The organism is bacterium (assembly GCA_035454885.1).
Classification (GTDB): domain Bacteria; phylum UBA10199; class UBA10199; order JACPAL01.
Genome location: DATIGE010000035.1, coordinates 1 through 43148 on the forward strand (window position 1 = coordinate 1; position 43148 = coordinate 43148).

The following is a 43148-nucleotide window of genomic DNA, read 5'->3' on the forward strand; positions in this document are numbered from 1 at the left end:
GACCGAGGTCTTCAGGCACTCGTCGATCTTGCACTCCGACGTGCAGTAGGGCGCGTTCGGATCGTTCGGCGCCTTCGGATCGCATTGCTCCCCCGCCGCCGTGTCCACGCTGCCGTTGCCGCATTGGGAAGGGAGCTTGTACACCGCCCGGTACCCGGTGACGGCCTGGAGGGTCGGTCGGGCCTCGGGCGCCGTATAGACCGCCTGGTACTCGGTGGCGGCTTGGAGGGTCGGTCGGGCCTCGGGCGCCGTGTAGACCGCCTGGTACTCGGTGGCGGCCTTATATTCGATCCGGCAGGTCGACGGGCAGCTGTCGCCGTCCCGTGTGGCGCAGGTCCCCGAGCCGATGCCCGTGCAGTCCGTGGCGGAGGTGCAAGCCTTCTGGCCGTCCTCGCACTGTTTGCCGTCGTCGCAGGACTCGCCTGCCTCGACCTTTCCATTTCCGCAATAGGGCATGGCCATGAAAACGGCGGACCGTTCGATCACCAGGGCGGGACATATCTCGTGGTTTACAACGCAACTCTGGAATGCCGGATTGGGCGTCCCCTCGGGATCGCAAACCTTCACGCACTTGCAACATTCTTGGATGGCGGCCGGCAGTGACGGCGAGGTGCAAAGGTCGCACGCTTGAAGCACGGTAAACGAATAGGCGGACGATGAACAGACCGCGCCGAGAACGGCGCCCAGAAGGCAGGCCGTCAGCCGGATTTTTTTGAGGGTCATATCAGACGTAGGAAGCAAGCCGAGTGCCAAACTTGGCCTGAAGCGTCGTCGAAATTTTTCAAGGAATCCGAGCGCTTTAGAATGAAGGTTTTCTAGGAGGCCGCAAAGGCCTTATCAAAGTGATAAAAATTATCATTTTGAGATTGTCAGGCCGAGGCGGCCGAGACGCGCGACTCGACTTTGACAAGGCGCACAATTTCCAATATGTTGTTTCCATTCACGAATCGGGGGATTCATGCGCAAAACCATTTTTCTCGCCTTGGCCACGCTGTCCGTTGCCGTTTCTTTCCGGGGAGCGGAGGCCAAGACCGACATCGAATTCGTCTTGGACGCCTCCGGCAGCATGCGCGCCGCCATGGGCGGTTCCACCCAGATCGACATCGCCAAGCAGACCGTCAAGTCGACGATCGGAACGATCCCGGCCGACACGCACGTCGCCCTCCGCGTTTACGCCCATCGCGTGGAACAATCGGACAAGGCCGGGAGCTGCGTGGACACCGAGCTCATGATCCCGTTCGGGCCCCTCAACGCCGCGGCCTTTTCGGCCAGGGTCGATTCGATCCAGCCCAAGGGCTACACACCCATTGCCTATTCTCTCCAGCAGGTCGCGAACGATTTCGGCATCGACCGGGAGGCGGAGAAGGTCGTCATTTTGGTGAGCGACGGGGAGGAAACCTGCGGCGGCGATCCGGTCCAGGCGGTGAAGGATTTGATCGCCAAGGGCTTCAAGCTCAAGTTGCATGCCGTGGGTTTCAACGTCGATCCCAAGACCCAGGCCCAACTCCAGGCCATCGCGGCCGCGGGCGGCGGACAATACTACGACGCCCGGGACGGGGCGTCCCTGGGCAGCTCGCTTCAGAAAATCACGCAGGAAGCCTTGCTGGTCCAAAAGACCACGGCGACTTACGGCACCGAGATCAAAGGGGGGGACTCCTACGAAACCGCCGTTCCGCTCACTCCGGGAACGGAGTACAAGCTCAACCATCATCAGAGACAGAACCAGTTCGACTATTTTTACGTCGACTTGAAGGCCGGCCAGCAGCTCTCGGCGACGCTCGGCACCTTGGGCAAGGGCGTCAGCATCCAGGGAGAGCTGGCTCAGGACAACACGAACCCCTATGCGGGCTTTCAAATCCATGACGGCACGCGGAACAAGCTGATCGCCAAGGAGATTATCGGAGCTCCGAACCACACCGAAACCATTCAGGTCGACGCCAATCAGACGGGCCGCTACTACCTGCTCATCGGCAGTACCTACGACAACATGAACAAGGAGTGCCCGTTCAAGGTCGAGGTGAAGGACTTCTTCGACGCCGGCACCCAGCAGGACGCGGGCGATACGTTTGAAACGGCACTTGCGATCGAAAAGGGCAAGCCGTTGACCGGGGCGGTCATGTCGAGCGACGCAGGCGACGTGTACAAGATCAATACCGTGAAAGGCGAACCCATCACCTTCATGGTGATGCCGGAAAACCAAAAGGCGACGCTCAAGGCGATGGTCTTCGATGATCTTCGCGTCCAGTTGGCCGAAAACCGATCTCCTAACGACGGCGCGGGTTTCCGGGTGAGCGCTATCGCGAGCGGGCCGACCACCTTCCTTCGCGTTCAAAGGCCTTACAACGACGACGCGCCCACGAAATACACCCTCAACTTTGAGGGGGCCTCCGCAGGCGGAGTCCCGTCCGCCGCGCCGGGGGTCGCTCCGACCCCGCCGGAATCGCCGACCCAGCCTCCGCCGGTCGCGGCACCTCCGCCGCCGGCGGAAAAAACCGCCGAGAAGATCGTTGAAAAGGCGGTGGAAAAGTCGGTGGGCTTCAAATGGTTGAGCGTCCGGGGGCTGAAGGGATTGGGCATCTCCTTTGGCGTCGGTCTTCTCTCCGGCCTCATCGGCGGTTTCATGCTCTTTCGAAAGAAAAAACAGGCACCCTGATCCATGAAAAAAAACAAACTCTCCCTCGTCCTCGGATGGGCTGTCCTCTCGTTAGTCCCGGGCCGCGCCTCGGCCCAGGAGACCCAGCCGGTCTATTACAACACGCGCGGCGGCGAATCCTACCAGACGGCGGTGCTGCCGCCGGTGGGGAAGGACCTGAAGCTCAACCACCACCAGAAGCGGGGCCAGTACGACTACTTCGAGCTGGACCTCAAGGCCGGGCAGACGCTCAAGGCGAGCTTGAGTGTGGGCGAAAAGGGCGTCGAGATCCGTCCCGACAACTCGGAGATGGAAACGGGGTACCCGTACGCGGGCCTGGTCGTCTACGACGCCGCCGGCAATCAATTGGGGCTCCTGGATTTCAACGGGGCCGAGAAGAATCTCCAAAAAACCATCGAGGTGGATGCCTCGACGCCGCAGCGGATCTACCTGCTCTTGGGCAGCGGAACGGGTGCGATCCACAAGGACTACATGGGTTTCCGAGTGGACATCGAAGACAAGTTCGACGCCGACGGCAAGGCGGAAGCCGGGGCGACGATCGAAACGGCCCTTGCGCTCGAAGACGCGGCGCCGGGCAAGACATACGAAAAGAACCACCTGACGCGCAACGACGAGGCTGATTTTTTCAAGATTGCGACAAGGCCCGGGCAGGGCGTTTCGGTGGTGGTGACGCCGGACAATCCCCGAAGCTCGATCGCGGCGGCCCTCTACGACGAACTTCGCGTGGAGATGGACCGGGAGAGGTCCGCCGCTCCCGGCAACGCGCTGAAGCTCGACGCCAAGGCGAACACGTCGCTGACCTACCTTAAGATCAACCGCGAGCTGAGCGGGGAGCCGACCGGTTACTCGATCCGCTTCGTCGCACCGCCCCCGGAGACGAGGCCCGCGGCCGAGACCCGTCCGTTGACGCCGGAAACCCTCATTCCCTCGACTCCGACCGAGGCCTCTTCCGCGGACGAAAAGAAGGAACTCGGGGACGGGGAGCGCGAGAAGAGAAAGAAGGAAAAGGACAAGAAATCCAAGAAGACGGCCTGGTGGAAAGACCCCAAAATGTTGACGTGGGGCGGGGCAGGGGCCGGCGGAGTCCTCATTCTGCTCTTGGGCGGCCTGATCCTGCTCCGAAAATCAAAAAAGAAATCGCCGGAATCGTCACATTCCTAAGATCTTGCGCCCATCCTCGCTGATCTTGTCCTTGCTCCAGGGAGGGTCCCACACGACGGCGACATCCACCTCGCGCACACCGGGAATGCGGGCGACCGACTCGCGGACGGTGGCGGGAAGGCTCTTGGCGGCGGGGCAGTGCTGGCTGGTGAGGGTCATCCGGACCGAGACCTTGTCGCCGGCCACGTCGATCCCGTAGATGAGACCGAGGTCGTAGATGTTGACCGGGATTTCCGGGTCAAAAATCTGCTCGAGCATGTTGACCACCGCGTCTTTTGTGATCGTCCCCGCCTTTTGAGTCGCGGCCTGGGTGTTGAATGTGACGGCCTTGTCCTGGCCTTCCAACGTGAGGATGGGCGAGGCCGAGGGCTGGAGTCCTTGCAGCTCGAGGTTCAGGTACTGCTTCATGTGCTTTTCGACTACGGCGCGGTCTTGCGGCAGGAAGGGACGGAGCCGGTAGTCGTTGATGACGTTGACCGAAAATTTCTTCCACGACTCCCAGCATCCTTGGCAAACGTGCCCGGCGATCATTCTGCCCACTTCGCCGGGGTAGGGGGCGGGACCGGGAATCCCCGGGGCTTTCTGTCCGCAGCGGAGGCACAGAACTTGAAGCATACAATTACCCCACGTCCAGCCGGCGCGTCTTGACGCCGGCTTCTTTGAGAAGTTTGAGGGCCACGTCCACGAGCGGATAGTGCGCGTCGTAGACGACTTCCCGGATCCCCGCGTTGATGATCATTTTAGTGCACATCAGGCACGGTGAAAAGGTGGTGTAGAGGGCCGCGTCCTTGATGCTGACGCCGTGATAGGCCGATTGCGTGATGGCATTCTCCTCGGCGTGGGAGCAGAAGCATTCATCCAGCCCGTGTCCCGAACGTCCGAACCCGTTGCAGCGCGGACAGCCGCCCTCGTTGCAGTTGGCCACTCCGCGCGGCGTGCCGTTGTAACCGGAGGAGACGATGCGCTTGTCCTTGACGATCAGCGCGGCTACGCGGCGTTTCACGCAGTTGCTTCTCAACGACACCACCCGCGCGATACCCATGAAGTAGGTATCCCACGACGGGCGAGGATGCGCCTTGGCGAGCCTCAGCACCGCCGTCCGCACGTGCTCCCGGAGCGCTTCGAGGGTCGCGGCGTTGGGGATCGCGGCGTCCGCGAGTTTTTCCGTCGCCAGCAACTGCTGGCCGGCCGGATTCTCGCCCTTGAATTCCTTCTCCTCGAGCCGGATGAACTCGGGCAGCGTTTTCGGATCGCTCTCGCGCTTACGCCGTTTCACGCGGTCGAAACGGACCGGGCGCGGGGCGGTCACGTTCAGGAGGAAAAAGTCGTCGCGCCGGCGGAGGACCTTCACCTCCTCGGGGTTCCGGACGGAATCGACGATGTAGTTCTGGTCGGCCGAGAGCTTTTTGAGAGTGCGCTCGGCCAGCACCCCCAGACCTTCCGCCTCGCGGAGACGCGTCCCCGTCGCGATCAGGCGCTCACGCGTGACCGTAAGCTTCTTCCGGCGGATCTCCTCCCGGATGATGTCGGAGAGCGAGTGGTACTGGAAGCCCGCTTCCTGGAGAAACTTGGCGACTTCGCCCTTGCCCGCGCCGTTGCGTCCTGTTAGCCCAATGATCACGATGAACCCCTTAGCGAAATAAGAAGACTGAATCGCACCTTAGGTGCGCCGAAGTCATACAGAAGAAGCGTGCAACTTTGAAAGACAATTTATTGTGAGGAGAGTTCATGGGAATCAAATCCGATTCGTGGATTCGTAAAATGGCGCTGGAAGCGAAGATGATTGAGCCTTTTGAGGGCGAGCAGGTCAGCAAGGGGCAGATTTCCTTCGGTCTGTCCTCCTACGGCTACGACATGCGCGTCGCCGACGAGTTCAAGATCTTCAACAACAAGGCCGCCGGGATGATCGACCCGAAAAAACTCGACCCCGACGCCTTCTACGATTTCAAGGGGGAGGTCTGCGTCATTCCGCCAAATTCTTTCGTTCTCGCGCGGAGCTTGGAGTATTTCCGCATCCCGCGAAACGTAATGACCATTTGTTTTGGAAAATCGACTTATGCGCGGTGCGGAATTATCACCAACGTGACACCTTTCGAGCCCGAATGGGAAGGCTACGTCACGATGGGCATCTCCAACACGACCCCGCTCCCCGCCAAGGTCTACGCGGGAGAAGGGATCGCCCAGGTCCTTTTCTTCGAGGCCGACGAGGTCTGCGCGCGGTCCTATTTGGATAAGAAAGGGAAGTACCAGGCGCAGAAGGAAATCACGCTTTCCAAGATCTGATCACAAATTCGCGAACGCTTTCAGCATCTTGAGTCCCAGCCCCTGGCTTTTCTCCGGGTGGAACTGGCAGGCGAAGATGTTGTCCCGGGCGATCGACGAGACGAACTCTTTGCCGTAGTCCGTCGTCGTCGCAATCACCTGCGGGTCTTTCGGCACCACGTGGTAGGAGTGGACGAAGTAGAAGTAGGCGTTCTCGTCGATCTCCGCCAGAACGGGGTGGCGGCGTTTTTTGTGGATCCGGTTCCAGCCCATGTGCGGGATCTTGAATTGCTTGCCGAGCTTGAAGCGGATGACCTTGCCGGGGATAATCCCAAGCCCCTTGTGCTTGCCGAACTCCTCGCCCTCGTCGAAGAGGACTTGCAACCCCATGCAGATGCCCAAAAAGGGCTTCTTGTCGTCGATCACGCGGCGGATCGTCGGAACGAGGCCTAATTTTTCAAGGTTCTCCATGCAGGCTCCGAAGGCGCCGACGCCGGGGAGGACGACCTTCTCCGCCTGCTGGACCTCGCCCGCATCGCTCGTGACGACGGCCTTGGCGCCGATCTTTTCGAAGGCCTTTTGGACGCTTCGAAGATTCCCCATTCCGTAATCGACAATCGCGATCACAACTTTCCTTTCGTGGACGGAACGCCTTTTACCCGCGGGTCGATCTGCGTCGCCATATCCACCGCCTTGGCGAAGGCCTTGAAGATCGACTCCGCCACATGGTGCTTGATCCTGCCATAATGCACGTTGACGTGCAGGTTCACCCGCGCGGCGCTCGTGAAGGACTCGAAAAAGTGCTCCACCAGCTCCATGTCGAACGACTTGATCTTGCCCGTTTTGACCGGGCTCTTGAAGACGATCGCCGGACGGTCGCAGAAGTCGACGGCGACGGTCGTGAGCGTCTCGTCCATTGGCAACGTGAAGAATCCGTAGCGGCGGATGCCGTTCTTGTCGCCCAGAGCCTTGCGGAAGCACTCGCCCAGGGTGATGCCGACGTCCTCCACCAGGTGATGATCGTCCACGTCCACGTCCCCCTTCGCCTTGAGGGTTACGTCGAAGACGCCGTGTTTGGCGAAGAGCTCGATCATGTGGTTCAAGAACGCGATCGGCGTCTTGACGGCGCAACGGCCTGAACCGTCCAGGTTGATGGAGAGATCGATGTCCGTTTCCTTGGTCTTTCTGTGAATTTTGGCGGTCCGTTTCATGGCACTTTCCGAACTCTGACCGAAGCCGCGTGGGCGGTCAGCCCCTCGAGTTCCGCTAGTCTTATCACAGTCGGGGCCAGTTTCTCAAAGGCGTTCTGTGCGATCTCGATGAGGCTTGAGCGCTTGAGAAAGTCGGAGACGCCCAGGGGCGAGGAAAATCGCGCCGTCCCGGAGGTGGGCAGGACGTGGTTGGGGCCGGCCAGATAGTCGCCGAAGGCGACCGGCGCGTAGGGCCCCAGGAAGATCGCGCCGGCGTGTCGGATCTTGGGAAGCGCCTTGCGGGCGTTCCGGACCTGCACGGAGAGATGCTCCGGGGCAAAACGGTTGGAGAGCGCGAGCGACTCGTTCAGGTTTCGCGTCTTGACGACGAGCCCGCAACCCTCGATGGACTTCTTGAGGATGGCCCGCCGTTCCAGGCCTCCCAACTGTCGCTCCAAGGCCTCCTGCACGGCCTGGATGAGTTTTTCCGAATGTGTGAGGAGGACGGCGACCGCCATCGGGTCGTGCTCGGCCTGGCTCAAGAGGTCCGCGGCGACGCTTGCGGGCGAGGCGCCCTCGTCGGCCACCACGGCGATCTCGGTCGGGCCCGCGATCATGTCGATCCCGACCTTGCCGAAGAGGAGGCGTTTCGCCGCGGCGACGTAGGCGTTGCCGGGGCCCACGATCTTGTCGACGGCCGGGACGGAGGCGGTCCCGTAGGCCAAGGCCGCCACGGCCTGAGCGCCTCCGATCTTGAAGACCCGGGTCACGCCCGCGAGCCTCGCCGCGGCCAGCGTGTGGGCATTGGGCCTTCCCTCGCGCCACGGCGAGACCATGATAATCTCCTCGACGCCCGCCACCCGCGCGGGGATTGCGTTCATGAGGACGGTGGAGGGATAGGCGGCGAGGCCTCCGGGCACGTAGATACCGACCCGGTCGAGAGGGCGGACCTGTTCTCCCAAGAGGATGCCGCCTTTCTTGGAGGTCCAGGAGGCCGCGAGCTTCTTCTTCTGCAGGTGGTGAAATGCCTCGATGCGCGCGGCCGCCGTCTTGAGGGCGCGGAGGGCCGAGGGTTCCACGGACGTAACCGCCGCGGCGATCTCGGCGCGCGAGACCTCCAGCGCCGCGGGCCGGTGCCCGTCGAATTTTTCGGTCGTGTCCAAGAGGGCCGCGTCGCCGCGAGCCCGAACCTCGGCGATCACGTCGCGCACGGTCGCCTCGACGGACGCGTCGGTCCCGGCCGAGCGCTTGAGGAAGTCCGACCAGTTCTCTTCGAAGAAGGGGGCAGTCGTCGCAAGGGTCTTCATGTCAATCTTTCGCCTTAATATTTCACCTTGGCGCGCTTCACCCGCGCCCCCAGGGCCCGGAATTTTTTCTCGATGTTCTCGTAGCCGCGGTCGATGTGGTAGACGCGGTGGATCTCCGTCAGCCCGTCCGCGACGAGTCCCGCCAGCAGCAGGGCCGCGGAGGCGCGGAGATCGGAGGCCATGACCGGGGCGCCCGAGAGTTTTTTCACGCCCTTGACGATGGCGCGGTTTCCCTCGATCTGGATGTCCGCGCCCATGCGCTTGAGTTCGAGTGCGTGCATGAAGCGGTTTTCGAAGATGGTCTCCGTGACCACGCTCGTCCCCTGGGCCACCGTCATCATGGCCATGTACTGGGCCTGAAAGTCGGTGGCGAAACCGGGGTAGGGGGCGGTCGTCACGTCGGACGATTTCAATGTCTTCGGACCCGTCACCCGAATGCCGCCGTCCAGGGACGCCGCCACTTTCGCGCCGCATTCCTCGAGCTTGGATGACAAGGCCTCGACCATGATCGGATCCGCGCCGCGGATGGTCACGCAACCCCCGGTCATCGCCGCCCCGACCATGAACGTCCCCGTCTCGATCCGGTCGCTGATGACGGCATGCTCCGCTCCGGACAGGGCATCGACGCCGTCGATCAGGATCGTCTCCGTCCCCGCCCCGTAGACCTTCGCGCCCATCTTGTTCAGCACCTGGGCGAGATCGTGGATCTCCGGCTCGCGCGCGGCGTTCTCGATGATCGTCTGTCCCTTGGCGAGGACCGCCGCCATCATCACGTTCTCCGTGCCGGTGACCGTCACCGTGTCGAAATGGATCTTGGCGCCTTGAAGGCGCTTCTTGCCCGGCACGTGGGCGTTCACGTACCCGCCTTCGAGCTCGATCTTCGCCCCCATTTGCTCAAAGGCCTTCAGGTGCAGGTTGATCGGACGTGCGCCGATGGCGCACCCCCCGGGGAGCGAGACCTTGGCCTGATGATATTTCCCAAGCAGAGGTCCCATCGCGAGGACCGAGGCGCGCATGGTCTTGACGAGCTCATAGGGCGCCTCGCAGTGCTTGACGCCCGCCGGCTGAACCTTGAGGGATTTGGGATAACCGTTCGAGACCTTGGCGCCCATGAACTGCAGGATGCGGAGGGTCGTGTGGATGTCCTCCAGCTCCGGGACGTTCCGGAGGAGGCTGGGATGGTCTCCCAGAATCGTGGAAAAGAGGATGGGAAGGGCGGAGTTTTTGGCCCCGCTGATTGTGACCTCGCCCTTGAGGGGACGGCCGCCTTCGATGACGATCTTATGCACGCGCGATTTCTAAGAAATCGGTCCCCGAAACGCAAGGGAACATGCGCCTAGTCCCGCTTCCTGCGGGACAGCGCCACCTAGAACGGCGGGGTTTCGGGAAAATCCTTCGGCAGGAAGAGGGTGGTCTCGTCGGGAAGCGCGGCGAAGGGGACGTCTCCGACGTCCACCCCCGCATCCACGCATTCGCTCCGGTTGACCCCGTCCCCGGTCAGGAGATTCACACATTGGTTATCTAGTTCGGACAACTCGGACCCCGGTGCATTGGTGTGAGACCGCCCGCTCCATAAGTCCCCGTCTTCCTTCCACCGCGCAACGGCTTGAGGAGCGAAGCGGCCTTCTTCGCCTACCAAATTAAAGTTAACCGTTTTCAGGGAGTTCGCCTCCTCGCCCACCTGGTCGAGTGCCATATGGAACCGGAGATCCTTTCCGCTGAGATCGTCCGGATTTTCCCGGACCAGAAACTCCGTCGATTTGCCGACGGACTCATCGTGCAAGTCGTAGTTGATCCCCAAGAAGCTGTCCTTCGGGAAGAGGAAAACCGCGTTGGTGATATTCAATCCCATCAAGCGCCCGGCGCCCGGGTTCGTCTCCGTCGGGAACTGGGTGAAGACGGCCGCGATCTGCCTCTTGCCGTCCGCATAGATCCGCATGCAGAGGGGCAGCCCGGCGGTATGACCGGGACAGCCCTCGGGGCCGCTCACGCCGTCGAAATCGAAATCGGAAAAGTCGATCTTGATCTCGACGAACTCCGCCTGGCCCTCGCCTTGAACGACGCTCACGCCTTGGAAGGTGTGGATGTTCGTGCCCACGGGGATGATGAGTTGATTGTAGGGGTCCAGGAGGCCGCTTAAGGCATCGATCTGGAGCTGGACGAAATCGCTGGTTCCGTCCACGTCATCCGCGAACTCGCCGTCCGGCGGGATTGCGTTCTTAAGGGGCATTTTGAGGGCGACACTCTCCGAAGTCGAAGGCTCGGCCGCCTGAACCTTGCCCAGATCGATGCCTAGGTCCTTGGGGATCCGGAGGGAGGCGGGCACTTCCGCGGGCGGCCCCGGAGGGGCGGCGGGATTGCCGCCGGCGACGCCAGTGCTCGGGCCGGAGGCGGAAAAACAACTCCCAAAGACGAGCGGGATCACGACCGCACTCGCCAGTTTCAAAACTGATTTTCGCAGATCTCCCGTCATCGGTCTCCTCGGTTAAGGCGGCGGCGGTGTCGGCAGTGGCGGTGGCGGCGGTCCGACCTCACAGGAACAGGTATCATTGCAAAACTCACCGACGGCGCAGTCTCCATCAATCGCGCATTGGTCTGGCGGTACACTGCAGACGGCCGGCGGTGGAGGTGGCGGTGGCGGGTGGGCCACGCAATCGCCGCCGCAGTTGATTTCCGTCTCGCCGGGGTCGCAAACCCCGTTTCCGCAGCTTAAGTCGCACCAGCCATCGGGAAGGCAGGAGGTTCCGCCGCAGTCGGCGTCCCCCGAGCAGGGAATCAAGGCGCAGAAGCCGGCCGTATCGCAGTAGGAGCCCGGCCCGCAGTCTTCGGAACCGCCGCAGCCGATGCTGTAGCAGCAATTCAGGGTCTCATCCCGGTTGTAGAGTGCGAACGAGAATTGAGGAGCCAGGGGGTTGTCGAAGGGATAGGCCGGCGATTGTCCGAGGGCCACGAAATGGGAGCGGCAATCCGAGACGTCCGAGAACGACGGGTCGCAGGCCTGGATGCCCTGCTCGGGGTCGCAATCCTGCGGGCAGGTGACGAGGTTTTCCTCGATCTCGCAGAATCCGTTTCCGCATTCGGAACCCGTTTCACAGGCGTCGCCGACCGTATCGCGATCGAAATCGCTGTTGTTTGGATCGAAATCCGCCGGACACGTGTCGCAGCGATCGCCGGTCCCGTCCCCGTCGCAGTCCGCCTGGTCCTCGTTGGGCACTCCGATGCAGTTGTCGGCGACCATCGGCACGCCGTCGTTGTCGGAATCGTTGGAGCTTCCGCAACATCCATGGAAACAGATGTTCGGAGAGCAGGCAGGACAATCGACAACTTGGGGACAGTCTTCATCCGTCGAACATGTTCCACTACAGAAGAAAGACGGAGGATCGAACGGTGGCGGCGGCTGATCCGGAGGGCATCCCGCGAAAGGAGCGACGACTCGAGTAAAAAGCTCGCAGTGGTTGAGCTGACTATTGCAATGGATGTCGAGCCCCAGAGGCGGATAGAGATCTCGGTCGCTCATGACCGCTGCGACGTGAGGACAGGCCTCCACGAATTGATCGCAGTCCGCTTGGGCCAAACAGGTGGGCTTTTCTTTGCAAAGGGGATCCGTGTCGTCCACGACATCGGGACAGCCGTCACCCGCCTCGTCCAGGACACCGGCCGGCACCGTGGGGCAGGCGTCCTTGGCATCGATGATCCCGTCCCGATCGGTGTCCGGGTCACACTGGGCGACGCCGTCGTGGATCTCGCAGTGGAAACGCGATCCTTCGTCGTCCTCCAGGTCCAACTCCCCTTCGGCGAGACGCGCATGAATGGGACCGGTCCCATCGGTCAACCAGTCCGCCATGAGGAAGCCGGAGAGGACGTTCATCTCCCAGGATCGTCCGGACACGTCCGTAATCTCCAAGAGTCCCGCGAGTTGATCGAGCCAAGCGAGTACGGCATGGCAGGGGGAGGACTCGGACCCGAGGACGCAACCGTCTGGCAGTTCGAGCTCCGCCTCCGCCGACAGTTCGCCGGAGATTTCGAGACCTCCGCTCGCGCAGGACAAAAATTGGCCGGTGAGTTTTGAAAGGAAGAAATCGTCGCCACCGAACCGGTTCAGGCTGCAGGTTTCAAAATCGAGGGCGACGGTCCCTTCATCGCACAGAGCGGTGTTCGGAAGGCCCGCCGGACAGGCGACGTCCAGCGCGGCCGAGGTCGAATCTGCGGTCCGGGCCAACTCGTCCGCGATGGCCTGGGCCAGAAGGGAGGAGGAGGATTCGAGGAGATGGATCGACGTGTCGTTGGGCACGGACCCGCCGGCCGTCTCCGCCGTCGTGGATGAGCCGCCGCCGCAGCCCGACATCATAAAAGCAACGGCGCAACCCGATGCGATCAGCCCCTGCCTTAACGTGCTGCGCATGCCGATATGCTAGCAGGTCAATTCGCAATGTTTAAATAAGTTTTTGACTTTTGTTTTAATAATTTATCAAAATGATAAGACGCTCGACGCCGCTGTAATCCCTCCGGATCTCACAGGGGAAGTCCTTTTTCAGCCGTTCCGCCTGACCCTCGCCGACTTCCATCAGCAACCGGCCCTTAATCTTGAGAAAGTCCGGCGCCTCCTGAAGGATCTTCTTGATGGTCTCCAATCCTCCCTGGCCTCCGTCCAACGCGCTCCGGGGTTCGTGCCGGCTGACTTCGGGCTGGAGGAAGTCGAGTTCCGAAGAGTCGATGTAGGGCGGATTGGAAACGATCAGGTCGAACTTCCGTTCCCGAGTCTCGAAAAACAGCCAAGGCGCGATGTCGGAGGTGACGAATTCGATTCGATCGGCGACGCCGTGGGCCTGGGCGTTTTCCTTGGCGACGGATAAGGCTTCTTTCGAGATATCCGTCGCCACGATTTTCGCGCCCGGAAGATTCTTGGCGAGGGCGATGGCGATGCAGCCGGAGCCGGTGCCGATGTCGAGGACGTCACCGGCCGGGGGGGCGTTTTTCAACGCCTCCTCCACCAGTAATTCCGTCTCGGGCCGCGGGATCAGCACCTCCGGCGTCACCTTGATTTTCAGTCCCCAAAATTCCGTCTCGCCGGTGATGTATTGCAACGGTTCGCGCGTCGCTCGCCGTTCGATCAATGCCTTGAATTCGGCGAGGTGCTTTTCGGAAACGGTCTTCTCAAATCCCGTGTAGAGGTCGACACGCTGGCATTTCAGAACGTAAGCCAGCAGGAGTTCCGCGTCGAGACGCGGATTGGGGATTCCCTTCTTTTCAAAATGACCGGCCGTCCACTGGATCAATTTGAGGGATGTCCAAGGTTCAGCCATTCGTCGACGCCTTGAGCGCCTCCGTTTGATAGTGCGTGCGAAGCGCCGAGATCACGTCCTCGATCTTGCCGTCCATGACGGCATCGAGCTGATGGAGCGTGAGCCCGATACGGTGGTCCGTCATCCGGTTCTGGGGAAAATTATAGGTCCGGATCTTCTCGCTCCGGTCGCCGGAGCCCACCATCGCCTTGCGGGTGGCGCGTTCGGCGGCGTCCCGTTTCTCCAATTCGACTTCATAAAGGCGGGACTTCAGGATCTTCATCGCCTTGGCCTTGTTCTTGATCTGGCTGCGCTCGTCTCGGCAGACGACGACCAATCCCGAGGGCTTGTGCGTGAGGCGCACGGCGGAGTCGGTGGTGTTGACGCCCTGGCCTCCGGGTCCGGAGGCGCGGAAGACGTCGGTCTGGATATCGCTCTCGTTCACCTGGACGTCGACGTCCTCGGCCTCGGGAATCACCGCGACGGTGACCGCCGAGGTGTGGATGCGTCCCTGCTGCTCGGTCTGGGGGACGCGCTGCACGCGGTGGGTGCCGGCCTCGTATTTGAGATTGCTGTAGACGTTCTGGCCGGAAATCTGGGCGATGATTTCCTTAAAGCCTCCCAAGTCCGAAGGGCTTGAGTCCATGATTTCGACGCGCCAACCCTTGGTCTCGGCGTAACGCTGATACATGCGGAAGAGGTCGGAGGCGAAAAGCGCCGCCTCGTCGCCGCCCGTGCCGGCCCGGATTTCCAGAAAAATATTCTTTTCGTCGTTGGGGTCCTTGGGCAAAAGCAGGATCTTCAATTCCTGTTCGAGGCGGTCTTTTTCGGGTTCCAGACGGACAAGCTCCTCCTTGGCCATCTTGCGGATCTCGTCGTCCGATTCGTTGATCAGATGCTTGTTGCCGTCGATTTCTTCGAGGATCTTCTTGTAACGGCCATACGTTTCCACCAAGGAAATCAGACCGGCCCGCTCGCGGGTGAGCCTTTGATAGAGGGCGTTGTTGGAGATGACGGAGGGGTCCGTGATCCGATGGCTCAGATCCTCGAACTTGCGCTCCAGGTCATCTAATTTCGAGAACACTAGCTTCCCCTACGACCTGAAGCACTAAATGTCCAACGTCTGATGGCACCCGATAGGGTGGCCGTAGCGAGCGCTGTCCAGCGGGAAGCTGGATGAAAAGAGGGCGAACACAAGGTTCGCCCCTACGATTTTTTGGCGTAGCGCTTTTGGAACCGCTCGACGCGGCCGGCGGTGTCGACCAGTTTCTGCTTGCCGGTGTAGAACGGGTGGCAGTGCGAGCAGATCGAGATGGAAAGGTCGGTCGTCGTCGAGATCGTGTCAAAGACGTGCCCGCAGGCGCAGACGATCTTGACGGCGTGGTTCTTGGGGTGAATTTTTGCCTTCATAGAGGGGCGGATTGCTAGCAAGGCCTGTTAAGAAAGGCAAGGGGGACTTAGGCGATGCGCGTGGGCGAGTGGTCCGGAGGCGTGGGGTCGCCGGTATCGACGATGTGGTTCAGATAGGCGACCAAATGGGCGTCCCGGCTGGGGGGATGGGCATTCACTTCTCGTCCGTTGGCGCTCCGGCCGGCATTCTGCGCCGCCAGGCGGCGCTTCAGCCCCTCGGAAAGAGTCGTTCCACGAATGAAATGGTCGCCACTCTGCGACTTCGGGGCCGGTAGATCATGGCTACCGAAAGCCTCCCGGAAGGCCTGGCCGATCCGGCCTAGCCAGGACGGCGACTGACTCGTTGCGGCATTCGTTTTTGCGATATGGTTCGACATAACTCCAATGATTTCTTAAGCAAGATCAGTGCCAAACAACGTCTTTAAAACCAACAAAAATACTATTTTAAAGGCCTGATATGACTGATTATTTTTCGACTTCCGTTTATCAGCCGCGTTCAAAAGGGTTATCGGGGAGGGGACATCTGGGAGTTGTCACCCCAGTCTGGGGGGTCTCATTTCCTTAAGGCCCAGCCGGGCAAAAAGGGCCTGATCGTCGTCCCAGGCCGGATTGGGGGTGGTCAGGAGCTTCTCCCCGGCGAAGATCGAGTTCGCCCCGGCCAGGTAGGCCAGGGCCTGGGCCTCGTCCGAGAGCGAGGTCCGGCCGGCGCTCAGGCGGACCAGGGAATGGGGCATGAGGATGCGGGCGGTGGCAATCGTCCGTATAAATTCGAGGGTCTCGATCTCCGTCTCCTCCGCCAGGGGGGTCCCCTCCACGCGGACAAGCTTGTTGATGGGGACGCTCTCGGGATGGGGGTCTTGCGTCGCGAGGATCTGGAGGAGGCGGATGCGGTCTTTCCTCGATTCTCCCAAGCCGATGATGCCCCCGCAGCAGACTTGAATGCCAGCCGCTCGGACGTTTTCCAGGGTTCGCAGACGGTCGTCATAGGTCCTGGTGGTGATCACCTTACCGTAAAATTCGGGGGAGGTATCCAGGTTGTGGTTGTAGGCGGTGAGGCCGGCTTGCGAGAGTCGTTGAGCCTGATCCTGCGTGAGCATTCCCAGCGTGCAGCAGACCTCCATCCCCAGTCCGGCGACCCCTCGGACCATCTCCAGGACGGAATCAAACTCGGGCCCCTCCCGGACCTCCCGCCACGCCGCGCCCATGCAGAATCGCGTCGAACCCCCCTCCTTGGCCGCCCGGGCATTCTTCAAGACCTCCGTCAGGGACAGCAAGGCCTCCTTTTGGAGACCGGTCTTGTGATGGGCCGACTGGGGGCAATAGCCGCAGTCTTCCGGGCAGGCCCCGGTCTTGATGGAGAGGAGGGTGGATTTCTGGACCTCGCCGGGCCTAAAGTGCGCGCGATGAACGGTCTGCGCCCGGTAGATCAATTCCAGGAAAGGTTGATCGTAGATGGCATCCACTTCCTCGACGATCCAATCGTGGCGCAACATATTGGGACAATCCTCGAGAAAGACGCCTAGGATGTTGTGACCTTTTTTTCCATGGGATTCTTTGACGACGAAATCGCCGCTCTGAAAGAGAAGGGCTTGTTCCGGGCCCTTCCCCGGACCCATCCGATGACGGATGGACCCGTGCTCAACTTTTGCTCCAACGACTACCTGGGTCTCGCCGCAGACCCAAGACTCAAGGCCGCCGCGAAGGCGGCGGTCGACCGCTACGGCGCGGGCAGCGGGGCGGCGAGGCTCATTTCCGGCAACAATGCCCTTTGCGACGAACTGGAGACGGCGCTGGCGGATCTGAAAGGCGCGGAGTCGGCTCTGCTTTTCAATTCCGGTTATCACGCCAATATCGGGACGATTCCGGCCCTCGCCGGCGAGGGCACCGTGATTTTTTCCGATGAATGGAACCATGCCTCGCTCATCGACGGTTGCCGGCTCTCAAAGGCGGAGACGGTCGTTTACCGGCACCATGACCTGAATGAACTCGAGGCCCGCTTACAAAAAACGTCCAAGAAGAAAATCATCGTCACCGAGGCCGTCTTCTCGATGGAAGGCGACGTCTGCCCCCTCGACGACCTCCTGAACCTCGCACAAAAATACGGCGCCCTCGTCTATTTGGACGAAGCGCACGCCGTGGGCGTCTTCGGCGGGGACGGCGAGGGACTCGCCCCCAAGAATCCGCCGGAAAACCTGATCTGCATGGGGACGCTCGGCAAGGCCTTCGGATCCTACGGGGCCTTCGTGTCGGGGTCGAGGTCCCTGCGCGACTATCTCGTCAACAAGGCGCGCTCCTTCATCTTCACCACGGCCTTGCCTCCCGCGGCCGCGGGCGCGTCGTTGGAGGCGGTGTCGATCGTCCGGAAGGAACGCGGGCGGCGTCAAAGGCTGTGGGACAACGTCCGGCGCTTGGGTGGAAAATCGCCGATCCGATCCGTCCCCATCGGTCCCGCTGACCAGACGATGGAGGTTTCGCGGCGCCTCCTGGCGGAGGGCTTTTACGTCCAAGGCATCCGCCCGCCGACGGTTCCCGAGGGCACGTCCCGTCTGCGCCTCACGGCGTCCGCCTCGCACACGCCGGATCAGATCGAATCTATTTTACGAGCGATCCGCAGTCTTTGCACTTTTTAGCCTTGATGGGGATCGCCGACAGGCATTCCGGACATTCCTTCGTGGTCGGGTCGGCCGGCGCGGGGGCCTTTTTGAACCGGTTCAACTGCTTCACCACCAGGAAGATCACGAAGGCGAGGATCACGAAATCCAGCACCGTGTTGATGAAGAGGCCGTAATTGAGCGTCGGCGCCCCGGCCGCCTTGGCCGCGGCGATGGTCGGGAAGTCGCCGCCCGAGAGGTTGACGAAGAGGTTGGTGAAGTCGAGCTTGCCCAGCAGGAGACCGATCGGCGGCATGATCACGTCGCTGACAAGAGAGCTGACGATCTTGCCGAAGGCTCCGCCGACGATGACGCCGATGGCCATGTCCATGACGCTGCCTTTCATGGCAAATTCTTTGAACTCTTTTAACATGGGGGATCCCTCCGGGCCTCCCCCAAACCCCCTGCGTTCGCGCCCGGCTAAGCCGGATCGCTCACGCGACACGAGTGTTCGGAAAAAAAGAAGGCCGGATGGTCTTATAAACCATCCGGCCTTTCCGAACAACGGGTTCGAATCCGATTACTGCAAATGCAACTCGATGCGGCGGTTCTGGTACATCCCGTCCTGCGTCGTGTTGTCTGCCACGGGCGAGGACTCGCCCCTGCCGACCGCGCTCATGCGTTCGCGCTCGATGCCGTGGGCCGCGAACCAGTTGAGGACGGAGTTCGCGCGTGCCTCCGAGAGCTTCTGGTTGTAAGCGTCCGAGCCGCGGGAGTCGGTGTGGCCCTCGACCGTGATATGGGCCTTCGGCCGCCTCTGGAGGGCCGAGACGTTCTTTTCCAGGATGGGCACCGACTCGGGCTTGATGTCGGCCTTGGCGGTATCGAAGTTGATGCCGCGCAGGACGATGACTTCTTCCCTCGCGGCCTTCGGTGCCGGGGCTCCGACGGAGTACCAGCGTTGGCACTTTTCACCCGAGAGGCGGGAGGCCTTACAGGCGTCCGGTGAGGACTTTTCGTTCAGTTCGTACCAACGCGCGCACTTCTTGGCCTGACGGACTTCGGCCGGACAAGCGCCAGGGCTCGAGGCTTCCGGTGCCATGAGCGGCATCGGTTCCGCGGCCTGCGCCATGCGAGAGGCGGCCAGCGACGCCAAGATGGCGACGACGGCGACTGCGAGACGGCTGTTCTTCATAAGGATGACCCCCTTTAGTGGTTGAATCAATAAATCCGATTGATGATCGATCGCAACCGAAATAAGGGGTAAATTGAGATTTTTCAACAAAAATATCGAGGTCTTACTCATGGATGGGACGGTCAAGTTGAGACAGTGGGACGCGTCCTGCGTCTGGCATCCCTTCACCCAGATGAAGGAATACGCCGGCGAGGAGATCCTCGTCATCGAGAGCGGCGAGGGGAATTACCTCGTCGACGCCGGCGGGGAACGCTACCTGGACGGGACGGCGTCGCTGTGGGTCAACGTCCACGGCCACCGCAGGAAGGAGATTGACGAGGCGGTCAAGACCCAGTTGGGCAAGATCGCCCATTCGACGCTCCTAGGCGTGACGAACGAACCGGCGGTGAGGTTGGCGAGGCGCCTGGTGGACCTGACCTCGTTGCCGCACGTGTTCTATTCCGACAACGGTTCCACGGCGGTCGAAGTCGCCCTCAAGATCGCCTTCGAATACTGGCAGCTCAAGGGACGCAAGTCGAAGCAGAAGTTCGTGTCCTTCCGGGACTCGTACCACGGCGACACCCTGGGCGCGGTCAGCGTCGGGCACATCGAGCACTTCCATGAGGTCTACCGGCCTTTGTTGTTCCCGACGTTTCAGGCGCCGAGCCCCCGCGATCCCCAATGCCTTGAATGGGTCGAGGATCTCTTCCAGAGGGCGTCGGAGACTGTCGCCGGCTTGATCATCGAGCCGCTCGTCCAGGGCGCTGGAGGAATGATCGTCCAGCCGGACGGCTTTTTGAAAAAACTCCGGGCGCTGTGCAAAAAGCACGAAATCCTCTTCATCGCCGACGAGGTCGCCACCGGCTTCGGGCGGACCGGAACCATGTTCGCCTGCGAGCAGGAGGGCGTCGTTCCGGATTTCTTGTGTCTCGCCAAGGGCCTGACCGGGGGCTATCTGCCGCTCGCGGCGACCCTGGCGACCTCGGAAATCTACAAGGCCTTCCTGGGCGACTACGGCGAATACCGGCATTTCTTCCACGGCCATTCCTACACGGGCAATCCATTGGGCTGCGCGGCGGCGCTGGCGAATCTGGAGATCTTCGAGAAGGAGGGGGTGATCGGGGCCCTTCAACCCAAGATCGAAACGATGGCCGGAGCCTTGCGCCGTTTCAAAGACATCCCGCAGGTGAAGGAGATCCGTCAGAAGGGGTTGATGGTCGGGATCGAAGTAGGGGCGTATGGCCATACGCCCCTACCTATGAGGACCGGTCACAAAATCTGTCTCGCCGCCCGCAAGAAACACGTCCTGATCCGCCCCCTGGGCAACGTCATCGTCCTCCTGCCGCCCCTTTCCATCACGGAGGACGAAATCCTCTTCCTGACCGCCGTGGTTCACGACGCGATCCGAGATCACTTCTCGTCGGATTTCAAGACCCAGGGCTCGAGGACGGCCTGATCGATCCATTCCTTGATCGCGGGTAGGGCGAGGACGGTGTCGGCGTAGGCCTGTGAGGCCTCGTTCATCGGAATCGCATAACGCGTGAAACGGAAGACGACAGGGGCGTACAGGGCGTCGGCGATGGAGAATTTCCCGAAAAGAAAGGGACCGTCCTTGCCGGACTTCGAGCGGCATTCCGTCCAGATTTCCTGGATGCGGCGGATGTCCTCATGGGCCCCGTCGCCTAAGACGATTTGGGATGGCTTTCGGCGGACGTTCATCGGGCATTCGTTGCGCAGGTCCATAAACCCCGAGTGCATTTCCGCCGAGATCGAACGCGCCATGGCGCGCGCGCCTTCCTCGCGGGGCCAGAGACCCCGATCGGGAAACCTTTCGTTCAGGTATTCGGCGATGGCGAGCGAATCCCAAACGGTCCGGTCGCCGTCCTTCAAGATCGGAACTTTGCCCGCGGGCGAGTGTTCCAGGATCTTGGCGTCGGAATCCTTCTGGTAGAGGGGGATCACGATCTCCGAGAAGGGGATCCCCGCTTGTTTCAAGAGGAGCCATGGTCTGAGCGACCAGCTCGAGTAGTTCTTGTTGCCGATGACGAGTGTGAGTGTGTTCATGCGCCGATCTTTCCCCGTTGACCGCCGGGGTCAAGCCCTGTTTCATGGAGCGCATGGGACAGACGCCGAAAGGCCTCTTCATCGCCGGCACCGACACCGGCGTCGGCAAAACCTTCGTCGCCTGCGGCCTCGCCGCCGCCCTCCGCGCGCGCGGCGTGAACGTCGGCGTCTTCAAACCCTTCGAGTCCGGCGTTGGCTCCGGACACGCGGATTACCGTCTCTTAAGGGAAGCCTCCGCTTCCAAGGACCCCGACGACTCGATCAATCCCTACCGCTTCGAAGAAGCCCTTGCCCCCGCGGTCGCCGCCGAGCGCGCGGGCATCGTGATCGACTGGTGTCGGATGACGGATTCTTTCGAATCGGTCGCGATCCAGCGCGACTTCGTCCTCGTCGAGGGGGCGGGGGGGCTGTTGGTACCGCTTGCGCCGGGCAAGACCAATATCGATCTTATCAAGGAATGTGAGTTTCCGGTCCTGCTGGTCGCGCGGCTGGGGCTCGGGACCATCAACCACACGCTTTTGTCGTTGGAGGCCTTGGAAAGGCGGAAGATCCCCTGCGTCGGAGTCGTCCTCAATCAGACGACTGAGGAGAGAGGCGTGGCCGAAGAGACGAATCCGGAGGTCTTGAAAAAGCTCATTTCGGTTCCGGTCCTGGGCGTCGTGCCGTTCCTGCCGGAATCAAAAGAGTTTTTCGGGACAGGTTTTTCCCCAGATCGACTTCCCGTGGTGTTTCAAAAAGTGATTAACCTGTTGTTTAAATAAACCCTGCTGCGTCGAAGCCGGGCTCTCTCGAAGGGCGCATTTCCAGTACTCCAATGTTTTTTGAAGATCCGGCTTCTTTTTCCGGAAAACCGCAACGAGGTCCTCCAGGTCGGATTCCAGATAACGGTTCAGTTTGCCGATCGCCCACTTTTCGGGGGCCAGGAGATAGACGGTTACGGACCCGAACTTTTTGTGCCGAATGGCCCCTGCGTAGATGTCAGGGACGTTGATCATCCCCCAGCGCTGGATGTCGTCGGAATACTGGATAGGGATGCCGAGATCGCGGCTCACTTGGTCGAGCTTGTGTGTCAGCTCTTCCGAACCGTCGCTGACCGCGAAGTCGATATCCCGCGTGGGCCGATTGCCTCCCAAGAACCAAGACGCGATGCCTCCTGTCAGATAAATATCCAGAGGTTGCCGGTGAAGTCGCGCCACCTCTGCGAAGAATCGATCGATGTCTTTGCGGTTCATGGGTTCTCCCTGATGACATCGAAAGAGGGGAGGAGTTTCTTCACCCGCTCCGAGACGTCCCGAATCAGGTCATCGGAGTAAAGGGTCTCCAGCCTCAGTTTCCGCTTTCGGACAAACGAAGTCTTGTTTCGAGAAATCCAAAGCCCCGCGGCTTCCAGTGAAGGTCGGAACAGGGGCCGCAGGTCATGGGCGAGTCGCCGCAATCCGACGGATGCCGGAGCCGTGCCCGTGATGACGGCGCGGGCGACCGTGTCCCGTTCGAAACGGTTCAGTCGAAGCGCCTTTCGGGGGGGCGGTTCGTCCAAAAGTTGTCCAGGAGTCGTCCCCAGGGCCTTTGCCAGCTTCAGCAGGGTTCCGACCGTGCAATCACGGCGGCCTAATTCCAGATCAATCAGGTTGGAGCGGGCGATTCCGGTGCGTTCCGACAACTCTTTTTGGCTGAGCCCTCGTGCAGCGCGCCAGAGTTGTATTTGACGGGAAAGGGTCTCCATTCTTATTATATGTAGTATTACTACTACATACATCTGTCAAGTCGCCGCTCGAAACCGTTGGCGGCACGCGAGGGGCGTAAATTTCATTTTCCTTCCCGCCGTTTCATGTAGGATGGCAAGCTCGCATGCCGGCCCGATTTCTTCGCAGAACCGCTCTGGTCGCACTCTTCCTCGCCATCATTGGAATGGCGGGCCGCGCCGCGACGGCGGAGACCGTTTACCTGACCGAGCAAAAGGTCATCGACCTGGCCTTGGAGAAGAACTTGTCCGTCCTGGTGGCGGGGGAGGACCGTGAGATCGGGCGGACGGGGATTCAAGGCGCCAAGTCGGTCTACGATACGCAGCTCTCTTTGACGGCGGACCACCTGATCGACAAGCGCGACCAGGCCATTCCCGTCTTCGGGACCGACAACCGGACCACCAATTGGAATCTCGGTCTTTCGCGCGCGTTTCCGACCGGCACTCGGGCGGACCTCAATTGGACCAACCAGCGAAATTCCACGAACTCTCCGTTCGCCACCCTCAATCCCTACTACGAGCCGGCGGTCGAGATGGCCCTCCGACAGCCCGTCCTGAAAAATACCTTCGGTAAGCAGGACCGCGGCGGGGTGGCCCTGGCCAAGAAGCGGTTTGAGGAGATCGACTTTCTCGCCCGCCGGCGCGTGATGGAGGCGGTCTACGGCGTGCTCTCCGACTATTGGGCCTGGGTGACCCACCGGGGAAACGCCGACGTCACGGAAACCTCCGTGGCCGAGGCGCGCCGGTTAGAGGCCCTCGCGGCGGAGAAGAAGATCTTCGGGCTCTACGAGACGACGGACGTCCTCGCCGCCCGCGCCAACCGGATGCAAATGGAGAACCAGCTCACCGAAGCGATCCGCCAGAGGGACGACGCCCTCGGGCGCCTCAAAAGAGGGCTCGATTTCCCGGACGAGGAGGACGCGCGGTCGTCCGATGCGGTTCCCGTTTCGGCGGGGGGCGGGGGACGCGAGGACGCGCTGGCCTCCGCGATGGCCAACCGCTCGGACTACGCCGCCGCCCGGGCCCGGGTCGAGGCGCAGAAGATCGAGGTCTCCCTCGCGCGGAACCGCAAGTGGCCGCAAATGGATCTGGTCGCTTCCCTCCGGCTGAATGGCGTCGACACCTCCTACGGCAGCTCGCTCGGTGAGATCGGCGGCGGCGATCACCCCGCCTACTTCTTCGGCGGCGAGTTCGCCTGGCCGATCGAGAACCGCCTCGCCAAAAGCGAGTCCCGGCGCGCCGAGCACGAGAAGAAGAAGGCCCTCTTCGAACTCAAGGACGTCGAGAACCGGGTCGCGCAGGAGGTCGAGGAGCGCTGGCGCGAGGTCCAGAGCACTCGGAAGCAGGTCGCGAACGCCCGCGAGATCGAGCGGGTCGAGCGGGAGAAGTGGACCTTGGAACTGGAGAAGTACCGGGTCGGCCGGTCGTCGAGCGACCTCGTCATCCGCTATCAAGAAGACTACCTCGAGGCCCGCCGGAGGGCATTGGCCTCCCTCTTCCAGCACCGGATGGCGGTCCTGGGATTGAAATTGGCGGAAGAAACCTTGGTTGAAAGACACCGCAACGGCGGTGCGGCTCGGTCTTCGGATTCGGGGGGCTCGCCGTGAATCTGTCCGAATTCTCGGTCAAGAACTCGCTGCTCGTCAACTCCCTCTCCATCTTTCTGGTGGTGGCCGGCCTGCTCGCCCTCTTCCGGATCGAGCGGGAGGCCTTTCCCAATTTCTCCTTCGACATCGTCGTCGTCAGCACCGCCTACCGGGGTGCGCCGCCGGAGGTGATCGAGAAGCGCATCACGATCCCCCTCGAGAAGGAGCTGAAGGAGGTCAGCGACATCAAGAAGATGTATTCGATCTCCGTCGAGGGGCTTTCCGAGGTCGTCTTGGAGCTCGACCCCGACGCCCCGGACAAGGACCGGATCTATAACGACATCCAGAAGGCCGTCGACGACGCGGACGACCTGCCGGAGGACCTCGAGGACGATCCCAAGGTGATCGAGCTTCAAACGAAGGACACGCCGCTCGTCATCGTCTCGCTTTCGGGCGACATGCCGGAGATGGAGCTGCGGGAGCTCGCGTTGCGCCTCGAGACGGAAATCCTGGACTTGAGCGAGGTTTCGAAGGTGCAGCGCGAGGGCCTGCGCGACCGGGAGATCTGGGTCGAGCTCGATCCGGCGAAGATGGCGACCCATTGGATCTCCCTGACCCAGGTCACGGAGGCGTTGAGCGCGCGGAACGTCAACGTCGCGGGCGGGTTGCAGAAGGGCCGTGAGCGCGAGCTCATCCTCCGGACCTCCGGCGAGCTCGAGAACGCGGACGACGTGCGCCGCGTGATCCTCAGGGCCAACGAAGAGGGCCATTGGGTGCGCGTGGGCGACATCGCCGCCGTGAGCGACGGTTTTGAAGAGGAGCGCTTCATCGAGCGCACCGACGGGAGCCGTGCCATCAACCTGATGGTCGTCAAGAAGGACAGGGCCGACGCCATCCGCCTGATGAAGGACCTCCAGACGGTCTTGGACGATTTCAAGTCGCGGAATAGGCCCGAGCTGAAGATCGCCCTGGTCGACGACATCTCCTATTACATCAAACGACGCCTGAACGTCCTCATTTCCAACGGCTGGATCGGTCTCCTTTTCGTGATCATACCGATGGTCATTTTCCTGTCCTGGCGGGTCGCATTGGGGGCGTTGATGGGGATCGCGGTCGCTCTCCTCTCGGCCATCGCGGCCATGAATTTTCTCGGGATCAGCATCAACCTTATCTCCATGTTCGGGCTCATCATGGTCTTGGGCATGCTCGTGGACGAGGACCTGGTCGTCGCCGACAACATCTCCCGCTATCTGGAGGAGGGGAAGGCGCACGTCGAGGCGGCGATCGCGGGGTCCTCCGAGGTGGGGCGGGCCATCATCTCGACGGTCCTGACGACCATCATCGCCTTCATTCCGCTCCTGTTCATGAGCGGGATCTTCGGCAAGTTCGTAAGCGACATCCCCAAGGTGGTCATCATCACGCTCACCGCATCGCTCCTGGAGGCGCTCGTGATCCTGCCGTCCCACCTCTCGGACCTGAGCCGGCCCAAAAAGGAGGGGCAAAAATCGTCCTTCGAGAAAAAGGTTCAGCATCATTACTTCGACCGTTTCAGGGACCTCTATGTGCGCTCGCTCCGTTACAGCCTCAAGCATCCGATTTGGACGACCGTCTTATCTTTCGGAGTCATCGCCCTCGCCGTCCTTTACGCCGTCCTCGGTCTGAAGTTCGTGCTGTTTCCCGCCAAGGGCATCGAGGCGTTCTTCATCCGGGCGCAGGCGCCCATCGGCACCTCCCTCGAACGGATGGAGGAAAAAATGCAGGTCCTGGAAAGACTCGCGATGGTGCTTCTCAAGAACGAGCTGGATCACGTGGTGACGGACGTCGGCGTCGTCCAGAACGACCCCAGCGACCCTTTCACCGAGCGGGGCTCCCACGTGGGGCAGGTGGTGGTCTACCTGACCCCCGAGACGAAGCGCGACCGGGAGGCCGGCGAGATCATGGAGGCGCTTCGCGCGAAGCTCCCTCCGAGCGTCTCGGAATGGGGATTCGAGCGCGTGAGCTTCGACCCGATCAAGCCGGGCCCTCCGGTGGGCAAGCCCGTCGCCGTGCGGATCCGCGGAGACGAACTGAAGGAATTGGACGCACTCGCCGAGGACTTCAAGGCGGAGCTGGCCAAGTTTCCGGGCGTCGAGGATATCCGCGACGATTACGAGCGCGGCAAGGGGGAACTCAACATCGTCGTCGACGAGGAGAGGGCGTCGCAGGCCGGGCTCAATTACCAAGACATCGCGATGACGGTCCGCCAGGCGTTCCAGGGCCTGAAGGCGACGACCATCCGCAAGACGGACGACGAGATCGACGTGGTGGTCCGCCTCCCGGAGGAGAAGCGCCACGACCCCGGGGAAATCGAATCGCTGCTGATTGAGAACAAGATGGGCAACCTGGTGCGCCTCGCGGACGTGGCGCGATTGGAGGAGGGCCCCGGCGTAAGCGAGATCAAGCACTTTGACCGAAAGAGAGTGGTCACGGTGACCGCCAACGTGGACGAGGAGGTCATCACGTCCCGGGAAGTGAACACCCTTCTCAAGAAAAAATTCGGGACCGCCTCCAAGGACCATCCCGGCATCGCCTTTGCCTACGGCGGGGAGGACGAGGACACGCAGGAATCCATGCGGAGCCTCTTCCGGGCGCTCGCCGGGGCGATGTTCCTGATCTTCATCGTCCTGCTCGTCACCTTCGAGTCCATGCTGCAGACCTTCATCATCATGCTGGCGATCCCGTTCGGTCTCGTGGGGGTTGTCATCGGCTTCGCGCTCGCCGGGGAGCCCATCGGATTTCTGGCGTTCCTGGGCATCATCGGCATGACCGGCGTCGTGGTCGACGGCGGTACGCTCGTCTTCGTCTTCATCAACCGCATCAAGAGGGAAGGCATTCCCATCAAGGACGCCATCCTGGCCGGTTGCGGCGTCCGGCTCCGCTCGATCCTCCTGACCACGCTCACGACCGTCCTGGGCATCGTCCCCGCCGCCTACGGCATCGGCGGCAGCGACCCCTTCATCCAGCCGATGGCGCTCGCCCTCAACTGGAGCATCGGGGTCTCGATCTTCTTCACCCTCTACACGGTGCCAAGCCTGTATTACCTCGCCGACAAGGCGACGGTCCGAATGCGGAAGTTGCTCCCTTGGAACGGCGAGGAGAGGAGCTAGGGCCGATTCTTGTGGGGCGGTGGACGACCGGATCTAACCCCTGTAGATTGCACCATGACGTTATCAAAATGAGAAAATTATCAATTTGAGACACGTCTACACGCCGCAGGCTTACAAAAAACAAATAGTTTCAAAGGGGTGGCTCAACGACATCTGGCCCACGAGTTGCACCACCTAATGGCTACGGGGAGTAAAATATGAAAAAACGGAATATCTTCCTAACAGCCTCCATCATTCTCTTTCTGGCGTCAGGCTCCGTTCTCCGAGCAGAGGTCACAATGAGTCCGGAGAAGTTGAAAGACTTGCAGGTCAAGCCGTGGTTGCCCAAATCCACCGCGACTTTCAGTGCATCGTTGCCCGCGCGGGTGGAAACGCCAGAGGTGCCCCACGTGACGATCGAGACGACCTCTTGCCGATATGCCGAAGAGGAGCCCACGGCATCCGAGTACGTTGACTACAAGGAAAGCCGCTACTGCCGCCTGCCGCTACCCGAGGGAGCCGTGGTCACGCGAATTACGGCTTTCATGGTTTCGGATGAGAGGGAGGACTCGGCTGCTTTTGTTGACCGATTGCTGGATAACGGCAACTCCTCCGCGAAATTCATCGTCGTTCCGGAACATGTGGTCGACGATCACTACGTGACCGGGGCCGTCGTCTGTACCTCGGGGGGGACGAATCCCGGTTTTATGGCGATCCATGAGAGGAAGAAGACGTTCGATTGCCGGGTGGGCATTCCCGTTGACCAGGATAGTTCTTTCTATGTTCGAATCGAGAGCCGGGTGAAGGCAAGGCCGGAATTTCGGGACGTCGTTATGACCTCTAAACACATCATCTTTCCGATCGTCAGACTGATTCAAGTGGAATACGAGGGCGGCAGTTGAGGATTGGACGGCTCGGCTTAGAATCCATCCAACCCTTGACAAACCAGGCAACTTTTGCGTCTTTTCGCCGACTTAGAACGCCAGATGATCCGCTCCTTTCCAGCCGGTACCGTACTAGCGGCACTGAATCCCATCGGAGTGGGCACGACCTCGGCCTCCGTTTCCGATCTCTCCCTTTCGGAGGACCTCCAGCGTCAATCCCGCCATATCGCCTACGAGTACATGAGCCTCCGGGAGATCCGGTATCAGAACGGCCCGGAGTCGGGAGAATTCGTAACGACCCAGGAGGCGGTCACCTCGAGACTGGACAGCCTCTTCCTGTCCCTTTTGGGGCGCGGTGTGACCGAGGGGGCGATTGTCGAGGAGGCGAGGTTGGCGGAGTCCACGTTGCGGGAGATCCGGACCCTCTACAATAAGGACCACTTCTTTACCAGGCCCATGCACGCCTTCTACCGGTCGTTCACGGTCTTGAGCCCGGATTACGACCTCTTCGGGGAGGAGCTTTTTCAGAACCTTTTTCACTACCGGCGCCGGCGCGACGAGGATGAGCGGAAGTTCATGGAGCGGTTCGACCCCTTCGCGCAGGAGATCCGGGCGATCATCGAGAATATCAGCCAGGGCTTCAACTTCAGCTATTTCCACATCGAACTTCGCATCAAACGCGACCTCCTTCCCAAGTTCATGAAACGCGTCGAGGAAGAGGATTGGACCAACATGAGGGAGAAGTTTTTCGATCTGATCGGCCTGAGGATCGTTGTCCGCTCCCAGGCGGAGGTGGATGCGGCGGTGGCCCTGGTGGAGGGCGCCATGAAGCTCCACGAGGCCGCGGCCCGGAGCCAGGAAGGGTGCCCCCATTTCCTCCGGGTGGCTAACATCGAGATCAAGGACAACGCGAGGGGGTACCGCGCCAAGCACATCAATATCGTGCGGACCTGCAACGGCAAGAAAAAGGATTACGCGATCGCCGAGATCCAGGTCATGAGCCTGGGTACCAAGGAGTGGGGGGACATCCAAAGGCTTCTGGTCTACAAGGACGACGGGATTCCCGAATCCTTGAAGGCGGAATTGAACGTTTATTGCCGCGCGGCGGCGGATTTCATCGTGGCCTGCGAGGGCGGGCCCGTCATGGACAAACCCCCCCAATTCGAGATCATGGCCTTGAACCGCATTCCGGACGAAAAGCTCCGGATGGACGTGCTCGACCGCCTGGCCGACATGGACTTTCTGATGAAGCGGTATCAAGAGGGCTCGCTCACCTTGCCGGAGCCCGAAAGGCCCTCCAGCCCTTAAAGTTCATCCGCCCGGATCGAATTCTCCGTGATGTTCAAGTCCGCACAGGACTGCGCCGGATACCCCGTCACATCGACGACCCGATAGGCGGCCGAGACCGTCTGCGGCGTCAAGTTCATGAGGACGAAGGCGTAGTCGGCCGCCCCGGTCACCTGGCAAAAATCCGGACCGTCCCCGGCGTTCCGCGAGGCGCAACGCGAGGTCCGGTCCGCATCCGGGCAGAGCCCCTCCACCGACGCGGTCTCGGTGTTGACCTGGTCCGACTCGCAGACCTCGAGGTCCGCGTCCTCGCCGGGCGAGGGATCGATGATGACGCAGAGGACGTGCGACGGGTCTTGGTCCGCGACGGTTCCGATCTTGCCGCCCTGATCGTCCGGCCCGGGCTCGACGACCGTGACCATCTCCGTGTCGTCCGGGTCGATGGCCCCCGCCGGCGTCACGGGAGCCTCGCTCACGTCCTCGAAATTCGCGTTCACCGTCCCGCGGGCCGCCCCGCCCCCGCAGCCGGCGCCTCCTCCAGAGAAAAATGCGAGGCCGGCGAAAACGATCCCCAAAGCCGTCAGACAAGTCCTCATGCACCCTCCTGGATTTTTTCGGTCCATACCATCCTCCATTCGTGATACGGGAGGAAAATATCGAGGCGAACATGACACGCAAATTCTCTTCCTTCGTCGCTTTCCTCTGTCTCTTCTTATCCTCCGTTCCCGACCTGAGCGCCGAGTTTCAGGTCCCCGAGCCCCTCAAGCCCTGGACCGCATGGGTCCTAAAAGGGCGGGAGGATCAGCTCTGCCCGTTCTTCAACGGAACGGCGGGGACGCTCTGCCGCTGGGTGTCGCCGATGGATCTCTCGCTCGACGACACGAAGGGATCGTTCTCCGTCCAGGCCCGGATCTTCGAGGAAGCTTGGATTCCTTTGCCTGGCGACGCCGATCACTGGCCCCAGGAGGTGAGGGCGGGGGGGAACGCCCTTGCCCTCGTCGAGAGGGACGGTCGTCCCCAGGTCTTCGTGCCGAAGGGGACCTACGCCCTGACCGGCGTCTTTTCTTGGGACCGCCTGCCCGATTCGCTGGCGCTTCCCGCGGAGATCGGTGTGGTGCGCCTGACCCTTCGCGGAAGCCCCGCCGCGCGCGTGCAGAGGGACGAGGACGGACGCCTCTGGCTCGAATCGAAACCGATGCCCGCCTTCTTAGAGCCCGAGCGCGATCGGCTTGAAGTGCGCGTGCACCGGCTCCTGATCGACGAGGTTCCGTTCACGATGACGACGCGGATCACTCTGGAGGTCTCCGGAAAGACGCGCGACGTGCTCCTGCCTTCGCCGCTGCCGGAGGGATTCATCCCCATGTCCCTGGAGAGCCCGATCCCGGCGGAGTTGGAAAAGGACGGCAAGATCCGCGTTCAGGCCAAGACCGGGACCTGGGACCTGGAACTGAGGGCGCGCCATCACGGACCGGTGAAAGAAATCGCCTTGGGGGCGTCTGATATCCCTTGGCCGGAGGAGGAAGTTTGGGCCTTCGAGGCGAGGAACGAATTGAGGCTCGTGAACGTCACGGGCGTCCCCGCGATCGATCCGACCCAGACGACGCTCCCCGAGGCGTGGAAGTCCCATCCCGCCTACCGGATCCGTCCGGGCGAGACGATCGCCTTCGACGAAAGGCGCCGCGGGGCCTCGACGGACGCGCCCGACCGGATTTCCCTGGACCGCAACCTCTGGCTGGACTTCGATGGCCGGGGTTACACCGTCCGGGACGCCATCTCGGGAACGATGGTCAAGAGCGCGCGCCTCGAGGTCTCCGAGCCCCTGGCCCTCGGGCACGTGTCGGTGAACGGCAAGGACCAGCTCATCACGAGCCTGGGCGAGGGCAAGAGAGGCGTGGAGATCCGGCAGGGGGGCGTGACGGTTCAGGCGGACAGCCGCATCGAATCGGGCGCGCGGTCGGTCCCCGCCACGGGCTGGGGACAGACCTTCGAGCGCGTGACCGAGGTCCTGCAACTCCCTCCGGGATGGCGCGCCTTCGCGGTCTTCGGGGCGGATGCCGCGCCGGCGACCTGGCTGGGCCGCTGGACGCTCTTGGAGATCTTTCTCGTCCTCATCATCGCCCTCTCCTTCGCCAAGCTCTGGGGAGTCCGGTGGGGCGTCGCGGCCCTCTCGGGGCTCGGTCTCACCGCGACCGAGGCAGGGGCCCCCCTCTGGGCCTGGATCGCCGTCTTGATCGGCGCCGGGTTGCTCCGGTTCCTCCCCGAAGGGCGGTTTCGGAGGCTCGTGCGGCTCTACCGGATCGGCGCCGTTCTCGTCCTGATCGTCGTCGCCGTTCCCTTTTTGGTCGACCAGGTGAGGATGGGCCTCTATCCCTCGCTCGAGCCGACGGGCGCGTACCCGATGCCCGTCGCCACCTCGGCGGGGGGCTACGGGGCGATGGCCCCACAGGCCGAGCCCATGCCTCCGCCACCGCCTCCGGCGGCGTTGGAGGTGGAAGCCGATCGGGGCTTGGAGGAAGCCCCCAGGGTCCAGCAAGAGGTGTCCCAGGTCGCCAAATCAGAATCGATGGCAAGAATGGTCATACGTTCGAAGGCCAAGAAGGCCCCGTCCCAGCTCTTGAACGAGTACCAACCGGGGGCCAAGGTGCAGACCGGACCGGGCCTGCCCGAGTGGAGCTGGCGCCGGGTTGAAATCATTTGGTGGGGACCGGTGGAGGAGGGGGAGTCGCTCTTCCTGGTCTTGATACCGCCCTTCCTGAACCTCCTCCTGAGCTTCGCCCGGGTGGCCCTGCTCGCGCTCTTGCTCGCGCGCGTCTTGGAGCGCCCCTTCCTCTTTCGTCCCGGCCGGAAGGCGGCGGCCGCGGCGGCGGCCTTGGCGATGATGCTCGTCGGGAGCCAGGCCCGCGCGGAGTTCCCCACGCCGGATCTCTTGCAAGAGCTACAAAACCGTCTCTTGGAAAGGCCCGAGTGCCAACCCCACTGCGCGACGATCCCGCGGATGCGCTTGGAGGTCTCTCCCCAGTCGCTGACCGCCCGCATGGAGGTGCATGTCGAGGCCGCAAGCGCCGTTCCCCTTCCCGGTACGCTCAAGGAATGGTCACCGACGGAGGTGATGGTCGGGGGGGCCGCCGTTGTTGTGAAGCCCGGCGACAAGGGAAAGGCCGCGGCGGCGGGAGGAACGGCGCACCTCACGCGCACCGGGGACGGACGGCTGTGGATCGTCCTGGACGCCGGCGTGCATCAGGTGCTCATGACCGGCCCCTTGCCCGATCGCCAGAACGTGCAGGTCCCGTTGCCGCTCAAGCCACGGTACATCGAGGCCAAGGCCGAGGGTTGGAGCCTCCTCGGGCTCCATGAAGACGGAGTCGCCGACGACAACCTCCAGCTCGTGAGGAGCCAGATCGCCTCGGAGACCTCTCCGGCCTCCCAGGGACGGGCGGATTCCGGCGCCGCCTTGCCCGCGTTTCTGACGGTGGAGAGGCGGATCATCCTGGGGCTGACCTGGGAGGTCGAGACCCGCGTCGCGCGCGAAACACCGGTCGGCACCGCCGTGGTCGTGCAAGTGCCCCTCCTCGTGGGCGAATCGGTGACGACACCGGGAATGCGCGTGGAGGGCGGCAAGGTGACGGTCAATCTGGGTCCGCAGGCGACGGAGGTGTCTTGGAGGTCGGCGCTCCTCGAGTCCCCCACGATCCCGCTGAAGGCCGATGACTCGACCTGGTGGACCGAGGTTTGGACGATCGAGGCGAGCCCGATCTGGCATGTGCGGATGGAAGGGATCCCCGTCGTGCACCATTTCGAGGACGGCGGGGACTGGTTGCCGACGTTCAGGCCCTGGCCGGGGGAGGAGGCGGTGTTGCACGTCTTCCGCCCGGAGGCGGTCGAAGGCCCGACGCTGACCATCGACCGGAGCCGACTGACGCTGACCCCGGGCTCACGCTCGACGGAGGCCTCTGTGGCGCTCTCCATTCGCAGCAGCCTGGGTGGCCAGCATACGATCACGCTTCCCGAGGGGGCGGAGTTGAAGTCGGTCTCGATCAACGGGAGCGCGCAGCCGATCGCCGCGGTGGGGGACAAGGTGACGCTCCCCGTCGTGCCGGGCGCGCAGGCCGTGGAACTCGCTTGGAACGAGCCGCGCGGGATCTCGACGCACTTCCGCGCCCCCGCGCTGGATTTGGGGGCGCCGAGCGTGAACGCCGAAGCGAGGATCTCCATTCCGCGGCGCTGGGTGCTGTGGGCGAGCGGCCCCCGCCTCGGGCCCGCCGTGCTGTTCTGGGGCCTGGTGGTGGTGCTGGCCCTGATCGCCGTGGGGCTGGGGCGCGTCCGGCTGACACCGCTGAAGGCCCATCATTGGTTCTTGTTGGGACTGGGGCTCACCCAGGTCCCCATTTGGTCTTCGATCTTCGTGGCCCTGTGGCTCCTCGCCTTGGGCTGGCGCCGCAACCGGGACCTGCCCGGCCGCTTCGTCTTCGACCTGCGCCAGCTCTTCGTCGTGGGCCTGACCGTCGCGGCCTTGGTGGTCTTGGTCTTCTCCATCGAACGGGGACTCTTGGGCATTCCCGTCATGCAGATCGAGGGGAACGGGTCCAGCGACTCCCTGCTCCTCTGGTTCCAGGATAGAATATCCACTGAATTTCCGAGGCCTTGGGTCGTGACGCTCCCCATGTACGTCTACCGGATCGCCATGCTTGTTTGGGCGGTCTGGCTGGCGATGGCCCTGCTCAAATGGCTTAAATGGGGCTGGGAATGCTTCTCGACCGGGGGTCTTTGGAGGCCCCTCCGTAATCGGCTCGTCCAAAAATAGGCGATCAATAGCCCTTATTTCTTAAATAGTTAGACGTATTGTCACAGGTTATCAACAGGGAAAGTCTATTAAAATCACGTAGATTTGATTGCATTGCTAGAAAGAGTCTCTATAATGCGGCGGGATAAAGAAATGTCCACCGCCGTTCCCAATTTGGCCTTCTTGCCCGTTTCCGGACTCTCTCCCGGCCAGGTCTCCCTCCTCAACTACGTCCACACGATGGGGAGTTTTGACGAAGCCCCCTTCTCCCGAAGCGCCTTTTCACCCTTGAATCTTTCGGCCCGGATGGAGGTCGAAATCCGGGAGAGGCGGCGGTCCCCGGTCGACGCGGTCTTCTTGTCCGCGGCCTCTCTCGTCGCCCGGACGGTCAAGCAGGAGCGCCTTCTGACCGGTATCTTGGGGGAGACCTGGTATTCGGAGTCCCGGTTCGTTCCCGCGGTTGAGAGCGAATTGACCACGCTCAGGCGCGTGATCGGCGAGGCCCGGACCGAGCTCAAGGCGTGGCGGGGCGCCCTCCAGGGGTACCGCTTCGATGGGATCCAAGATGCCGGCGAGGCCTTCGACCTCAGTCTGGAGGAGCCCTTGGGGTCTCTTCTGTTCGAGATGCAGTTGGAGTTTCTCCGCAGGATCGTGGATGCCCGGGAGATCTTGGAGGACTACGGGGCACGGTCACTGGCGGGGATCGAGGCCTACTTCAACGTGTCCCGTGTGAGAAAATCCGGTCCCATTGCCAGGATCCGCGACGAGGCGACCGGGGGATCAGGGAAGATCCCAGGGTAGACACGGATCCATTCACAACGTGATTTTGGGAGAGCGTTCATGATTTTTACCGCGGTCATCAGTCTTTCAGAGGCGTTCAGCCCGGCCCAGCGTGGGCTTCTGACCTATATGGGGACCTGGAGCCAGCTCTCGTTGTCTCAGGCGCGGCTGGATCCCTTTTCGACGAGAAACCTGTCGCAGGTGATTCAGGACGGGATCGCGTCCGGGGAAGTGGTTCCCGAAGGCCTCGAGCCGTTTTCCGCATCCAGCTACGTCCGGCGGGCGGAGACCTATGAGAGCGCCCTCCTGGTGAGCCTCGGCGTCGATGCGGATGCGATCGACAGCTTCGTTCGCTTGGGCGTGTCGTACGGGGACTACTTTTCAGAACCCCTTCATCCCTGGCAGGAAGACCAAAAATTTGCGGTACCGCTCATCCGCCAGATGACGGAACTGCACGGAGCCATCGCCCTGGCCCGGGAACGGATTGACGCCTGGAAACGCTCTCACGACCACTTCAAGCTGATCCGCGAGGAGTTCGGGATGGACCGGATCTTGGGCCAGCCCCTTCACGTCCTGCACGGGATCTTGGAGAGAAACGTCGGTCGCGCCCGCTGGGTGATCCAGCGCCGGGGGATGACGGAGGAAGGGCTCTTGGAGTATTTCCGGATCCCGAACGCCGGCTGGTCGGGACTCGCCCCCCGCGAAGAGGCGATCGACTTCGACGCCTTGCAGACGGTTATCCCTCCTCCCGCCTTGTAGATTTCCGCTAGCCGGCCATTGTCAGTCCGCCGGAGACCGACAGGACCTGACCGGTCACGTAATCCGCGTCCGGCGAGCAGAAGAACGCCACGCCCGCGGCGATCTCCTCGGGTTTGGCGATCCTCTTGAACGGGATGATTTGGATGAAGGTCTCCTTGATCTTCGGATTGATCGCCTCCTCGAAGAGCTGGGTGTCGGTCGGGCCCGGACAGACACAGTTGACGCTGATTCCGTAGCGTGCCACCTCGCGGGCGAGTCCCTTCGTGAAGCCGATGACGCCCGCCTTGCAGAGCGAATAAACCACGCCCTGCATCTGACCCACGCGTCCGGCGTCCGACGAGAGATTGACGATCTTGCCGCCTTTCCGTTTCGACATGTCTTTTAGGACGGCATGCGCGACCAGGAGCTGCGTCTTGGAGTTCACGGCGATGACCTTGTCCCAATAGGCCTCGTCCTCTTCGAGAAAGAAGGTGGGGAGGGCCCAGCCGATGTTGTTCACGAGGATGTCGACCTGCCCGAATTTCTCGATGACCTTCGCGACGCTCGCGTCGACTTCGGGCTTCTTGGTGCAGTCGGTCTTGAGGAAGATCGCCTGCGGGCCGATCTCCTTGGCCGTTGCCTCGCCGCCCTCGGGCTTGAGGTCGAAGATGGCGACGTTGGCCCCGTCGGCCGCGAGTCTCTTGGAGATCGCCTTGCCGATGCCCTGGGCGCCGCCCGTGACGATTGCCGTCTTTCCTTTTAATTTCATGTTTCCCTCCAGCGAAGGAGTGAATAAGGTATTTCCGTGCGACAAGTCATCCTCTTTTTGGCCTCGGGCGGGGGCGCCGGTTATATACCGTTCGCCCCGGGCACCTGGGGCAGCGCGGTCGGGCTGCTCGCATACTGGCTCTTGCTCAGGCTCCCCCAATGGCCTCTCGCGGTCACGGTCGCGGCCTTTGTTTTTCTCTCCTGTTGGATCGCCGGGCTCGCCGAGGAATTCCTGGCCGCCAAGGACCCGCAGGTCATCGTGATCGACGAGGTCTCCGGGATGCTCGTCGCCCTGATGTTTCTGCCCGCGAGCTGGAGGGTCGTCCTCGCGGCCTTCGTCCTTTTCCGCCTCTTCGACGTCTGGAAGCCCTTCCCCGTCCGCTGGATCCAGGAAAACCTCCCCGGGGGATGGGGCGTGGTGGGGGACGACATCATGGCGGGGATCTACGCGAACCTCGTCCTGCAAATCGCCCTTCGGGCCATCCGATGAAGATCGAGATCATCACGATCGGGGACGAGGTCTTGTCGGGGGCGATCACCGACACCAACTTCGCCTGGCTGGGCGAGCGGCTCTGGAGCCGCGGCTACGAGCTTCACTGGCACACGACCGTCGGCGACGAGCCGGAGAAGATCGCCGAGGCCCTTCTGAAGGCCGCTGAACGCTCGCGGGCGGTGATCGTCACCGGGGGCTTGGGACCGACGCTGGACGATATCACGATCGAAGCGGCCGCCAGGGCGTTCGGTCAGAAACTCGTCCTCAACGAAGTCGCCCTCCAGGCCATCAAGAATCGTTTTAAGAAAATCGGGCGGGACATGACGCCCAATAACGAAAAGCAGGCGTTGCTCCCCGAGGGCTCGCTGATGATCCCCAACAAGATCGGAACGGCTCCGGGTTGTCACGCGGTTCACCGGGAGGCGCACTATTTTTTCATGCCCGGCGTGCCGCGCGAGATGCACCAGCAGTTCGAGGACTCCGTTTTGCCGGAGCTCATGAAGTTGGAAGAGGAGAAGAGGGCCTATGCCTTCAAGCTTCTGCGTTGTTTCGGCGCTCCGGAGGCGACGATGGCGCAGAGGCTTGAGGGCATGGAGCTCACGGGTATCGACCTTGCCTATCGTGTTTCATTTCCTGAGATTCTGATCAAAATATCCTCCTGGGGCCCTGACCCCACCGTTCTGGAGAGGCGCGTGACGGGTGCGGCGACGGAAATCCACAAACGTCTGGCGGACTGGGTGTACGCGGAAGGGGAGGAGACGTTCCCCGCGCTCATCGGCCGTCTCTTGAGGGAAAAAGGCGCGACGCTGGCGACCGCCGAATCCTGCACCGGCGGACAGTTGGCCCATCTCGTCACCAACGTGCCCGGCAGCTCGGCCTATTTCGACCGCGGCGTCGTGACCTACAGCAACGCCTCCAAGACGGAGATCCTGGGCGTCCCCCAGTCCCTCCTCAAGACCTTCGGGGCGGTCAGCCCCGAGACGGCGACGGCCATGGCCAAGGGAGTCCGGAAACTGGCCAAGACCACCTACGGGATCGGGATCACCGGCATCGCCGGCCCGGACGGCGGGACGACCGAAAAACCGGTGGGCACCGTCCACATCGCATTGGATGCCGGAGACGGCACGGTCGAGCGCGAACTTCACTTTGCCACGACGCGCGAGTGGTTCAAGAAGGTGGTCGCGTTCGCGGCGATGGACCTGCTGCGGAAGAAACTCCTTGGTCTTCTCAAGACCTGAAATTCGAACCCTGTCGTCCGGAAATCCGAACGGGTATCTTGCTCGGAAGCGCGGACACGCTGAAGATTTTTCGGGCACGGGTCTTGCTTTTGAGAGAGGCGAGGTCTATGAAGGGAGCCCGACCATGACGAACGATTTCGACGAAAAACCGGTCACGCTGTCGCAGGCCAAGAGCTTGCAGGGACAGCTCAAGCAGGAGCTCAAGCAGGAGCTCAAGGAGGAGCTGTCCCATCTGTTTGCTCGATTTCATAATGATATTCTTGAACCGCGTTTTCAGGCCATCGACAGTCGTTTCGACGGGGTTGACGCCAAACTCGACGATCATGACCGGCGATTCGACCACCTCTTCAAGAAGGTCGAGGACCTTCATCACGAATACATCATCTCGAACGAGCAGATGCGTCGTCTGGAAGCGAAGATCTCCCAGTAATCCCGATGAAAATCCGCTCGTTCATTGCCGCGGATCCCTCGGAAGAGGTCCTTCGAAACCTGTCCTCGACGGTTCAATCCCTCGCTAAGCGGACGGTCGGATTCCGATGGGTGCGTCCCGAGGCGATCCACCTCACGCTTCGGTTTCTGGGTGAAATTGAAGAAGAGATGATCGCGACGATTGACGGACGGTTGGCGCAGCTGGCCGGTTCTTTCGAGCCGATGTCTTTGGAGGCCGCGGGCTTGGGCTTCTTTCCGGGCCCCGAAAAACCCCGCATTGTCTGGGCGGGTCTCACCGGCGAAATCGACCGGCTCGCGGATCTTCAAAGGCATGTTCAGGAGACCGTCGAGGATCTCTCCGTCCATCAGGAAAAGGATCGGGCTTTCGCGCCGCACCTGACGCTGGCCCGGATCCCGAATTTCCGGGGTGCTTCGGGGGTATCGGCGGTCCTTAAGGCCGCGTCCGAGGCCCGCTTTGGGGCGTTCACCGTCGACCGGCTTTTTCTCTACAAAAGCCGTTTGACTCCCGAGGGGGCGAGTTATACCAAACTGAAAGAATACCCATTGAGGAGGCCGTGATGGAATCCAAAGAAAACACCAGTGCCGCCAACAAGGAAAAGGCCCTGAGTTCCGCGATCAGCGTGATCGAAAAGCAGTACGGCAAGGGCGCCATCATGCGGCTCGGCAAGGAGGAGGTCTTGCAAGAGATCGAAGTCGTCCCGACGGGATCGCTGGGACTGGACCTCGCGCTGGGAGTGGGCGGGCTTCCCAAGGGCCGGATCATCGAGATCTACGGGCCTGAATCCTCCGGCAAGACGACCTTGGCCCTCACCTCCGTCGCCCAGACCCAGAAGAAGGGCGGCATCGCCGCTTTCATCGACGCCGAGCATGCGCTCGACGTTCAATACGCGAAGAAGCTCGGCGTGAAGACCGAAGACCTGCTCATCTCCCAGCCGGATAATGGGGAGCAGGCCCTGGAGATCGCCGACATGCTGGTCAAGAGCGGGGCGGTCGACCTGATCGTCATCGACTCGGTGGCGGCCCTGGTTCCCAAGTCCGAGATCGAAGGCGAGATGGGCGACGCCCAGATGGGCGCCCAGGCCCGTCTCATGAGCCAGGCCCTGCGCAAGCTCACGGCGAACGCCTCGCGCGCCAAGACCATGATCATCTTCATCAACCAGATCCGAATGAAGATCGGCGTCATGTTTGGCAATCCGGAAACGACCACAGGCGGCAACGCCCTCAAGTTCTACGCCTCGGTCCGCCTCGACATCCGCCGGATCGCCCCCCTGAAGAACGGCGATCAGATCGTCGGCAACCGCACGCGCGTGAAGGTGGTCAAGAACAAGGTGGCGCCTCCGTTCAAGGAGGTTGAGTTCGACATCATCTACGGCGAGGGGATCTCCCGCGAGGGCGAGTTGCTCGACCTGGCGGAGGCCCATCAGGTCGTCGAAAAGACCGGCACGTGGTACGCCTACAAGGGTGAGAGGATCGGTCAGGGCCGAGACAACGCCCGGCTTTTCCTCAAGGACAACAAGGACATCGCCGCCAAGATCGAGAAGGATCTCTTGACGCCGCCGAAAGACGCCTCCAAAGAGGCACCCAAGGCGGACAAGCCGGAAGCCAAGAAGCGCGCCGCCGGTTAGTGTCTAGTCTTATTCACGGTCTTCCGGTACCCTGACACGCATGACATCGATCCAGATCCGAGAGCGGTTTCTCAAGTTCTTCGAGTCGCTGCGGCACAAGAGGGTGGCGTCCGCCTCGCTCATCCCGGTGGACGACCCGACGCTGTATTTCACCAACGCCGGGATGGTCCCGTTCAAGAACTACTTCACGGGCGCCCAGAAGGCGCCTTTCCCCCGGGCAACTTCATCCCAAAAGTGCCTGCGCGTCTCGGGCAAGCACAACGACCTGGAGAACGTCGGCCGGACGGCCCGCCATCACACGTTCTTCGAGATGCTCGGGAACTTCTCCTTCGGCGATTACTTCAAGCGCGAGGCGATCCGCTACGCCTGGGACTTTCTGACGCTTGAGATGAAGATCCCGAAAGAGAGGCTTTGGATCACCGTCTACGAGAAGGACGACGAGGCCGAGGAGCTTTGGCAGAAAGAGGTCGGCGTCCCCAAGGACCGGATCAAGCGCCTGGGCGAGAAGGACAATTTTTGGGCGATGGGCGACACGGGCCCGTGCGGGCCGTGCTCCGAGATCCACTACGACCACGGCAAGGAATTCGGCTGCGGCAAGCCCGACTGCGCGCCCGGTTGCGACAGCCTTCCGTTACGAGCCGTAGCGAGCGGCGTGTCGCGGGAAGCGACCTGCGACCGGTTCATGGAGATCTGGAACCTGGTCTTTATGCAGTTCGATCGGGACGAGGACGGGCACATGAAGCCGCTCCCCAAGCCATCGATCGACACCGGCATGGGACTGGAACGTCTGGCATGCGTCGCTCAAGGGGTGCACTCAAATTACGACAGCGACCTTTTCACCCCTTTGATTCGGAAGTCGGAAGAGTTGACGGGTAAAAAATATGGAGTGGACGAAGAGACCGACGTCTCCATCCGCGTCCTCTGCGATCACATCCGGTCGGCGGCCTTCCTGATCGCCGACGGCGTGCAGCCGTCGAACGAGGGGCGCGGCTACGTCCTCCGCCGCGTCCTCCGGCGGGCCATCCGTCACGGGAGGCTCCTGGGGATGAATGAACCCTTCTTCTACAAGTTGGCCGACGTCGTCCTGACGGAGATGGGTTCCGTCTATGCGGAGCTTGGCCGCGAGATCGATCTGATCAAGCGGGTCGTCCGCTCGGAGGAGGAAAAATTTCTCGAGACTCTGGACAAGGGACTGGCCATCATCCGCGAGGAACTGGAAAAGGCCCGCAAGGCCAAGGAGCGCGTGCTCTCCGGCGGGGTCGTTTTCAAACTTTATGACACCTACGGCTTTCCCATCGACTTGACGGAGTTGATCGCCCAGGAGGCTTCCCTCGACATCGACATGGCGGGCTTTGAGGAGCTGATGGAGGAGCAAAAGGGCCGCGGGCGGCGGGCGTGGAAGGGCTCGGCGGCCTCCAAGATGAAGGACGTCTATTTGGAAATTGGGCAGGAGATCGCGCAGAAGAGCCTCCGCTCCGAGTTCGTCGGCTACGACCACCTGAAGGATAAATCCCCCGTGGCGGCCATGATCCGCGTGGCCGACGAGCAGCGCGTGGAGAAGGCCGGGCCGGGCGAGGAGGTCGAGATCGTCACGCTCAAGACGCCCTTTTATCCCGAAGGCGGCGGGCAAGTGGGCGATCACGGCACGATCGAGACCAAGCATCTGAAGGCCCAGGTCCTGGACACGCATAAGGGCGCGGATTTGATCGTCCATCGCGTCAAGATCCTGGAGGGCAGGGTCCAGGAGGGCGACGAGGCGGACCTGGCTGTGGACCCCCGCTGGCGCGAGGGTTCCATGACCCACCACTCGGCGACGCATCTGTTGCACGCCGCGCTTCGGAGGGTTCTGGGAACGCATGTCCGCCAGGCCGGTTCCCTCGTCACCCCCGAAAAACTCCGCTTCGATTTCTCTCATTTCGAGCCCGTCTCCAAGGAAAGGCTGGTCGAGATCGAGGAGATGGTGAACGACCAGATCCGCCGGAATCTGGGCGTGACGACCTCCGTCATGTCCTATGACGACGCGATCAAGGCGGGCGCCCTGGCGTTCTTCGGCGACAAGTACGGCGACCGCGTGCGCGTCTGCCAGATGGGCGATTTCTCGACGGAGCTTTGCGGAGGGACGCACGTGGCGGCCACCGGCCAGATCGGCCTCTTGAAGATCACCGGCGAAGGTTCCGTCGCGGCGGGCATCCGCCGCGTGGAGGCGGTGGTCGGCGTCCAGGCCTCTCATTATTTGAAAAAGCTCGAGTCGGAGATCGACCGCCTGGCCGCTGTCCTCAAGGCGAATCCGCACGACGTCGTCGACCGTGTGGAAAAGCTCCTCGATCAGGTCAAGCGCCTGGAGAAGGATTTACAGAAGGCCCGGACTACGATGACCCGCGGCGCCGAGGGTGGGGGAGAGCAGGAGGAGATCAAGGACGTCAACGGCGTGAAGGTCCTGACGTCGATCGTCGCCATCGACGATCCCAAGCTCCTGCGCGACCTCTCCGACCAGAAGATCCAAAAACTGGGCAGCGGCATCGCGGCCCTGGGCGCGGCCAACGGCGACAAGGTCACCCT

40 protein-coding genes are annotated in these 43148 nt (G+C 61.9%); 19 read left to right on the plus strand and 21 right to left on the minus strand.

Annotated elements, in window-relative coordinates; all coding sequences use genetic code 11:
• On the minus strand, positions 1–723 hold a 723-nt coding region (locus tag VLJ37_06115), incomplete at its 3' end, for a hypothetical protein (protein HSA59243.1).
• Between the two features lie 235 nt (positions 724–958).
• Here VLJ37_06115 and VLJ37_06120 point away from each other — a divergent pair.
• Together VLJ37_06120 and VLJ37_06125 are read left to right on the plus strand one after the other, a co-directional pair.
• On the plus strand, positions 959–2653 hold the full coding sequence (locus VLJ37_06120; GenBank protein ID HSA59244.1) for a VWA domain-containing protein: 1695 nt from the start codon (positions 959–961) through the stop codon (positions 2651–2653).
• A 3-nt stretch (positions 2654–2656) separates the two neighbouring features.
• Positions 2657–3814, plus strand: a complete 1158-nt coding sequence (locus tag VLJ37_06125) for a hypothetical protein (GenBank protein HSA59245.1) — start codon at positions 2657–2659, stop codon at positions 3812–3814.
• On the opposite strand, the gene VLJ37_06130 is transcribed toward VLJ37_06125, so the two are convergent.
• On the minus strand, positions 3803–4429 hold the full coding sequence (locus VLJ37_06130) for a Fe(2+)-trafficking protein (protein ID HSA59246.1): 627 nt from the start codon (positions 4427–4429) through the stop codon (positions 3803–3805). The two genes, VLJ37_06125 and VLJ37_06130, sit on opposite strands and share 12 nt — an antisense overlap.
• A gap of 4 nt (positions 4430–4433) precedes the next feature.
• A complete protein-coding gene (locus VLJ37_06135) occupies positions 4434–5435 on the minus strand; it encodes a deaminase (GenBank protein HSA59247.1) in 1002 nt (333 codons plus the stop codon).
• A 107-nt stretch (positions 5436–5542) separates the two neighbouring features.
• Between VLJ37_06135 and dcd the strand changes: the two genes are divergently transcribed.
• Positions 5543–6097, plus strand: a complete 555-nt coding sequence (dcd, locus tag VLJ37_06140) for a dCTP deaminase (GenBank protein ID HSA59248.1) — start codon at positions 5543–5545, stop codon at positions 6095–6097.
• Here dcd and hisH read toward each other — a convergent pair whose 3' ends face one another.
• From hisH to bioB, 11 genes are all read right to left on the minus strand, one after another.
• Entirely contained in the window at positions 6098–6703 is a 606-nt protein-coding gene (hisH, locus tag VLJ37_06145) for an imidazole glycerol phosphate synthase subunit HisH (protein HSA59249.1), read from the minus strand.
• Positions 6700–7287: an imidazoleglycerol-phosphate dehydratase HisB gene (hisB, locus tag VLJ37_06150; protein HSA59250.1), complete on the minus strand. Its 588-nt coding sequence runs from the start codon at positions 7285–7287 to the stop codon at positions 6700–6702. The genes hisH and hisB overlap by 4 nt, the downstream gene beginning before the upstream one ends.
• Positions 7284–8573, minus strand: a complete 1290-nt coding sequence (hisD, locus tag VLJ37_06155; GenBank protein HSA59251.1) for a histidinol dehydrogenase — start codon at positions 8571–8573, stop codon at positions 7284–7286. The genes hisB and hisD overlap by 4 nt, the downstream gene beginning before the upstream one ends.
• A gap of 14 nt (positions 8574–8587) precedes the next feature.
• Positions 8588–9862 carry a UDP-N-acetylglucosamine 1-carboxyvinyltransferase gene (gene murA / locus VLJ37_06160; protein HSA59252.1) on the minus strand — a complete coding sequence of 425 codons (1275 nt, stop codon included), beginning with the start codon at positions 9860–9862 and terminating at the stop codon, positions 8588–8590.
• A 77-nt stretch (positions 9863–9939) separates the two neighbouring features.
• Positions 9940–11046: a hypothetical protein gene (locus tag VLJ37_06165; protein ID HSA59253.1), complete on the minus strand. Its 1107-nt coding sequence runs from the start codon at positions 11044–11046 to the stop codon at positions 9940–9942.
• Positions 11047–11058: 12 nt separating this feature from the next.
• Positions 11059–12975: a thrombospondin type 3 repeat-containing protein gene (locus VLJ37_06170; GenBank protein HSA59254.1), complete on the minus strand. Its 1917-nt coding sequence runs from the start codon at positions 12973–12975 to the stop codon at positions 11059–11061.
• Between the two features lie 55 nt (positions 12976–13030).
• A complete protein-coding gene (gene prmC, locus VLJ37_06175; GenBank protein HSA59255.1) occupies positions 13031–13876 on the minus strand; it encodes a peptide chain release factor N(5)-glutamine methyltransferase in 846 nt (281 codons plus the stop codon).
• Positions 13869–14939, minus strand: a complete 1071-nt coding sequence (gene prfA / locus VLJ37_06180) for a peptide chain release factor 1 (GenBank protein HSA59256.1) — start codon at positions 14937–14939, stop codon at positions 13869–13871. Before prfA ends, prmC begins: the two co-directional genes overlap by 8 nt.
• A gap of 122 nt (positions 14940–15061) precedes the next feature.
• Positions 15062–15265: a 50S ribosomal protein L31 gene (rpmE, locus tag VLJ37_06185; protein ID HSA59257.1), complete on the minus strand. Its 204-nt coding sequence runs from the start codon at positions 15263–15265 to the stop codon at positions 15062–15064.
• Positions 15266–15312: 47 nt separating this feature from the next.
• Positions 15313–15642, minus strand: coding sequence for a hypothetical protein (locus VLJ37_06190; protein HSA59258.1), 330 nt, complete (start codon positions 15640–15642; stop codon positions 15313–15315).
• 156 nt (positions 15643–15798) lie between these two features.
• Positions 15799–16758, minus strand: a complete 960-nt coding sequence (gene bioB, locus VLJ37_06195; GenBank protein HSA59259.1) for a biotin synthase BioB — start codon at positions 16756–16758, stop codon at positions 15799–15801.
• 36 nt (positions 16759–16794) lie between these two features.
• Between bioB and VLJ37_06200 the strand changes: the two genes are divergently transcribed.
• On the plus strand, positions 16795–17895 hold the full coding sequence (locus tag VLJ37_06200; GenBank protein ID HSA59260.1) for an 8-amino-7-oxononanoate synthase: 1101 nt from the start codon (positions 16795–16797) through the stop codon (positions 17893–17895).
• On the opposite strand, the gene mscL is transcribed toward VLJ37_06200, so the two are convergent.
• Together mscL and VLJ37_06210 are read right to left on the minus strand one after the other, a co-directional pair.
• Positions 17858–18289, minus strand: coding sequence for a large conductance mechanosensitive channel protein MscL (mscL, locus tag VLJ37_06205; GenBank protein ID HSA59261.1), 432 nt, complete (start codon positions 18287–18289; stop codon positions 17858–17860). The two genes, VLJ37_06200 and mscL, sit on opposite strands and share 38 nt — an antisense overlap.
• A 147-nt stretch (positions 18290–18436) precedes the next feature.
• A complete protein-coding gene (locus VLJ37_06210) occupies positions 18437–19051 on the minus strand; it encodes an OmpA family protein (GenBank protein HSA59262.1) in 615 nt (204 codons plus the stop codon).
• Between the two features lie 109 nt (positions 19052–19160).
• On the opposite strand from VLJ37_06210, the gene bioA reads away from it, so the two are divergent.
• Positions 19161–20486, plus strand: coding sequence for an adenosylmethionine--8-amino-7-oxononanoate transaminase (gene bioA / locus VLJ37_06215; GenBank protein HSA59263.1), 1326 nt, complete (start codon positions 19161–19163; stop codon positions 20484–20486).
• Here the strand turns inward: bioA and VLJ37_06220 are convergent.
• Positions 20441–21094: a glutathione S-transferase family protein gene (locus VLJ37_06220; GenBank protein ID HSA59264.1), complete on the minus strand. Its 654-nt coding sequence runs from the start codon at positions 21092–21094 to the stop codon at positions 20441–20443. The genes bioA and VLJ37_06220 overlap by 46 nt on opposite strands.
• Positions 21095–21111: 17 nt before the next feature.
• On the opposite strand from VLJ37_06220, the gene bioD reads away from it, so the two are divergent.
• On the plus strand, positions 21112–21855 hold the full coding sequence (gene bioD, locus VLJ37_06225; GenBank protein ID HSA59265.1) for a dethiobiotin synthase: 744 nt from the start codon (positions 21112–21114) through the stop codon (positions 21853–21855).
• On the opposite strand, the gene VLJ37_06230 is transcribed toward bioD, so the two are convergent.
• A complete protein-coding gene (locus VLJ37_06230) occupies positions 21772–22326 on the minus strand; it encodes a hypothetical protein (GenBank protein HSA59266.1) in 555 nt (184 codons plus the stop codon). The two genes, bioD and VLJ37_06230, sit on opposite strands and share 84 nt — an antisense overlap.
• Positions 22323–22850, minus strand: coding sequence for a helix-turn-helix transcriptional regulator (locus tag VLJ37_06235; protein ID HSA59267.1), 528 nt, complete (start codon positions 22848–22850; stop codon positions 22323–22325). Before VLJ37_06235 ends, VLJ37_06230 begins: the two co-directional genes overlap by 4 nt.
• A gap of 92 nt (positions 22851–22942) precedes the next feature.
• Here VLJ37_06235 and VLJ37_06240 point away from each other — a divergent pair, with 92 nt between their 5' ends.
• The 4 genes from VLJ37_06240 (at position 22943) to VLJ37_06255 (ending at position 29738) form a co-directional block, all read left to right on the plus strand.
• Positions 22943–24442, plus strand: coding sequence for a TolC family protein (locus tag VLJ37_06240; protein HSA59268.1), 1500 nt, complete (start codon positions 22943–22945; stop codon positions 24440–24442).
• Positions 24439–27567: an efflux RND transporter permease subunit gene (locus tag VLJ37_06245; protein ID HSA59269.1), complete on the plus strand. Its 3129-nt coding sequence runs from the start codon at positions 24439–24441 to the stop codon at positions 27565–27567. Before VLJ37_06240 ends, VLJ37_06245 begins: the two co-directional genes overlap by 4 nt.
• 197 nt (positions 27568–27764) lie before the next feature.
• Entirely contained in the window at positions 27765–28448 is a 684-nt protein-coding gene (locus VLJ37_06250; GenBank protein ID HSA59270.1) for a hypothetical protein, read from the plus strand.
• 84 nt (positions 28449–28532) lie between these two features.
• Positions 28533–29738: a hypothetical protein gene (locus tag VLJ37_06255; protein ID HSA59271.1), complete on the plus strand. Its 1206-nt coding sequence runs from the start codon at positions 28533–28535 to the stop codon at positions 29736–29738.
• Here the strand turns inward: VLJ37_06255 and VLJ37_06260 are convergent.
• On the minus strand, positions 29735–30313 hold the full coding sequence (locus VLJ37_06260; protein ID HSA59272.1) for a hypothetical protein: 579 nt from the start codon (positions 30311–30313) through the stop codon (positions 29735–29737). The genes VLJ37_06255 and VLJ37_06260 overlap by 4 nt on opposite strands.
• A 71-nt stretch (positions 30314–30384) precedes the next feature.
• On the opposite strand from VLJ37_06260, the gene VLJ37_06265 reads away from it, so the two are divergent.
• The 3 genes from VLJ37_06265 (at position 30385) to VLJ37_06275 (ending at position 36036) form a co-directional block, all read left to right on the plus strand.
• Positions 30385–34518 carry a hypothetical protein gene (locus tag VLJ37_06265; protein ID HSA59273.1) on the plus strand — a complete coding sequence of 1378 codons (4134 nt, stop codon included), beginning with the start codon at positions 30385–30387 and terminating at the stop codon, positions 34516–34518.
• Positions 34519–34650: 132 nt separating this feature from the next.
• The gene (locus VLJ37_06270) at positions 34651–35298 is read left to right on the plus strand and encodes a hypothetical protein (protein ID HSA59274.1); all 648 of its coding nucleotides are present in this window, start codon (positions 34651–34653) and stop codon (positions 35296–35298) included.
• Between the two features lie 39 nt (positions 35299–35337).
• On the plus strand, positions 35338–36036 hold the full coding sequence (locus tag VLJ37_06275) for a hypothetical protein (protein HSA59275.1): 699 nt from the start codon (positions 35338–35340) through the stop codon (positions 36034–36036).
• 7 nt (positions 36037–36043) lie between these two features.
• On the opposite strand, the gene VLJ37_06280 is transcribed toward VLJ37_06275, so the two are convergent.
• The gene (locus VLJ37_06280) at positions 36044–36784 is read right to left on the minus strand and encodes an SDR family NAD(P)-dependent oxidoreductase (GenBank protein HSA59276.1); all 741 of its coding nucleotides are present in this window, start codon (positions 36782–36784) and stop codon (positions 36044–36046) included.
• 36 nt (positions 36785–36820) lie between these two features.
• Here VLJ37_06280 and VLJ37_06285 point away from each other — a divergent pair, with 36 nt between their 5' ends.
• From VLJ37_06285 to alaS, 6 genes are all read left to right on the plus strand, one after another.
• On the plus strand, positions 36821–37273 hold the full coding sequence (locus tag VLJ37_06285; GenBank protein HSA59277.1) for a phosphatidylglycerophosphatase A: 453 nt from the start codon (positions 36821–36823) through the stop codon (positions 37271–37273).
• On the plus strand, positions 37270–38514 hold the full coding sequence (locus VLJ37_06290) for a competence/damage-inducible protein A (GenBank protein ID HSA59278.1): 1245 nt from the start codon (positions 37270–37272) through the stop codon (positions 38512–38514). Before VLJ37_06285 ends, VLJ37_06290 begins: the two co-directional genes overlap by 4 nt.
• Positions 38515–38638: 124 nt before the next feature.
• The gene (locus VLJ37_06295; protein ID HSA59279.1) at positions 38639–38944 is read left to right on the plus strand and encodes a hypothetical protein; all 306 of its coding nucleotides are present in this window, start codon (positions 38639–38641) and stop codon (positions 38942–38944) included.
• Between the two features lie 5 nt (positions 38945–38949).
• A complete protein-coding gene (thpR, locus tag VLJ37_06300; GenBank protein HSA59280.1) occupies positions 38950–39522 on the plus strand; it encodes an RNA 2',3'-cyclic phosphodiesterase in 573 nt (190 codons plus the stop codon).
• Positions 39522–40589 (plus strand): recombinase RecA, encoded by a 1068-nt coding sequence (recA, locus tag VLJ37_06305; protein HSA59281.1) that lies wholly within the window; start codon positions 39522–39524, stop codon positions 40587–40589. The genes thpR and recA overlap by 1 nt, the downstream gene beginning before the upstream one ends.
• Positions 40590–40629: 40 nt before the next feature.
• Positions 40630–43148: alanine--tRNA ligase (gene alaS / locus VLJ37_06310; GenBank protein HSA59282.1), on the plus strand; the 2519-nt coding region annotated here is incomplete at its 3' end.

Bases quoted from the DNA above. Each gene is read 5' to 3' on its own strand.
- VLJ37_06120 (HSA59244.1), top strand. From the start codon at position 959: ATGCGCAAAACCATTTTTCTCGCCTTGGCCACGCTGTCCGTTGCCGTT.
- VLJ37_06125 (HSA59245.1), top strand. From the start codon at position 2,657: ATGAAAAAAAACAAACTCTCCCTCGTCCTCGGATGGGCTGTCCTCTCG.
- VLJ37_06130 (HSA59246.1), bottom strand. From the start codon at position 4,429: ATGCTTCAAGTTCTGTGCCTCCGCTGCGGACAGAAAGCCCCGGGGATT.
- dcd (HSA59248.1), top strand. From the start codon at position 5,543: ATGGGAATCAAATCCGATTCGTGGATTCGTAAAATGGCGCTGGAAGCG.
- hisB (HSA59250.1), bottom strand. From the start codon at position 7,287: ATGAAACGGACCGCCAAAATTCACAGAAAGACCAAGGAAACGGACATC.
- hisD (HSA59251.1), bottom strand. From the start codon at position 8,573: ATGAAGACCCTTGCGACGACTGCCCCCTTCTTCGAAGAGAACTGGTCG.
- VLJ37_06165 (HSA59253.1), bottom strand. From the start codon at position 11,046: ATGACGGGAGATCTGCGAAAATCAGTTTTGAAACTGGCGAGTGCGGTC.
- VLJ37_06170 (HSA59254.1), bottom strand. From the start codon at position 12,975: ATGCGCAGCACGTTAAGGCAGGGGCTGATCGCATCGGGTTGCGCCGTT.
- prmC (HSA59255.1), bottom strand. From the start codon at position 13,876: ATGGCTGAACCTTGGACATCCCTCAAATTGATCCAGTGGACGGCCGGT.
- rpmE (HSA59257.1), bottom strand. From the start codon at position 15,265: ATGAAGGCAAAAATTCACCCCAAGAACCACGCCGTCAAGATCGTCTGC.
- VLJ37_06190 (HSA59258.1), bottom strand. From the start codon at position 15,642: ATGTCGAACCATATCGCAAAAACGAATGCCGCAACGAGTCAGTCGCCG.
- bioB (HSA59259.1), bottom strand. From the start codon at position 16,758: ATGTTGCGCCACGATTGGATCGTCGAGGAAGTGGATGCCATCTACGAT.
- mscL (HSA59261.1), bottom strand. From the start codon at position 18,289: ATGTTAAAAGAGTTCAAAGAATTTGCCATGAAAGGCAGCGTCATGGAC.
- VLJ37_06210 (HSA59262.1), bottom strand. From the start codon at position 19,051: ATGAAGAACAGCCGTCTCGCAGTCGCCGTCGTCGCCATCTTGGCGTCG.
- bioA (HSA59263.1), top strand. From the start codon at position 19,161: ATGGATGGGACGGTCAAGTTGAGACAGTGGGACGCGTCCTGCGTCTGG.
- VLJ37_06220 (HSA59264.1), bottom strand. From the start codon at position 21,094: ATGAACACACTCACACTCGTCATCGGCAACAAGAACTACTCGAGCTGG.
- VLJ37_06230 (HSA59266.1), bottom strand. From the start codon at position 22,326: ATGAACCGCAAAGACATCGATCGATTCTTCGCAGAGGTGGCGCGACTT.
- VLJ37_06235 (HSA59267.1), bottom strand. From the start codon at position 22,850: ATGTATGTAGTAGTAATACTACATATAATAAGAATGGAGACCCTTTCC.
- VLJ37_06240 (HSA59268.1), top strand. From the start codon at position 22,943: ATGCCGGCCCGATTTCTTCGCAGAACCGCTCTGGTCGCACTCTTCCTC.
- VLJ37_06250 (HSA59270.1), top strand. From the start codon at position 27,765: ATGAAAAAACGGAATATCTTCCTAACAGCCTCCATCATTCTCTTTCTG.
- VLJ37_06255 (HSA59271.1), top strand. From the start codon at position 28,533: ATGATCCGCTCCTTTCCAGCCGGTACCGTACTAGCGGCACTGAATCCC.
- VLJ37_06260 (HSA59272.1), bottom strand. From the start codon at position 30,313: ATGAGGACTTGTCTGACGGCTTTGGGGATCGTTTTCGCCGGCCTCGCA.
- VLJ37_06265 (HSA59273.1), top strand. From the start codon at position 30,385: ATGACACGCAAATTCTCTTCCTTCGTCGCTTTCCTCTGTCTCTTCTTA.
- VLJ37_06270 (HSA59274.1), top strand. From the start codon at position 34,651: ATGTCCACCGCCGTTCCCAATTTGGCCTTCTTGCCCGTTTCCGGACTC.
- VLJ37_06275 (HSA59275.1), top strand. From the start codon at position 35,338: ATGATTTTTACCGCGGTCATCAGTCTTTCAGAGGCGTTCAGCCCGGCC.
- VLJ37_06280 (HSA59276.1), bottom strand. From the start codon at position 36,784: ATGAAATTAAAAGGAAAGACGGCAATCGTCACGGGCGGCGCCCAGGGC.
- VLJ37_06290 (HSA59278.1), top strand. From the start codon at position 37,270: ATGAAGATCGAGATCATCACGATCGGGGACGAGGTCTTGTCGGGGGCG.
- VLJ37_06295 (HSA59279.1), top strand. From the start codon at position 38,639: ATGACGAACGATTTCGACGAAAAACCGGTCACGCTGTCGCAGGCCAAG.
- thpR (HSA59280.1), top strand. From the start codon at position 38,950: ATGAAAATCCGCTCGTTCATTGCCGCGGATCCCTCGGAAGAGGTCCTT.
- recA (HSA59281.1), top strand. From the start codon at position 39,522: ATGGAATCCAAAGAAAACACCAGTGCCGCCAACAAGGAAAAGGCCCTG.